The sequence below is a fragment of the Rhodococcus sp. ACPA1 genome, from assembly GCF_002300195.1.
In the GTDB taxonomy this organism is placed as follows: domain Bacteria; phylum Actinomycetota; class Actinomycetes; order Mycobacteriales; family Mycobacteriaceae; genus Rhodococcus_F; species Rhodococcus_F opacus.
In genome coordinates this window covers 576378-634048 of sequence record NZ_NSDX01000006.1, presented here as the reverse complement: position 1 = coordinate 634048, position 57671 = coordinate 576378, and the positions used below count along the sequence as shown (strand labels likewise).

At 66.2% G+C, this 57671-nt stretch carries 48 protein-coding genes and 1 pseudogene (2 of these 49 cut by a window edge); 27 read left to right on the top strand and 22 right to left on the bottom strand.

What is annotated here, in order from left to right; translation table 11 throughout:
• Window positions 1–160 carry the final stretch of a 3-isopropylmalate dehydrogenase gene (locus CJ177_RS32330; RefSeq protein ID WP_179443334.1) on the top strand. 863 nt of this gene lie to the left of the window's left edge, so 160 of the gene's 1023 nt are visible here — the last part of the coding sequence; its start codon lies beyond the left edge, outside the window; it ends in the stop codon at window positions 158–160.
• Window position 161: 1 nt separating this feature from the next.
• Here CJ177_RS32330 and CJ177_RS32325 read toward each other — a convergent pair whose 3' ends face one another.
• On the bottom strand, window positions 162–545 hold the full coding sequence (locus CJ177_RS32325; RefSeq protein WP_095869485.1) for a helix-turn-helix transcriptional regulator: 384 nt from the start codon (window positions 543–545) through the stop codon (window positions 162–164).
• Window positions 546–649: 104 nt separating this feature from the next.
• Between CJ177_RS32325 and CJ177_RS32320 the strand changes: the two genes are divergently transcribed.
• Together CJ177_RS32320 and CJ177_RS32315 are read left to right on the top strand one after the other, a co-directional pair.
• Window positions 650–1936 carry an MFS transporter gene (locus tag CJ177_RS32320; protein ID WP_061042781.1) on the top strand — a complete coding sequence of 429 codons (1287 nt, stop codon included), beginning with the start codon at window positions 650–652 and terminating at the stop codon, window positions 1934–1936.
• Between the two features lie 143 nt (window positions 1937–2079).
• Window positions 2080–3093 (top strand): alcohol dehydrogenase catalytic domain-containing protein, encoded by a 1014-nt coding sequence (locus CJ177_RS32315; RefSeq protein ID WP_061042780.1) that lies wholly within the window; start codon window positions 2080–2082, stop codon window positions 3091–3093.
• A 30-nt stretch (window positions 3094–3123) separates the two neighbouring features.
• On the opposite strand, the gene CJ177_RS32310 is transcribed toward CJ177_RS32315, so the two are convergent.
• From CJ177_RS32310 to CJ177_RS32295, 4 genes are all read right to left on the bottom strand, one after another.
• Window positions 3124–3555 carry a DUF5313 family protein gene (locus CJ177_RS32310; RefSeq protein ID WP_095869484.1) on the bottom strand — a complete coding sequence of 144 codons (432 nt, stop codon included), beginning with the start codon at window positions 3553–3555 and terminating at the stop codon, window positions 3124–3126.
• Window positions 3556–3605: 50 nt separating this feature from the next.
• A complete protein-coding gene (locus CJ177_RS32305) occupies window positions 3606–4082 on the bottom strand; it encodes a MarR family winged helix-turn-helix transcriptional regulator (protein ID WP_005242124.1) in 477 nt (158 codons plus the stop codon).
• 73 nt (window positions 4083–4155) lie between these two features.
• Window positions 4156–4848, bottom strand: a complete 693-nt coding sequence (gene hemQ, locus CJ177_RS32300) for a hydrogen peroxide-dependent heme synthase (RefSeq protein ID WP_005242125.1) — start codon at window positions 4846–4848, stop codon at window positions 4156–4158.
• 8 nt (window positions 4849–4856) lie between these two features.
• Window positions 4857–5684, bottom strand: coding sequence for a sulfurtransferase (locus CJ177_RS32295; protein WP_095869483.1), 828 nt, complete (start codon window positions 5682–5684; stop codon window positions 4857–4859).
• A gap of 104 nt (window positions 5685–5788) precedes the next feature.
• On the opposite strand from CJ177_RS32295, the gene CJ177_RS32290 reads away from it, so the two are divergent.
• A complete protein-coding gene (locus CJ177_RS32290; RefSeq protein ID WP_005242129.1) occupies window positions 5789–7471 on the top strand; it encodes a nitrite/sulfite reductase in 1683 nt (560 codons plus the stop codon).
• Window positions 7472–7575: 104 nt separating this feature from the next.
• On the opposite strand, the gene CJ177_RS32285 is transcribed toward CJ177_RS32290, so the two are convergent.
• Both CJ177_RS32285 and CJ177_RS32280 read right to left on the bottom strand, forming a co-directional pair.
• Window positions 7576–7902 (bottom strand): ANTAR domain-containing protein, encoded by a 327-nt coding sequence (locus tag CJ177_RS32285; protein WP_005242130.1) that lies wholly within the window; start codon window positions 7900–7902, stop codon window positions 7576–7578.
• A gap of 175 nt (window positions 7903–8077) precedes the next feature.
• A complete protein-coding gene (locus CJ177_RS32280) occupies window positions 8078–8872 on the bottom strand; it encodes a class I SAM-dependent methyltransferase (RefSeq protein ID WP_257014788.1) in 795 nt (264 codons plus the stop codon).
• Window positions 8873–9038: 166 nt separating this feature from the next.
• Here CJ177_RS32280 and CJ177_RS32275 point away from each other — a divergent pair, with 166 nt between their 5' ends.
• On the top strand, window positions 9039–9497 hold the full coding sequence (locus CJ177_RS32275; RefSeq protein WP_025432669.1) for a hypothetical protein: 459 nt from the start codon (window positions 9039–9041) through the stop codon (window positions 9495–9497).
• A gap of 50 nt (window positions 9498–9547) precedes the next feature.
• Here CJ177_RS32275 and uvrA read toward each other — a convergent pair whose 3' ends face one another.
• The 6 genes from uvrA to CJ177_RS32245 all read right to left on the bottom strand — a co-directional run bounded on the left by uvrA (window position 9548) and on the right by CJ177_RS32245 (window position 20017).
• Window positions 9548–12085 carry an excinuclease ABC subunit UvrA gene (uvrA, locus tag CJ177_RS32270; RefSeq protein WP_095869481.1) on the bottom strand — a complete coding sequence of 846 codons (2538 nt, stop codon included), beginning with the start codon at window positions 12083–12085 and terminating at the stop codon, window positions 9548–9550.
• A gap of 128 nt (window positions 12086–12213) precedes the next feature.
• Window positions 12214–14394 (bottom strand): thiamine pyrophosphate-dependent enzyme, encoded by a 2181-nt coding sequence (locus CJ177_RS32265; RefSeq protein WP_373560066.1) that lies wholly within the window; start codon window positions 14392–14394, stop codon window positions 12214–12216.
• Window positions 14395–14498: 104 nt separating this feature from the next.
• Complete coding sequence (locus CJ177_RS32260) at window positions 14499–15665, bottom strand: FAD-binding oxidoreductase (RefSeq protein ID WP_095869479.1); 1167 nt, start codon at window positions 15663–15665, stop codon at window positions 14499–14501.
• A gap of 162 nt (window positions 15666–15827) precedes the next feature.
• Window positions 15828–16976 (bottom strand): Glu/Leu/Phe/Val dehydrogenase, encoded by a 1149-nt coding sequence (locus CJ177_RS32255; RefSeq protein ID WP_061699436.1) that lies wholly within the window; start codon window positions 16974–16976, stop codon window positions 15828–15830.
• 35 nt (window positions 16977–17011) lie between these two features.
• Complete coding sequence (locus CJ177_RS32250) at window positions 17012–18568, bottom strand: aldehyde dehydrogenase family protein (protein WP_005242143.1); 1557 nt, start codon at window positions 18566–18568, stop codon at window positions 17012–17014.
• Entirely contained in the window at window positions 18569–20017 is a 1449-nt protein-coding gene (locus CJ177_RS32245; RefSeq protein ID WP_095869478.1) for a VOC family protein, read from the bottom strand.
• A 170-nt stretch (window positions 20018–20187) separates the two neighbouring features.
• Here CJ177_RS32245 and CJ177_RS32240 point away from each other — a divergent pair, with 170 nt between their 5' ends.
• Window positions 20188–21117: a LysR family transcriptional regulator gene (locus CJ177_RS32240; protein WP_095869477.1), complete on the top strand. Its 930-nt coding sequence runs from the start codon at window positions 20188–20190 to the stop codon at window positions 21115–21117.
• Window positions 21118–21138: 21 nt separating this feature from the next.
• On the opposite strand, the gene CJ177_RS32235 is transcribed toward CJ177_RS32240, so the two are convergent.
• Window positions 21139–22269, bottom strand: a complete 1131-nt coding sequence (locus CJ177_RS32235) for a CdaR family transcriptional regulator (RefSeq protein WP_005242146.1) — start codon at window positions 22267–22269, stop codon at window positions 21139–21141.
• Between the two features lie 297 nt (window positions 22270–22566).
• Here CJ177_RS32235 and CJ177_RS32230 point away from each other — a divergent pair, with 297 nt between their 5' ends.
• Entirely contained in the window at window positions 22567–23991 is a 1425-nt protein-coding gene (locus CJ177_RS32230) for an amino acid permease (RefSeq protein WP_061699440.1), read from the top strand.
• A 141-nt stretch (window positions 23992–24132) separates the two neighbouring features.
• On the opposite strand, the gene CJ177_RS32225 is transcribed toward CJ177_RS32230, so the two are convergent.
• Window positions 24133–26982: an FAD-binding and (Fe-S)-binding domain-containing protein gene (locus CJ177_RS32225; protein ID WP_095869476.1), complete on the bottom strand. Its 2850-nt coding sequence runs from the start codon at window positions 26980–26982 to the stop codon at window positions 24133–24135.
• A gap of 51 nt (window positions 26983–27033) precedes the next feature.
• On the opposite strand from CJ177_RS32225, the gene CJ177_RS32220 reads away from it, so the two are divergent.
• Complete coding sequence (locus CJ177_RS32220) at window positions 27034–27762, top strand: GntR family transcriptional regulator (RefSeq protein WP_061699442.1); 729 nt, start codon at window positions 27034–27036, stop codon at window positions 27760–27762.
• 8 nt (window positions 27763–27770) lie between these two features.
• Here the strand turns inward: CJ177_RS32220 and CJ177_RS32215 are convergent, their stop codons facing one another.
• Window positions 27771–29486: a CdaR family transcriptional regulator gene (locus tag CJ177_RS32215; RefSeq protein ID WP_095869475.1), complete on the bottom strand. Its 1716-nt coding sequence runs from the start codon at window positions 29484–29486 to the stop codon at window positions 27771–27773.
• 156 nt (window positions 29487–29642) lie between these two features.
• On the opposite strand from CJ177_RS32215, the gene pruA reads away from it, so the two are divergent.
• The 10 genes from pruA to CJ177_RS47560 all read left to right on the top strand — a co-directional run bounded on the left by pruA (window position 29643) and on the right by CJ177_RS47560 (window position 40177).
• A complete protein-coding gene (gene pruA / locus CJ177_RS32210) occupies window positions 29643–31301 on the top strand; it encodes an L-glutamate gamma-semialdehyde dehydrogenase (RefSeq protein WP_095869474.1) in 1659 nt (552 codons plus the stop codon).
• Window positions 31301–32266 carry a proline dehydrogenase family protein gene (locus CJ177_RS32205; RefSeq protein ID WP_095869473.1) on the top strand — a complete coding sequence of 322 codons (966 nt, stop codon included), beginning with the start codon at window positions 31301–31303 and terminating at the stop codon, window positions 32264–32266. Before pruA ends, CJ177_RS32205 begins: the two co-directional genes overlap by 1 nt.
• Before the next feature lie 429 nt (window positions 32267–32695).
• A complete protein-coding gene (locus CJ177_RS32195) occupies window positions 32696–32965 on the top strand; it encodes a Rho termination factor N-terminal domain-containing protein (protein ID WP_005242156.1) in 270 nt (89 codons plus the stop codon).
• Between the two features lie 74 nt (window positions 32966–33039).
• A complete protein-coding gene (locus tag CJ177_RS32190) occupies window positions 33040–33453 on the top strand; it encodes a VOC family protein (protein WP_095869541.1) in 414 nt (137 codons plus the stop codon).
• A 133-nt stretch (window positions 33454–33586) separates the two neighbouring features.
• Entirely contained in the window at window positions 33587–34174 is a 588-nt protein-coding gene (locus tag CJ177_RS32185; protein ID WP_005242158.1) for a TIGR03086 family metal-binding protein, read from the top strand.
• Between the two features lie 122 nt (window positions 34175–34296).
• Window positions 34297–35778: a class I adenylate-forming enzyme family protein gene (locus CJ177_RS32180; RefSeq protein WP_095869472.1), complete on the top strand. Its 1482-nt coding sequence runs from the start codon at window positions 34297–34299 to the stop codon at window positions 35776–35778.
• Window positions 35779–35878: 100 nt separating this feature from the next.
• On the top strand, window positions 35879–37747 hold the full coding sequence (locus CJ177_RS32175; protein ID WP_095869471.1) for a DUF3556 domain-containing protein: 1869 nt from the start codon (window positions 35879–35881) through the stop codon (window positions 37745–37747).
• Window positions 37744–39177 (top strand): NAD(P)/FAD-dependent oxidoreductase, encoded by a 1434-nt coding sequence (locus CJ177_RS32170; RefSeq protein WP_095869470.1) that lies wholly within the window; start codon window positions 37744–37746, stop codon window positions 39175–39177. The genes CJ177_RS32175 and CJ177_RS32170 overlap by 4 nt, the downstream gene beginning before the upstream one ends.
• Window positions 39174–39932, top strand: coding sequence for an enoyl-CoA hydratase/isomerase family protein (locus CJ177_RS32165; protein ID WP_095869469.1), 759 nt, complete (start codon window positions 39174–39176; stop codon window positions 39930–39932). The genes CJ177_RS32170 and CJ177_RS32165 overlap by 4 nt, the downstream gene beginning before the upstream one ends.
• A 98-nt stretch (window positions 39933–40030) precedes the next feature.
• Window positions 40031–40177, top strand: a complete 147-nt coding sequence (locus CJ177_RS47560; RefSeq protein WP_156517476.1) for a hypothetical protein — start codon at window positions 40031–40033, stop codon at window positions 40175–40177.
• Here CJ177_RS47560 and CJ177_RS32160 read toward each other — a convergent pair.
• Window positions 40155–41465: a CdaR family transcriptional regulator gene (locus CJ177_RS32160; protein WP_095869468.1), complete on the bottom strand. Its 1311-nt coding sequence runs from the start codon at window positions 41463–41465 to the stop codon at window positions 40155–40157. The genes CJ177_RS47560 and CJ177_RS32160 overlap by 23 nt on opposite strands.
• Before the next feature lie 346 nt (window positions 41466–41811).
• On the opposite strand from CJ177_RS32160, the gene CJ177_RS32155 reads away from it, so the two are divergent.
• The 4 genes and pseudogenes from CJ177_RS32155 (at window position 41812) to CJ177_RS49500 (ending at window position 45394) form a co-directional block, all read left to right on the top strand.
• Window positions 41812–42648 (top strand): NAD(P)-dependent oxidoreductase, encoded by an 837-nt coding sequence (locus CJ177_RS32155; protein ID WP_095869540.1) that lies wholly within the window; start codon window positions 41812–41814, stop codon window positions 42646–42648.
• 49 nt (window positions 42649–42697) lie between these two features.
• Window positions 42698–43343, top strand: a pseudogene (locus CJ177_RS32150) (enoyl-CoA hydratase-related protein).
• Window positions 43344–43456: 113 nt separating this feature from the next.
• Entirely contained in the window at window positions 43457–44545 is a 1089-nt protein-coding gene (locus CJ177_RS32145; RefSeq protein ID WP_095869467.1) for a citrate synthase 2, read from the top strand.
• 381 nt (window positions 44546–44926) lie between these two features.
• Window positions 44927–45394: an OB-fold domain-containing protein gene (locus CJ177_RS49500; RefSeq protein WP_179443327.1), complete on the top strand. Its 468-nt coding sequence runs from the start codon at window positions 44927–44929 to the stop codon at window positions 45392–45394.
• Here the strand turns inward: CJ177_RS49500 and CJ177_RS32135 are convergent.
• Window positions 45381–46157: a FadR/GntR family transcriptional regulator gene (locus CJ177_RS32135; protein WP_061042951.1), complete on the bottom strand. Its 777-nt coding sequence runs from the start codon at window positions 46155–46157 to the stop codon at window positions 45381–45383. The two genes, CJ177_RS49500 and CJ177_RS32135, sit on opposite strands and share 14 nt — an antisense overlap.
• Before the next feature lie 444 nt (window positions 46158–46601).
• Here CJ177_RS32135 and CJ177_RS32130 point away from each other — a divergent pair, with 444 nt between their 5' ends.
• The 4 genes from CJ177_RS32130 (at window position 46602) to CJ177_RS32115 (ending at window position 50598) form a co-directional block, all read left to right on the top strand.
• The gene (locus tag CJ177_RS32130; protein WP_095869465.1) at window positions 46602–47327 is read left to right on the top strand and encodes an SDR family NAD(P)-dependent oxidoreductase; all 726 of its coding nucleotides are present in this window, start codon (window positions 46602–46604) and stop codon (window positions 47325–47327) included.
• Window positions 47328–47367: 40 nt separating this feature from the next.
• Window positions 47368–48243 carry a cyclase family protein gene (locus CJ177_RS32125; protein ID WP_257014772.1) on the top strand — a complete coding sequence of 292 codons (876 nt, stop codon included), beginning with the start codon at window positions 47368–47370 and terminating at the stop codon, window positions 48241–48243.
• Between the two features lie 155 nt (window positions 48244–48398).
• The gene (locus CJ177_RS32120) at window positions 48399–49292 is read left to right on the top strand and encodes an IclR family transcriptional regulator (protein ID WP_095869464.1); all 894 of its coding nucleotides are present in this window, start codon (window positions 48399–48401) and stop codon (window positions 49290–49292) included.
• Window positions 49293–49722: 430 nt separating this feature from the next.
• Window positions 49723–50598 carry a TIGR03619 family F420-dependent LLM class oxidoreductase gene (locus CJ177_RS32115; protein ID WP_061042947.1) on the top strand — a complete coding sequence of 292 codons (876 nt, stop codon included), beginning with the start codon at window positions 49723–49725 and terminating at the stop codon, window positions 50596–50598.
• Between the two features lie 391 nt (window positions 50599–50989).
• Here CJ177_RS32115 and CJ177_RS32110 read toward each other — a convergent pair whose 3' ends face one another.
• The 4 genes from CJ177_RS32110 to CJ177_RS32095 form a co-directional block, all read right to left on the bottom strand.
• Complete coding sequence (locus CJ177_RS32110; RefSeq protein ID WP_061042946.1) at window positions 50990–51460, bottom strand: MaoC family dehydratase; 471 nt, start codon at window positions 51458–51460, stop codon at window positions 50990–50992.
• A 395-nt stretch (window positions 51461–51855) separates the two neighbouring features.
• Window positions 51856–52782: a cyclase family protein gene (locus CJ177_RS32105; RefSeq protein ID WP_061042945.1), complete on the bottom strand. Its 927-nt coding sequence runs from the start codon at window positions 52780–52782 to the stop codon at window positions 51856–51858.
• Window positions 52783–53077: 295 nt separating this feature from the next.
• A complete protein-coding gene (locus CJ177_RS32100; protein ID WP_095869538.1) occupies window positions 53078–54568 on the bottom strand; it encodes an MFS transporter in 1491 nt (496 codons plus the stop codon).
• 344 nt (window positions 54569–54912) lie between these two features.
• Entirely contained in the window at window positions 54913–56454 is a 1542-nt protein-coding gene (locus CJ177_RS32095; protein WP_095869463.1) for a class I adenylate-forming enzyme family protein, read from the bottom strand.
• Between the two features lie 1091 nt (window positions 56455–57545).
• Between CJ177_RS32095 and CJ177_RS32090 the strand changes: the two genes are divergently transcribed.
• Window positions 57546–57671, top strand: partial view of an acyl-CoA dehydrogenase family protein gene (locus CJ177_RS32090; protein WP_095869462.1) — the beginning only. The gene runs 1020 nt beyond the window's last position; the window shows 126 of its 1146 coding nt (coding positions 1–126); the start codon lies at window positions 57546–57548; its stop codon lies off the right edge, out of view.

Genomic DNA, 57671 nt, shown 5'->3' with positions numbered 1-57671 from the left:
AATCCTCTCGGTCGCGTTGATGTTGCATCACCTCGGACTGTCACGTGAAGCGAACGCCATCGACCAGGCAGTTCAGGACCACATCGCATCCCGCGGACAGGAATCCTGCTCCACCGAGGAAATCGGTGAGCAGATCAGGAGCCGAGTGCGCTCCGAATGACTCATACTGCTTCGCCATCGGCCGGCCGCCAGTCCACAATGAGTTCCACGAGGCCGGGAAAACGCTCATCGAGGTCTTCGATGCGGACTCGGCTGCGTCGCTCGAGCCCGTGCTGCCGCTGTCGGATGACACCCGCCTCCCTGAGCGCTTTGAAGTGATGGGTGAGGCTCGACTTCGGCCGTTCGAAGCCGAACCACCCGCAGGTGTGGTCGTATTCCTCAGAGCTGGTCAACAGCCGATTGACGATTGTGAGTCTCAGCGGGTCGGCGAGGACGCCCATGACCCGCTCCAGACGGATCTCTGATGCCGCCGGTTCGGGTAGCGGCGTCGGCAGGGAAGGCTCTTCGCTGTCGTTCATGCGATAGGTCGGCGCAAGGTCGGTCATAGATCCAGCATAGCGGCAGTACGAATTTTGTCGTACCATCTCTGTACGAATAATCTCGTACTAGTACGTCCGGTATCGAACCGGGTGCGGAAGAGGAGACGGCGATGGCAAAGAGTTCGGCCGGTCCGAAGGAACTGAGGTGGTCCCTGGCCGCCGCAAGCACGGTGACAGCCGTCTTCGTGCTGTCCAACGCGCCCACCCCGCTGTACACGCGCTGGCAAGCGGAATGGGAGTTCAGTTCCGGAACCTTGACGATCGTGTTCGGGGCCTACATGGTCGGGCTGATCGGGACCCTTCTCGTCGCAGGGAAACTCGCCGATCGATACGGGCGGAAGATTGTGCTCGTCCCAGGCCTGATCGCCGCGGTCACCGCGGCGGGGCTCTTCCTGTCGGCCACGAACGTAGTGTGGTTGCTGGCGGCCAGGCTGCTGGCCGGCGCCGCGGTCGGCGCGGCCGTCACCGCGGGCATGTCGGCGACGATCGATCTCGCCCCCGACCACCGGCGCCGGACCGGATCCATGATCGCCTCCGCTGCAATGGTATTCGGTGCCGGACTCGGCCCCCTCCTGTCCGGGGCGCTCTCCCAGCTCATCGACACACCACAGTCCTGGATATTCGGGATCGTGCTCACGATAACGACACTGACGCTGGTCGTCGCGATACGGTTGCCACTCCACCGCGCATTCGCAGAGGACGGTCCGGTCGGACCTCTCTGGTCATGGCCTTCCGTTCCTCGCCCCAATCGCCGTGAACTCGTCTGGGGAGCAGCAGCATTCGCCCCGGGCATTACCTCGACCTCCTTCTTCCTCTCCCTCGGGCCCACAGTCCTCGCCACCGGCATCAACGCCCCCAGCCCGCTACTCGCGGGCGCAGCGGCATGCGGCATGTTTCTGGTAGCAACCGGAATCCAGTTCGCCCTGGCGCATCTACGAACCAGAACCCATCTCGCCCTGAGTTCCACTGCCGCGTTCGTCTCGATGGCGACGCTGACGGCGAGCGTCACCCTCTCCCCGACACCGGCGTTGTTCGTCCTCGCGGCACTTCTTGCCGGCGCCGCGCAGGGCCTCGGCCAACTTGCGGCACTGACACTGATCGGCACCCGGGTCCCGTCGAACCATCGCGCCGAAGCAAACGCGACATTGAACATTGCCGGCTACATTCCTGCGGCTCTGCTCCCCGTGGGAACGGGCTACCTGATCCAATTCCTCCCCTTCGGCGCGGCCATCGTCACGTTCGCGGCAGCCGTCATGGCATTCTCCCTCGCCGCGCTGATCACCGTACGAATCAGCACAGCCCGACACCTGCGTCCAGGTACCGCGGAAGAGCAAGTCATCCGAGGCGAGACGGACGCCGCCACCGAGGAAGCACTGTGGGAAAAAGCGCAGACATGACCTACGGACAGTCGTGTCGCCGGGCACCATTTGTCTCCACGTCGATGGGTTGGACCTCGTCAGCCCTTGTCAGGAGCTCCGCCGAGGGGCTTCACTGAAACCTGGTTCTCGATCGCTCAGGACGACAGACAGGGAGAATACAGATGCCCACCCATCAGGCAGTTCACGTCCAGGCCCCCGGCGAACCGCTGACACTCGTCGACGTCGAAACCGCATCGCCCCCTCGCGACCACGTACGCATAGCGGTATCCGCGTGCGGGGTATGCGGCACCGACCACGCGTTCATCAACGGCCAATTCCCGGAGATGTCCTGGCCACTGACACCTGGACACGAGATCGCCGGAACCGTCGCCGAACTCGGCGCCGGCGTCGACAACTACACCGTCGGCGACCGCGTCGCCGTGGGTTGGTTCGGTGGGCACTGCAACCAGTGCATCCCCTGCCGCAAGGGCTACTTCATTCATTGCGAGAAGTTGCAGGTGCCGAGCTGGCAGTACCCCGGCGGATACGCCGAGTCCGTGACCGTTCCAGCCAACGCACTCGCCCGGATTCCGAGCGAGCTGTCCTTCGCCGAAGCCGCGCCGATGAGCTGCGCCGGCGTCACCACGTACGACGCGCTGCGGAAGACCAGCGCCGTCCCAGGCGACCGCGTCGCCATCCTGGGCATCGGCGGACTCGGCCACCTCGGTGTGCAGTTCGCCCGGGCGATGGGCTTCGAGACGATTGCTATCGCTCGCGGCGCCGACAAAGGCGACGACGCTCGTCAGCTCGGCGCCCACCACTACATCGATTCCACCGCCGGCGACGTCAGCGAAGCGTTGCGGGCACTGGGCGGCGTGGCGGTGGTCCTGGGGACCGCGGCGAACTCGAAAGCGATGGGCGACACGGTCGGTGGGCTGCTTCCGCACGGAGAACTCACCGTCGTCGGCGTCACGCCCGAGCCACTGCCGATCAGCCCTCTGCAGTTGATCACTCCCGGCCTCAACGTGACCGGCCACCCCTCCGGCACCGCCCGCGACGTCGAAGAGACGATGCAGTTCGCGGTCCTGTCGGGCGTGCGCGCCCGAATCGAGGAACGGCCTCTGACTCGAGCGGCGGAGGCCTATGCAGCGATGGAGGAAGGTCGGGCACGCTATCGCATGGTCCTCGCCATGTGACCATTCTCGGCATCGGTTGATCGACTGTCTTCAGCGGAGTTCGTTGCCACGCCGCCGTTCGATGCCCCAGGTGCCGGAAGGTCCGTGGAGCTTCTCGTACGCGGCCTTTTCGGCGTCGTGACGGGACGCCTTCCTCGGGTTCTCCAAGTCGGGCGGTAGTCCGTGCCTCTCGAGGCGTCGAGATCGGTTCTGCGCCATGTACGACACCGCGTAGAACACGGCGAGTAGCACTCCGAGCAGGACCATGGAGGCGCGCAGTCCGAGCGGTCCCGGGAACAGGAAGAACGCGGCGAAGACCGGAACGAACGGGACCATGCTGCGAATGAGGTGCCGGGGAACCGCCCAGTCACCGACCAGGTCGTTGCGGACCCAGTCCTGCATGGAGTCGGGAAGTTTGCGGCCTACCGCGTAGCCCAGCCACTGTATGGGTCCAGGCCGGCTTCGTTGCGTGTTACGCACCATGGCAACTACCTGTTCACGTTGTGCTGGAGTCGAATTCGACATGATTGTCCTCATTGATCGAGCGCGCCCGCTCTGAGCGCAGCCTGATTGACGCGGGTGAGAACGTCGTGGAGTTCTTCGAGTTCGGCCAGGCTGACACCCAGCTTCTCGATCACGGCGGGCGGAATCTTCTCGGCTTCCGCACGAAGCGCAGCACCGGCTTCCGTCAGCTCCACATCCAATTGCCTCTCGTCGGCCCGACTGCGGGTGCGCGTGATCAGTCCGGACGCCTCGAGGCGCTTGAGGAGCGGCGAGAGGGTGGGTGAATCGAGTTGCAGCGCGGTCCCGATCTCCTTGACCGCCATCGGGGCCTTTCCCCAGAGAGCGAGCATGACCAGATACTGCGGATGCGTCAGCCCCATCGGTTCGAGCAGGGGGCGGTAGACGGCGAGCACCGCCCGGTTCGCGATCGCGAGCGCGAAACACACCTGCCGGTCGAGAGCGAGTAGATCGTCGCCGGCCTTCCCCTGCTGGATGTCTGCGGTCATGCCACCAGGCTACCAGAATGATTCGCGCAATAACTAATATTGCACGAATCATTCCGGAGGTTGCCGGCGATCCTCAAGGCAGACGCGCAACGAGGGCATCGAGTCCGGTTCGCGGGCCGGAGAAGAACGGCGTCTCCAGCCGAACGTGCCGGCGCGCGTCGGTCGCACGAAGGTCTCGCATCATGTCGACGATCCGGCTCGGGTCCGGAGCCTCGAAGGCGAGGATCCACTCGTAGTCGCTCAACCCGAAGGAACTCACCGTGTTGGCCCGCACGTCCGGGTAGGCGCGAGCCGCTCGGCCGTGTTCGGCGAGCTGCCGTCGCCGTTCGGCGTCCGGCAGCAGATACCACTCGAGCGATCGGTTGAACGGGTACACGCACACGAACTGCCCCGGCTCCTCATCGGCCACGTATGCCGCGATGTGACTGCGGTTGAATTCGGCCGGCCGGTGGAGCGCGACCGCACTCCACACCGTCGTACACGCCCGCCCGAGTCGGCAGCGACGAAAACCGGAGTAGGCGGCCTGCAATCCCTCGACGGTGTCGGCGTGCGTCCAGATCATGAAGTCGGCGTCTCCGCGTAGTCCTGCGACGTCGTAGATTCCGCGGATCGCGACACCGGACTCGGCAACTCGCTCGAGGTAGGTGTGCGCGTCCTCCACGACCTCGTCGCGCACGTCCGGAAGTGCGCCGGGGACCACCTGGAACACGGTGAACATCATGAACCGCACGCGTTGATTGAGTTCGGTGAAGCGAGAGCTGGTCAAGGCGCGCGCTACCTCTCGACCGGAACGCCGACCAACGAGCCGTACTCCACCCAGGAGCCGTCGTAGTTCCGGACCTCGGGGTAGCCGAGCAGTTCGTGAAGAACGAACCAACTGTGCGCCGACCTTTCGCCGATCCGGCAATAGACGATGATGTCCTTCGTGTCGTCGAGGCCGGCGCCGCCGTACAGGTCGCGGAGTTCGTCCTCGCCGAGGAAGGTGCCGTCGTCAGCGGCAGCCCTGGACCACGGCACGTTGACCGCAGTCGGGACGTGCCCCGGGACCTGGGGTTGCTCCTGCGGGAACTGCGCGGGAGCGAGGATCTTCCCGGAGAATTCGTCGGGAGACCGGACGTCGACGATGTTCTTGTTCCCGATCTGCTCGATCACCTCGTCGCGGTGCGCGCGGATTCCCGACACGGGCTCGGACGCCACGTAGTCGGTGGCCGGTCGGGTGACCTTCTCGCTCGACACGGGCCGGCCGTCGAGCTCCCACTTCTTGCGTCCGCCGTCGAGCAGCCGGACGTCGCGGTGGCCGTAGAGCTTGAAGTACCAGTACGCGTAGGCCGCGAACCAGTTGTTGTTCCCGCCGTACAGGATCACCGTGTCGCCGTTGGCGATTCCCCTCTCGGACAGGAGTTTCTCGAACGATCGCCGGTCGATGACGTCGCGGCGTACCGGATCTTGAAGATCGCGCTTCCAGTCGATGCGGACGGCACCATCGATGTGGTTCGTCTCGTACTGCGTGGTGTCCTCGTCCACCTCGACGAGGACGACGTCGGGGTCGTGTGCGTGTTCGACGACCCATTCCGCGTCGACCAGAAAATTGCTTCTACTCATGGTTCATCCTTCACTTCGTCGGCAACGGGGCGTGCGCATATAATTAATGCACGATCCATTCGCCTACGCTACAGTTTCGTGCACACAGTTTCGGAGGAGCACCGATGACAACACCGAAGACCCGCCCTGCCCGGGCGAAGGCCCCGCGCGCGGAGGGGCAGTGGGCCCAGGGCGACCGTGAGCCGCTCAATGTGAACGAGCAGGTCAAACAGGACGATGACGGCCTCAACGTGCGCAAGAGAATCGAGGAGGTGTATTGCCGTACCGGTGTCGCCGGCATCGACCCGACCGATCGGCGAAGCCGCTTCCGCTGGTGGGGGCTCTACACCCAGCGCGCACCTGGCATCGAAGGCGGCCGAACCGCCACGTTGCCGCCGGAAGAGCTCGAGGACGAGCACTTCATGCTTCGCATCCGCATCGACGGAGGGGCATTGACCACCGAACAATTGCGCGTCGTCGGTGAAGTCTCCCGACTGTTCGCCCGCGACACCGCGGATCTCACCGACCGCCAGAACATTCAACTGCACTGGATCAGGGTCGAGGACCTACCCGAAATCTGGCGAAGGCTCGAAGGGGTAGGCCTCACGACCGCCGAATCCGCAGGCGACACCCCGCGCGTGGTCCTCGGCTCGCCGATGGCCGGCATTGCCGTCGACGAGGTCCTCGACGCCACACCCGCTCTGCACGAGATCACCCGCCGATTGATCGCAAACCCCGACTACTCCAACCTGCCGCGCAAATTCAAGACCGCCATCTCCGGCCTTCAGGACGTGGTCCACGAGATCAACGATGTGGCTTTCATCGGTGTCGAACACCCGGAACACGGTCCGGGGCTGGACGTCTGGGTCGGCGGCGGTCTCTCCACAAATCCTCGGATCGGCGAGCGCCTGGGCGCGTGGGTTCCACTGGAAGACGTGCCCGACGTGTGGATCGGTATCGTCTCCCTCTTCCGCGACTACGGGTATCGGCGACTGCGGGCGAAGGCGCGCCTGAAGTTCCTCGTCTCGGACTGGGGTGTCGAGAAGTTCCGCGAGGTGCTCGAAAAGGAATATCTCGGACGCGCGATGCTCGATGGACCAGCACCCGAACCGCTCGACGAACCCCGCGATCACGTCGGTATCCAGCGCCAGAAGAACGGGCTGAACGCCGTCGGAATCGCACCCGTCGTCGGCAGGGTCGGCGGCACCGTGCTGACCGACTTGGCACGAGCAGCGGAAGCATCCGGATCCCGGCGGGTCCGCATCACCCCGATGCAGAAACTGGTGATCCTCGACGTCGAGGACGACAGTATCGACTCCCTCCAAGCCGATCTCGAAAAGCTGGGTTTCCCCGCTCGTCCGTCGCCCTGGCGACGGAGCACCATGGCATGCACCGGCATCGAATTCTGCAAGTTCGGGATCGTCGAGACCAAGGCGCGAGCCGCCGCACTCATCACAGAGGTCGAGAAGCGATTGGCCGACGTCCAGGATCATCTCGAGCATCCGATCACTGTGCACCTCAATGGGTGCCCCAACTCGTGTGCCCGCATTCAGGTCGCCGACATCGGCCTCAAGGGGATGATCGTGACCGACGTCGATTCCAACCAGGTCGAGGGATTCCAGGTTCATCTCGGCGGCGGCCTCGGATTGGACACGAGCTTCGGGCGCAAACTGCGCGGCCACAAGCTTCCAGCCACCGAGGTGCCCGACTACGTCGAGCGGATCGTGCGACGGTACGTGGCCGACCGCGAGGGCTCCGAGAAGTTCGCGGCCTGGGTCCAACGCGCCACCGAAGCCGATCTCGCATGATCGGGTGGCACTGCCGGGCACCACGCACTCGAGGCGGACGAGAGACGCCGCGGAGCACCCGCCCGTCGCGGTCTGCTACGTCCCGGCGTCGGTGAGGGTTCGCGTCAACTCGCCTGCGCGTGCCGGCGGGGAGGAAGCTGGTTGACCAACTGCTCCCACTCTTCGAATCGGGCGGCTTCGGGCGAGCGCCGACGGGGCGAGGGCCCGGCGGCGAGGTCGACCAGGCTCCGGGCAGCGCCGAGGACGGTCAGGTGATGACGCCGGGCGACGTCGAGGAGTTCGTCGAACGCCTGGGCGTCACTGCAGCCGCGGCCGGCGATCAAGATCCCCTTCGCCGTGCCGAGCAGTTCACGTCCGTCGGGACGTCGACGGGGGATCAGGCGTGTCGGGCCGGGAGTCGGAGTGAGTGGTTCGGTGCTGTCCTCGATCATTCCGCGATGCTCCTTCGCTCTCGTGCATCGACTGCCGGCCCGCCGGTGTGCCGACGATCCCGTCCGGACGCAAAATGTGAGTCACGTCACTGTCGATTCCTCAACAGTTCTAGCCGACGGCGCCGCGCCTGTCATCTAGACAAATGTCCAACTGTGCCGTCACATGACAAAGAGCTCAGGTAGTGGCCACCAGCAAGTCCTCTCCACTCGACGGGCGCAGGCCGTCGGACCGATCGGCGAAGTAGCGCTCGGCGAGTGACGTTCCCGCCACGTGCTGTGCACCCTCGAAGCCGGCGTCGCGGGCCAGGGCCAGCATTTCCTGCGGTGTGTAGAAGCTGATGAACGGTGTTCCGGCCGCCCGCGCACCGCTCTCGGACGCCTGGAGTCCGGGGCGATCGGCGTCGTCGAGAAGGTGGGTCGGCAGCAGGAACGTCATCGCCAGTGTCGAGCCGGCAGCGAGACCGGCGAGCTGGCGCAGGGTGGCCGCGGTGGCGTCCTTCGTGAGGTACATCGTGACGCCGGTCGAGACGACGACCGCAGGCAGGCGAGCATCGAAGCCCGCCGCAGCCAGTTGCTCCGACCAGGACTCGCTCGCCTCGAAGTCGACCGGCACCAACCGCAGCCAGTCGGGAATGCCGAAGCCCAGCTCGATCAGCCGTTTCCGCTTCCAGGCTTGGGGGCCGGGTTGGTCGACCTCGAACACCCGGATGTGGGAGGCGATCTCCGGCCTACGCTGGGCAAAGGTGTCCAAGCCCGCCCCCAGGATGACGTATTGGACGACACCGCGGCGTGCCTGCTCGCATACCAGCTCCTCGATGAATCGAGCACGCGCGACAACGGCCGCCCGAAACCCGCTGGTGCCGGCCGGGTCCATGTCCGGGCGAGTCCGCCAGCCCTCGTCCGGAGCCGCGAGGTGCAGGCCGATCTCGTCGACGAGCACGTGTGGCGGCGCGTCGACCTGTACGTGCATCGCCCGCCACAGGGCAACTCGCTCGGCCGTACTGTCCGGTCCGTCCGTCTGCTCGCCTGTCGTCGCCATGACGTTCTCGCTCCTCACGGTCAGTTCTCGAGCGTCCCATGCCACGCCCGGCTAACGCCCGCCGTTCCCAGCGTATATACCTCGTATGACACGTTCAGTGAAGCGAGCCACCGGCCTGTTCACGGCTACAGCAGCCGCTCTCCTCGCGTTCGCAACACCTGCGCAGGCAGACTCCCCCACCCCCGTCTACTTCCGTGTGGGGAACTTCAACTGCTCGATCGCACCCGACGACATCGTGGGATGCGATCTGCCACAACCATTGCCGATGGACTTTCCGATCCTCGGCGAGTTCGGACTGCCGTGGCTGGGACCAGTCCAGCACGTCGTGATCGACCTTCCCTGGCTTCCCGCTCACCCCGCCTACCCGCCCGGCACCCCGTTCACCCTTCCCGGTGGCAACCCAGACATCTCCGAGGTCGCCACCAGCCAGAGCATGTACCAGAAGACGATCACCCACGGGGGAACCACCTGTCTCGCAGGGTTCATGGGCGACCTCACCTGCACCGCCAAGGGACACAGCTTCGTCGTCACCGTCTACGGAATCCACGCCCGCTGAGCCGGTAGCACCCGAACCGGATACCGACTTCGTCGCTCACGTGCGCACCCTCACCGGGCGAGATGCCGGGCGAGATAGGCGGCGGTGGCGGAGCCGGCCGTCTCTGCAACGACCGTCGGTGGCCCCGAGGCGATGATCCGGCCGCCGCTGTCTCCCCCGCCGGGCCCGAGATCGATCATCCAGTCCGCCGAGGCAATGACCGGCATGTCGTGTTCGACGAGGACGACGGTATTTCCCGCCGCGACGAGCCGTCGCAACACCACCATGAGGCGATCGACGTCGGCGGGGTGCAATCCGGTGGTCGGTTCGTCGAGTACGTAGAGCGTGTGCCCGGATCGGATGCGCTGCAGTTCGCTGGCGAGCTTGACGCGCTGCGCCTCCCCGCCGGACAGGGTGGTGGCCGATTGGCCGAGTCGCAGATATCCGAGACCGACTTCGACCAGCATGTCAAGGCTTTTCGCCGCTGCCGGGACGTGACTCAGGAAAGCGCGGGCGTCGTCGACCGTCATCGCGAGGACGTCGGCGATCGTCCGGCCGTCGACGAGGACCTCGAGGGTCTCCGCGTTGTATCGTGCGCCTGCGCACGCCGGGCACGGCGCGGACGCCTCGGGCAGAAACAGCATACCGATGGTGATCGAACCGGCGCCCTCGCATTCCTCGCAACGGCCACCACTGACATTGAATGAGAATCGGCCCGGACTGTATCCCCGTTCACGGGCAACGGGGTGTGCGGCGAAGAGTTTCCGGATCACATCGAAGAGACCGGTGTAGGTCGCGAGATTCGAGCGCGGCGTCCGCCCGATCGGGGTCTGGTCCACGCGCACCAGCCGGTTGATGTGTCCCAGCCCGTGGGCGGCCACTACCGTCGGCTCGGTGTCCTTCTCGCGCTCCTCGGCCAGGACGACCGTGGAGTCGTCGGCTTCGTCTCCCCCGGTTTCGGTGCGGGGTTCGCTGTCGAGGCCGACGTGTTGGGCGACGACGTCGGTGAGCACACGGCTCACGAGTGTGGATTTACCTGATCCCGACACACCCGTGACCGCGGTGAGCACCCCGAGCGGGATTCGCACGGTCAGATCCCGCAGGTTGTGCATCGTGATGCCGGCGAGTTCGATCCACCTGTTCGGCGGTCCGGGGTCGGGGTAACTCTCGGGGGTTCCGAAAAGGTATCGGCGAGTCACGGATTCGGGGACGTGAGCGAGACCGTCCACCTCACCGCTGTAGAGCACCCGCCCACCATGCTCACCGGGACCGGGACCGACGTCGACGATCCAATCTGCCGCCCGGACGACGTCGAGGTTGTGTTCGATGACGAAGACGGAGTTACCTGCCGCGCGCAGCCGCCGCACGGCGGTGACCAGTGCCTCGGTGTCGGCGGGATGAAGGCCTGCGGACGGTTCGTCGAGGACGTACAGCACTCCGAACAGACCCGATTGCAGCTGGGTGGCCAGCCGCAGTCGCTGAAGTTCTCCCGGCGAGAGGGTGGTGGTCGATCGGCCGAGACTCAGGTATCCCAGCCCGAGTTCGGTCAGACCCGCGAGGCGTCCGCGAAGGTTGCCTACCAGGGACGCCGATGCTCGTTCTGTCGCGTCGCTTGCGGCGGAATCGCGGGATGCGACGACGGCGTCGAGGACCGAGGCCAGAGCGGCCAGTGACAGTTCCGTGGCGTCGGCTATGTCGAGGCCGGCGAACCGGACAGCCAGCGCCTCGGGGCGCAGCCGTTTGCCCTCGCACGCACTACAGGGTCGGGACACCAGATATCGGGCGACCTTCGCCCGCTGGGTTGCGCTCTTCGTCGTCGCGTAGGTGTGCAGAACGTAGGTGCGGGCACTCGAGAACGTTCCCTGGTAGTCGCGCACCATTTTGCCCGGGTCGCGCACGGGTGACACCGTGACCGTGGGTTGCTCGTCGGTGGTGAGGATCCACTCACGCTGGTCTTCCGGGAGCTCGGACCAGGGGCGGTCCACGTCGATTCCGAGGGTTGCGAGGATGTCGCGGTAGTTCTTTCCCAGCCAGGCACCTGGCCATGCGGCGACGGCGCCGCCGCGGATACTTCGGCTCGGGTCCGGCACCAGGGCATCGATGTCGACGTCGTGGGTACGGCCGAGCCCGTGGCAGGCTGGGCATCCGCCTTCGGGTGTGTTGGGCGAGAACGCGTTCGAGTCGAGAACGGGGGCACCCGGCGGGTAGGTACCGACTCGGGAGAACAGCATCCGCAGCACGTTCGAGATGTGGGTGAGGGTGCCGACCGACGATCGGGCGGACGTGTGACCGCGGGCCTGCTGCAAGGCGACCGCCGGTGGAAGCCCGGTGATGTCCCCAACCCTGGGCGCTCCGATCTGATCCATCAGCCGGCGTGCGTACGGGGTCACGGACTCGAGGAATCGTCGTTGCGCTTCGGCATAGATGGTGCCGAAGGCCAACGAAGACTTCCCCGATCCCGAGACCCCGGTAAAGGCGACGATGCAGTCCCGGGGAATGAACACATCGACGTGGGCGAGGTTGTGTTCACTGGCGTCGAACACTGCGATGCCGTTGAAGTCCTGGGCACGTAGCGGTTCGGCCTGCGGTGCAGGATCGAAGGTGGGCACAACTGCTCCCGGTGTCGGTTCGTGCTCGGACAGGTTACGTCCCAGTCTTACTCGAGGGGTGGAACCATGTGTACTGGCGACGCTCTCTCGGGGAGAGTTCGCCCCGGATTCCGGCCCGACCAATGCCATCAGCTCACCTGTGCCAACTTGATCGCCGCGGCCTCGATGGTGTCCTCGGAGAGCAGGACCTCGAGTGCGGCATCGCCGAGCGGAATGAAACTGTCGTCGCTCGTGACGCGTGCAAGCGGCCCGGTGAAGCCGTCGTCGACCAATGCCGCGACCACACCCTCGGAGACACCCCCCGATGTGCGGGTCTCGTCGACGACGAGGACCCGGCCGGTGACGTTCGCCTCCCGGACGATGTCGTGCACCGGCAGCGGTGCGAGCCACCGCATATCCACCACACGCGCAGCGATGTGCGCCTTCTCGAGCCGGCGCGCGACCCGCAGGCTCATCCGGACCCCGTTGCCGAACGTGACGATCGTCAGGTCGGTGCCGTCACCGTACGTGCGGGCGGAGCCGATCGGCACACGGTTCTCGGCCCGCTTCACCGGATCCGGATACGCGGCCAGCCACCGCTCGTCACCGTCCTCGTACAGATCCCGGGTGTGGTACAGCGCAATCGGTTCCAGATACACACACACCGCCCCCGCGGTCCGCCCGGCCGCCACACACGTGTGCATCATGGCCGCGGCGTCGTCGGGGCGAGCCGGGGACGCCACGACGACCCCGGGAATGTCACGCAACGCGGCGACGGCGTTGTCATTGTGGAAATGCCCACCGAACCCCTTCTGATACCCATACCCCGCGACCCGCACCACCATCGGATTGCGGTACTGACGGTCGGAGAAGAACTGCAACGTCGCACCCTCCCCGCGGATCTGATCGGCGGCATTGTGCAGATACGCCAGGTACTGGATCTCCGGGATCGGCAGCAGTCCGGAAACCCCCGCGCCCAGCGCGAGCCCCAGGATCGCCTGCTCGTCGAGAAGCGTGTCGAACACACGCGCCGACCCCGCCTTCTTCATCAGACCCCGGGTCACCCCATAGACCCCGCCCTTGCGGGCCACGTCCTCACCGAACACCAGCGACTCGGGATACTCGACGAGAACATCGAGCAGGGCACGGTTGATCGAGAGGGCGAGAGTCAGTAGGCCCTCGTGTTCTGGCAGTGGGCTGCCGACGATCTGGGCTCGACGGGCCGGGTAGGTCCGTCGTGGTTCGGCGGCCCTCGCCTCGTCGAGTCCCTCGGTCAGTGGCCGCATCACTGCGGCGGGACTGTCGAGTTGCGGTAGCTCGCCGACTTCCTCTGCGAGCGCGGCCACCTCGGCACGCTTGTTCTCGTAGAGCCCGAGGATGTCGGCGGGGCTCAGGTGTCCTCGCTCGATCAGCCGCTTCGCCGTGCACAGCAACGGATCCCGGTCGAAGTCTGCGATGATTTCGCTGGTGGTGCGATAGGCGGCTTCGAAGTCGGAGCCGGCGTGGCCCATCAACCGCACGGTGCGCAGGTGCAGGAACGCCGGCTTCCGGTGCCTGCGAACCCAGTCGGCGGCATGCTTCGCGGTGGCGTAGGCCATCGGGAGGTCGGATCCATCGACCGTGAAGTACTCGAGACCTTCACGGTTGCCGAAGTTCGCGCAAATCCACCCCTTCGGCGTCTTGGTGCTGATGCCGATGCCGTTGTCTTCGCAGACGAACAACAGCGGAAGCGGAAGGCCCTGGAAGGCCGAGTGGATGGCGGTGTTGATCGCGCCGATCGCGGTCGAGTGGTTCGCCGAGGCGTCTCCGAAACTGCATACCGCGATCGCGTCCTCGGGCCACGCGGAGAGCACGTTCAGTTTGGCGGCGCGGGCGATGGAGAAGGCGACGCCGACCGCGCGGGGCAGGTGAGATGCGATCGTCGAGGTCTGGGGAATGATGTTGAGGTCGTGGCGGCCGAACACCTTGTGCCGGCCGCCGGACATCGGTTCCTCGGTGGCGGCGACAACGCCGAGAAGCACATCGCGCAGCGGGTTGCTGCCTCGGACCTGCCGGGCGCGTTGGAGGAAGAACGCACCGGAACGGTAGTGCAGCAGCGCCGGGTCGGTGGGTCGGAGGGCTCCCGCGACGACGGCGTTGCCTTCGTGCCCGGACGATCCGATCGTGTAGAAGCCCTTGCCATTCGAGCGAAGCCGGCGGGCAACCAGATCCAGGTGCCGACTGCCCAATTGAGAATCGAACAGGTCGAGGGTTTGCTGCACGGACAGGCTCGATCCTGCCTCGACGGGCTGGTCGTGATCGGTCAGGCCTGGACGTGTCGTATCGGCCATCCCGGCAACGGTGGTGGTGAAGTATGCATCGATCTGTTCGGCCATGAGTCCGGCTCCTGAGGGGCAGGTGATCGTCGTCTGCTGGGCGGCGCAATGGGTGGGGGTCAGACGATGTTCGTCTCACCTGCGCCGATACCGGCCTGCGCGAAACGGTCCAGGGTGAACGAGCTGATGTCGTATCCGGGCTCTTTGCCGTGGTAGAGGTCGCGCACGATCTCGCCGGTCGCCGGTCCCATCAGGAAGCCGTGGCCGGAGTAGCCGGTGGCGATGAGCAGGCCCTCGACCTCGGTGGAGCGGTCGATGATCTGGTTGCGGTCGGGGGTGACCTCGTAGAGGCCGGCCCAACCGGTGCTGATGCCGTAGTCCAGTACGGCCGGCACCCGGGTCTCGGCGATGGCGCCCAGTCCCATCAGCCAGTCCTCGAGTTCGAACTTGAGGTTGAATCCCTCGCGCTCGTTCGGGTCGGACCAGCCCAGAAGCAGGCCTTTGCCTTCCGGGTGGAAGTAGAAGTTCGACGGGAAGTCGATGGTCAGCGACGGCGAGGATTCGGGCAACTCGGAGAGCGGCTCGGTGAAGGCGATCTGTCGACGGACGGGAACGACGGGGATGTTCACCCCGAGCATGTTGCCGATACCGGCCGACCAGGCTCCGGCGGCGCAGACCACGGTGTCGGTCTTGATGCGTCCGTGTTCGGTCACGACTGCGGTAATGGTGCCGCCGGTGCTCTCGATGTCGGTGACCGCGCAGTGGCGGACGATGCGGGCGCCGTGTCGACGGGCAGCGGCGGCGTATCCCATCACGACCGATTCGGGGGTGGCCTTGCCGTCCTGGGGTGACCAGGAGGCGGCGAGGAGTCCGTCTGTGCTGATGAGCGGCGAGATCTTCTGCGCTTCTTCGGGGGTGACCATGCGGCTCGGAACGCCGTGGCGGTTCTGCAGTGCGACGCTTTCGGTGAAGATGTCGACGTTGGCCTGGTCCGAGAGGAGATAGAGGTAGCCGTCGCGGCTGAAGTCGATCTCCTGGTGGTACTCCTGCGCGAACCGCGAGTACACGTCGAGGCCGCGCAGACCGATCGCGATGTTGGCCTCGTTGCTGAAGGAGGCGCGAACACCACCGGCGGCCTTGCAGGTCGAGCCGCAGGCCAACTCGTCCTTTTCCAGCAGGACGACATCGGAGACCCCGGATTCGGCGAGGTGGAACGCAATGCTGGCGCCGATGACGCCGCCGCCGATCACGACGACGGACGCCTGTTCGGGAAGTTCCTTGCTCATGTCGTCCTCTTCTTTCCTTCGAGAGTAGTGATGTGATGTCCGACCGGTTTCCGGGACACCTGACGAACGACCGGGTCGATGGCTTTGCCTGGATGAATGGGGCGCGCCCGCTGACCGGAGTGGGTCACACAGTCAGCGGGCGCGTGGTGGGTGCCGAACGTTCTAGAACGCGGCGGTGTGCGGGGCACGCCCACGGAGCACCATGGCTTCGCGCACGCGCTCCTGGGCGGTGGTGCGGGCCACCGCGTGGGTGGTCCGCCCCTGCACCTTCGACGCGTCGAGGGTGTCGATGGTGCTGGCGCGCAGCTTGTTCGAGATGTTGTCGAACACGGCTGCCGGTTCGGGACGGATTCCGGAGTAGCGAGCGTCCATCGCCACGGCTGCGGCAACCACACCGCCGGCGTTGGCGATGAAATCCGGAACCACGGTCACGCCGCGGTCGAACAGCACCGACTGTGCTTCGGGGCTGCTCGGCAGGTTCGCGCCTTCGACGACGATCTTGGCCGGCAACGTCCGGGCGAGATCGACGTCGATGACGTCCTGCAACGCTGCCGGGATCAGGATGTCCGCGGTCACCGAGAGTTCTTCCCCGGCCGCGAGAGGCTTCGCGTCGGAGTACTGGTCGACGAGTCCGTCACCGTACTGATCACGCAGGTCGAGCAAGGTGGCGACGTCGAGCCCGTCCGGGTTGTGGATGCCGCCCTGCGAGGTGGACACAGCGACCACGGTGGCCCCGAGTTCGGTGAGGCGCTTCGCGCTCGCCGCTCCGACCGCGCCGAAGCCCTGGATGGACACGCTCAGCGAACCGGTGGACAGGCCGAGGGTCTGCGCGGCGGCGTCCGCCGACTCCGCGACGCCGTGGCCGGTGACCCCGAGCTGGTCGTACGGGAGCCCGCCGAGCGCGTGAGGGGTGCCCACCGCGCCGCCGCGTCCGCCGACCTCGTCGAGCATGATCGCGGCGTCCTTCTCGGTCAATCCCACGTCGAGCCCGAAGACGTACTCCTCGGGGACCTCGTTGCGCAGTGCCCGGACGAAGGCACGCAGCACCGCTTCCTTGGAGGAGGCAGTCGGGTCGGCCCAGATACCGGCCTTGGCGCCGCCGTAGAAGAGGTCGACCCCCGCCCACTTCCAGGTCATGTTGCGGGCCAGCCTGGCGACCTCGCCGACACTGACCGTGGTGGACATGCGGGTGCCGCCCTTGCCCATTCCGCGGGCGGTGTTGTCGATCACCAGAACGCCGCGCATGCCGGTGCGTCCGTCGGAGACACACACGACCTTCTCCGGGCCCCATTCGTCGATCAATTCGAACATCGTCGTTGCTCCTCGTGCGATTCGAAAGGGGGATGTCAGCCGAAGTTGACGCCCTGAGCCAGGGGCAGCTCGCGGGAGTAGTTGATGGTGTTGGTCGCCCGGCGCATGTAGGCGCGCCAAGCGTCCGAGCCGGATTCGCGGCCGCCGCCGGTGGTCTTCTCGCCGCCGAACGCGCCGCCGATCTCGGCGCCGGACGTGCCGATGTTGACGTTGACGATGCCGCAGTCCGAACCGTCAGCTGCGATGAACCGCTCGGCCTCACGCTGGTCGGTGGTGAAGATCGACGACGACAGGCCCTGCGGGACGTCGTTGTGCAGGGCGATCGCTTCCTCGAACGTGTTGTAGGTCAGCACGTAGAGGATCGGGGCGAAGGTTTCGTCCTTGACGATCTCGCTCTGGGCCGGCATCCGCACGATCGCCGGCTCGACGTAGTACGAGTCTTCGCTGCTCGGGCGGCGTTTTCCGCCGACGAGGATCTCGCCCCCCTGCGCGACGGCCTTGTCGAGGGCTGCGGTCATGTTGGCGTGGGACTTGCCGTCGATCAGCGGGCCCACGAGGGTGCCGTCGGCGAACGGGTCACCGATCGGGAGTCGGCCGTAGACCTGGGAAATCCGGTCGATCAGCTCGTCGGCGATGTCCTGGTGGACGATGATGCGGCGCATCGAGGTGCAGCGCTGACCGGCGGTCCCGGCAGCGGCGAAAACGATTCCGCGGGTAGCGATGTCGAGGTCCGCCGACGGGGTGACGATCGCAGCGTTGTTTCCGCCGAGCTCGAGGATGGCACGGCCGAACCGGGCGGCGACGCGGGGAGCGATCTGCTCACCCATCCGCTCGGAACCGGTGGCGCTGATCAAAGGCACCTTCGGGCTGTCGATCAGGGCCTGGGTGTCGGCGGCACTCGCCGAGACGAGGACATTCAGGTTGGCCGGGGCGCCGGATTCTTCTGCGGCACGGTCGAACAGCGCCGAGCATGCGGCGGCGGTGAGGGTGGTCAGCTGCGCCGGCTTCCAGATCACCGAATCCCCGCAGACGATGGCAAGAGCAAGGTTCCACGACCACACCGCGGCCGGGAAGTTGAACGCCGAGACGACACCGACGACACCGAGCGGGTGCCACGTCTCCATCAGTCGGTGTCCGGGACGCTCCGAGGGCATGGTGCGGCCGTCGAGCTGCCGGGACAGACCGACCGCGAAGTCGCAGATGTCGATCATTTCCTGGACCTCGCCGAGTGCCTCCGAGCGGATCTTGCCGACCTCGATGCTGATCAGGTTGGCGACGTCTTCCTTGTGCTCGGTGAGCAGTTCGCCGAGCCGCTTGATCAGGAACCCGCGGACCGGGCCGGGAACGGTGCGCCACTGCAGGAACGCCTCGTGGGCGGCATCGATCGCGGCCTCGACATCCGCGGCGTCGGCGGCGGGATAGTCGAAGAGGCTCTCCCCCGTGACCGGGGTACGGGCGGTGATGGTGTTCTCGACCCCGGCGGTATCGAGTACGGCCGGGTCGACCCCACATCGCTGCAGGCTGGTGCGTGCGAGAGTGCGCAGTTCGTCCGTGGTGGGCAGGGCGATGGTCTCGGCGACAGCGGTGCTCATTTACTTGACTCCTTGGGTAGCGATGGGTGCCGGTTCTTCGATGGGTCCGCGGATTCCCAATTGGTTGGCAACGTGATCGAGGGATGCGCGGCGGATCCCGTCGTAGAGCGTGTACGGGTCGTGCAGTGGGCGGCCCAGAACTCCTTCCATCCAGGCGGCGTCGATATCGGTCGTCGACTGTGTGGTGTCCTTGTGTCCGTCCGAGGTCAGATTGGACTGGAAGATCCCGGCCGCGGATTTCGGCAGGAAATCCTCGTAGACGATCGGCTCCGGGCGGACCCAGCCCTGATCGATCAGATCCTGGAGTGATCGTCCGGGCACCGTGCCGTTGCGTTGCTTGTCGTTGTCGACCCGGTAGGTGAAGTACGCCAGATCGTGGAGCGCGAGCCCCTGTTCGGTGGCGGGCACCTGCTGGTTCCACAGCTCCGCAGCGATCTCGTTGCGTACCTCGGCCGACACCGGCGCGGTCGCGGCCGCCTCCCCGACCGCCTGCTCAATCTCGACGGTCAACCTGTCGTAGACCTCGCGGCCGCGGACCGTGGCGGCGATACCGCGGGCCTCCACCTCACCGAAACGCACCCGCAGTGAACCCTTCTCGACGCTGCCGTCGGGTTCGCGGAACACCCGCGGTTCGGCGAGAGCCCGGAACGAGGTCTGCCGCAGCAGCAGATCCGGACCGGCCCACCGCGGCGGACCCTGGATCGTGTCGATCATGTCGATCCGGCGACGCTCCATGCGGGCGTAGAGATCGTCGATGTCGAGCACCCGCGGGGTCAGGTGGTTGATGTGTGTGCTGGTGACGCCACCGATGTCGGCGGCCACCGAGGAGACCTGCTCGAGTTCGCGGTACCAGGCGCGGTCTACGGCCTCGGTGGACAGCTTGAATGCCGCGGTGGCCAACGTCAGGAACATCTCGGCGTCACCGGAATTCAGCCCCCGGTACTCGGTCGCCCGGTCGGCGAGGACCAGCAGTTCGGCGGTGAACAGCCTGCGCTTGGCGAGGAAGCTTTCGAGGCGTTGCTGCAGATCGGCGCTGAAGAAGCGGCGATCCGCGGGCACCAGCATGGAGGTGAACACCCGGAAGGGGTTGCGCGCCAGTTCGTCCGGGTCCGTCGGACGGAAAGCCGTCGAGACGACCGGAACCGAGCTGGCAGCGGCCTCGCGCAGGTCGTAGAACCCGACCGGGTACATGCCCATGGCCGCGAACACGCGGGCGACCTGGGCCATCTCCTGCGGGGTGCCCACACGGATGGCTCCGTGACGTTCGGCGGTGACCCGGGCGATGGAACCCAGACGTTCTGCGCCCGCACCGAGATTCGACAGCACGGTGTCGTTGACGGCCTGCGATACCTCGAGCAACGTGGTGTATGCGGGAACTTCCTTCCCGTACATGTGCGAGAGACGGCGAGCGAACTCGGCGCGCAGTTCCCACTGCTGAGTGATCGGCATGGCGTGCAACTCCAGGGTCGATGAGGATCGGGTGAGATCGAGATCGTGGTCGCCGGCCGGCTCAGAAGAGCCCCGACGTGTCCGACGTTTCGTTCCGCACGTTCATCGTGGTCCGCGCAAATCAATAGCACCAGCGAAGAAAGTTAGCCACAACCGTTTAGAATCGCTATATGAATATGAGCTTGGCGCACCTCGTCGCACTTCGAGAGCTGGCCCGGCGCGGAACGATGGTCGCGGTCGCCGAGGAGCTCGGGTACACGGCGGGCGCCGTATCGCAGCAGATCGCAGCCTTGGAGAAAGCCGTCGGCTCCCGGCTCGTCACCAGGGTGGGTCGCAATGTCGTGCTCACCGATTCCGGCACCGTCCTGGCCGAGCATGCGGTGAAGATCTTGAGCGCGGAACAGAGGGCCCTCGACGCGCTGCGCGCGGTGCACGACGACGTCGCTGCGCCTCTTCTTCTCGGCACCTTCGGGAGTACCGCTGCGGCGTTGTTGCCACCGGTGGTGGCCGCAGCGCAGCGCAAGTACCCGCATCTCGCGCTGAGCAGCCGCGAACTCGACGTCGACGAGGCCGCCACCGCGGTCCAACGCGGTCAGGTCGACGTCGCTTTCGGGCTGGACTACCCCAATTCACCGATGCCCCGCACACCGGATATCGAAATGATCACCCTGCGCAGCGAGCGATTCGGACTCGCCGTCTCCTCCGGCGCCTACGGCATCCGCACCGAAGGCACCATCGACCTGCGCGAGGCCGCGGAGTGGAACTGGATCCTGCCGCCCGCGGAAACCCAGTTCGGTCGCGCTGTTCGTATCGCCTGCCGCCAGGAGGGTTTCGAGCCGATCGTGCGGCACGAAATCGTCGACACCGCCGTATCTCTGGCGCTGGCCGGCAAGGGGCTGGGGGCGGCGCCGGTCACCGACATGATGATCAGGCTCAACAGTTCGGTGCCGATCATCCGCGTCGACCTCGCGCAGGAGATCGGTCGGCGAATCGTCCTCATACGCCTCGCCGGCTCGGAGACCAGGCCTACGGTGCGGGCCATCACCGACATCGTTCGCGCCGCGGTCGACCCGGCGTCGACGGCTGCCGAGAAGATCTGATGGCCCGATCGGACGCAGCGGTCAGGTCTGCTCGCCGTTGCGGCCCTCGTCGGTTCCGAGGTGCTCGAAGATGAAGCGCCCGAGGGTGAGGCCGACATGCAACTCGAGGCGCTGCGCACCCACCGAGAGATCGAGGCCGGTGATTTCCTCGATCTTCGCGAGGCGGTAGTACAGCGTCTGACGGTGAATGCCGAGGACACCGGCCGTTGCGCCGGTGTCACCGGCCTGGTCCAGGTAGGTCTGCGCGGTGACGAGCAGGTCGATGTTGCGGTGGTCGAGCAGGGCCCGCACGGACGGGGTGAGGACTGCATCGGCGAGGACGCTGGTGGGCCCGCAGGACGACAGCCGGTAGATGCCCAGTTCTTCCCAGTAGGCGATCGGTCCCATCGATTCGTCGTGCCGGGCGACCCGGACGCCGAGTTTGGCCTGCTGCCAGCTTCGGCGCGCAGATCGCAACCCCCGATACGAACCCCCCACCCCGACCAGAGCACCGGCACCCGCGCCGCTTTCGGCAATGGCCCGAACGGGGTCGACGGCGCCGTCGCCGGCGGGAACCATGACCGCGGTCAGCGATCCGATCGGTGCCGGCAGAGTGCGTGTGCCGGGGGCGGGCAGGAGACCATCGACAGCCAGCACGGTCAACGCGCTGCCGTCCGGAAAGAGTCCGGAGTCTTCGATGCGAGTAATCGCACGGGCGAATGCCTTTCGGTCACCTTCGAGGAGGTCTGCGACGGCGACCGCCATATCGTCCCGGCCCCGGGAGGTGCGTGCGAGTTGTGCGCCGGCCTGCCCTGCCAGGGACATTGCGGCGGTGAGATCGCCATCGGACACTGCGCTGTTCTCATCCGGCAAGACGAACAGATATCCGAATGCCGTGCCTGCGTAGCGGGCCGGAAGGCAGATCCGCGACGACGCCTCGATATCTGGATTCTCTGGCGTAATCACTGGGCGCGTGGTATCGGCAATCCCGAAACTTTCGTACCACGCACGCGCCTCCGGCGGGCAACTGCGGGTGAGGATCGACTGCACCCGATCTTTGTCGACGTCCGGTGACTGGGTGCTGTAGGCGATCAGCGAAAAGGCCCGGTCGACCAGGACCACTGATGCCGCCAGGCGTTCGGCCACCTCGGTGACCACTTCATCGAGATTCACTTCACCATCTCCGTGAACTGCGTATTTTCGTGAGCGATAACTGTGGCGATCATTCGGAGTCGGCCATACATGTGTCTGACTGCCGGGGCGGAAAGTTCTGGCACCTGTCCCTAGCATGCTACGTGATTGGCCGTTACGTTGATCACACACGAACGGAAGTTCGCCATCTCGCCGGGACCTGGACGGCATTTCCGACCTCGGACCGTCACGGTATCGCGGCGTCCGATCACGCCTGCGACCACCGGGGCACAGTTCACGCTTTCGATCTCGTGTCCGACTCGACCTTTGGAGCGTTTGATGTCCACTCTCGAACAACCGCCCGAGACGTTGCAGAAGTCTCTGAAACAACGACACCTCACCATGATCGCGATCGGGGGTGTCATCGGCGCCGGCCTCTTCGTGGGCTCGAGCGCCCTGCTGCACACCTCCGGCCCCGCTGCATTCGTGTCGTACGCCATCACCGGTGTCGTCATCGTCCTCGTGATGCGCATGCTCGGCGAAATGGCCACCACCAACCCGTCGACCGGATCGTTCGCCGGCTATGCGCGCAAGGCGTTCGGGGGGTGGGCCGGCTTCACGACCGGCTGGCTGTACTGGTTCTTCTGGGTCGTCGCGGTGGGCGCCGAAGCCGTCATCGGCGGCAAACTGCTGCAACGCTGGATCGACCTGCCCTCCTGGGTGATGGCCGTCGTCCTGTTGCTGGCCATGGTCGCCACCAACCTCCGCTCGGTCCGCAACTTCGGCGAGTTCGAATACTGGTTCGCAGGCATCAAGGTCGCCGCGATCCTGCTGTTCCTCGGCCTCGGTGCCGCCTACGTCTTCGGGCTGTGGCCCAGCCATTCCGCCGACTTCTCCAACCTCACCGATCACGGCGGCTTCACCCCCAACGGCTGGACCGTCATCCTCTCCGGCGTCGTCGTCGCCGTCTTCTCCATGGTCGGTCCCGAAATCGCCACCATCGCCGCCGCCGAATCCGCCGAACCGGAGAAGGCCGTCGCCAAGGCCACCAACTCCGTGATCGCCCGCATCGGATTCTTCTACATCGGCTCCGTGCTGCTGCTCGCCATCATCGTGCCCTGGACCGACGTCAAGGTCGGCCAGTCGCCGTTCGTCGACGCCCTCACCCACATGGGCATTCCCGGTGGACCCGACATCATGAACGCTGTGGTGCTCGTCGCCGTACTGTCCTGCCTGAACTCCGGCCTCTACACCTCCTCGCGGATGCTCTTCACCCTCGCGCACAAAGGCGATGCGCCACAGAGCATCGCAAGGCTGGACAAGCACGGCGTCCCCCGCAACTCGCTGCTCCTCGCAACCCTCGTCGGCTTCGCCTGCATCGGCCTCGACTACCTCTCCCCCGAAACCGTCTTCGCCTTCCTGCTCAACGCCTCCGGCGCCACCATCCTGATGGTCTACCTCATGATCGCGATGTCGCAGATCAAACTGCGCGGCCTGATGACCCGCGAAGAAGTCGCCCGACTCCGCCTGAAGATGTGGCTGTTCCCCTACCTGTCCATCCTCGCCGCCGGCGGCATCCTCGCCGTGCTGGTGTCGATGTTCTACGTCGAATCGTCCCGTTCGCAGATCTCCCTGAGCGTCGGAGCCCTTATCGCGACGTTGATCGCCTACCGGCTTCGCCGTCGCATCAACCCACAGAGTCCGCTCGCGGACAACATCTCCGTTCCCGCTCCTGGGCCGATCACCAGGCCCGCCTCGAAGTAGCACCCGGGGTGGCGGCGAGTGAGACCCACGGTCTCCCGCCGCCACCCCCGTTGTTTGTGTGCACACCCGAGAGGGGTGCTCCCGCACATGCTGTGCAGGAGCACCCCTCTCGACGTTTCCGATCCGAGGGACCACCGATGGTCAGTCCCGTCGGCGCGTAGCATCGGCGTCGAGTTGCGCGGCGAGCAACTGCGCCAAGTGGTCACCGCGACGATCGGTCAGATCCGACAACTGGGTCCGGCAGGAGTAGCCGTCGGCCAGAATCGTGGTGTCCGAGTCCGCCCCCGCCACGGCCGGCAGGAGCTGCTGCTCGGCGACGGCGACCGACACCTCGTAATGCCCCTTCTCCACACCGAAGTTGCCGGCCAATCCGCAGCAGCCGCCCAGCCGCTGAACCTGTGCACCGGCCTTCTCCAGAAGCTGCGCGTCCGGACTCCACCCCATCACCGAATGGTGGTGGCAGTGCGGCTGTGCGACAACGGACTTGCCTTCGAGAGACGGCGGTTCCCACCCTCGGTCCGTCAACAGTTCCGCGAGGGTGCGGGTTGCGTCGGCGACCGGTTCGGCCGTCGTCCGACCGAGCAGTTCCGCGGCGTCCGAGCGCAACACACCCGTGCAGGACGGCTCCATTCCGACGATCGGAATTCCGGCCGCGGCACTACCGGACAGAGCGTCCACGGTGCGGCCGAGGATCTTCTTCGCCGCAGTGAGCTGGCCGGTGGAGATCCAGGTGAGCCCGCAGCACTGCTGCTTGTCGGTCAGTTGCGGCCGGTAGCCGGCGGCCTCGAGCACCTGCACCGTTGAGTGCCCGACCTCGGGGGTGAAGTAATTGGTGAACGAGTCCACGAACAGCAGCACCGGGTCACCGGTTGTCGCACGGTCGTTCTCCGTGGCCTTGAACCAGGACCGGAACGTCTGCTTCGCGAATGGTGGGATGGTGCGGCGCTTGTCCACCCCGGCCGAAGACAACGCCAGCGGTCCGATGCCGGGAACGCGCATCGTGGCGTTGACCAGACCGGGCGCGCGGCTGGCGATCTTCGCCCATCGCGGGAGCCATCCCAGCGAGTAGTGCGAGGCGGGCCGGATGCGGCCCTTGTAGCTCTGGTGCAGCACTTCGGATTTGAATGCGGCCATGTCGACACCGGTCGGGCAGTCCGAGGAGCACCCCTTGCAGGACAGGCACAGGTCGAGGGCGTCGTGAACTTCGGGCGATCGCCAGCCACCCTCGATGTCGGTGCCGTTGATCATCTCCTGCAGCACGCGCGCGCGGCCGCGGGTGGAGTCCTTCTCCTCCCGGGTCGCCTGATACGAGGGGCACATGACTCCCCCGGTGGCGGTGTTGTCGGCCCGGCATTTTCCGACGCCGGTGCAGCGGTGCACCGCCTGGGTGAAGTCGCCGTCGTCGTGGTGGTAGGCCAGGGCCAGGTGGCGGCGCAGGAGCGGGGCTGCAGGAATGCGCAGGTCCGCGTCGACCGGACGGGGGTCGACCACAACACCCGGGTTGAGGATGTTGTCCGGGTCGAAGACGTGCTTGACGGCAGCGAAGAGATTCATCGCGTCCGGTGAGTACATCAGTGGCAACAGTTCGCTGCGGGCGCGACCGTCCCCGTGCTCACCGGACAGGGATCCGCCGTAACCGGCGACGAGTGTGCTCGCCGCGACCAGGAAGTCCCGGAAGGTGCCGCTGCCGCCGGGCTTGTCGAGCGGCCAATCAATCCGCACGTGCAGACATCCGTCACCGAAGTGCCCGTACGGCAGGCCGGTGACGTTGAATTCGTCCATCAGGGCGTCGAAGTCGCGGAGGTAGTCGCCGAGCATGGCCGGCGGCACTGCCGCGTCCTCCCACCCCGCGTGCGCGGGCAGACCGGCGGGACTGCGGCCGGCGAGTCCGGCACCATCGGCGCGGATCCGCCACAGCTGGGCGGTACGGCCCGCGTCGGTGACCACGAGGCTGTCCACGGCTCCGCAGTCGCGTCCGACCTGCTGCGCCCTGGTAATCGTCTCGTCGAGGTCGTCGCCGACGACCTCCACGAACAACCAGGCCGCCCCGGTGGGCAACGGCGGAACCGCGTCCGGGCCGCGGCGCTCACGCACGACCTCGACGATCCGGGAATCGATACCCTCGCAGGCGGTCGGATCGAACTTCAGCACCAGCGGGGTCGCGTCGCCCGCCGACGCGATGTCGGCGTATCCCAGCACGACCAGGACGCGGTGGGCGGGCTCGGATACCAAGCGGACTGTCGCACGAGTTGCCACCGCGAGGGTGCCCTCCGTGCCGACAAGCATGCGGGTCACATCGAACCGATTCTCCGGCAGGAGGTGTTCGAGGGCATATCCGGACACCTGACGGCCGAACTGCCCGAGCTCGGTACGAATGGTCGCCAAACCGGCGCGGGTGACCTGCTGCAATGCACTCAGCGCCGGGGAGGCCGTCACCTCGCCGGCCGAACCCAGGTGCAACGACTCCCCGGTTCCGGTCAGCACGTGCAAACCCTTCACATTGTCCGAGGTCCGGCCGTATCCGAGCGTGCGCGAACCGCAGGCATTGTTTCCGATCATGCCGCCGATGGTGCAGCGGGTGAACGTCGAGGGGTCGGGCCCGAATCGCAGGCCGTGCGGTGCAACGGCCCGCTGCAGCACCGTCTGAATCGTGCCCGGCTCGACGGTGGCGGTCTGCGCGTCCCTGTCGATCGAGAGCACCCGGTTCATGTGCCGGCTGAAGTCGAGAATCAGTCCCGTCCCGACAGCGTTACCCGCAACGGACGTGCCGCCACCGCGAGAGGTCAGCGGCACGCCCTCTCTGCGGCACACCGCGAGGGCGGCAGCCACCTCGTCGGCATGGCGCGGCCGCGCGACGACCAGTGGTCGCACCCGGTACAGGGACGCATCGGACGAATAGGCAGCGCGGGTCGTGCCGTCGGCGAGAACGTCGCTCACTCCCGAACTGCGCAGCTCAGCGGCCAGTGATTCAGCGGAGATCATTCGTAGCATGCTACAACCTCTAGCATGCTACGAACAGCCCCGTGTTGTTACAGTGATCGGGTGGCAGACGAAGCGCTCGAACTCGAACCGCTCACCCCGTTCACGGGACGACGGATGGAGCAGGCGATCGCGGCGGTGCGGGCGGCCATCGACGACGGCCGCATGAAACCGGGAGTGAAGTACTCGGTCTACCAACTCGCCGAGGGTCTGGGCATTTCCCGAACCCCGGTGCGGGACGCTCTACTGCGCCTGGAAGAAGTGGGACTCATCAAGTTCGAAGCACGCCAGGGCTTCCGCATACTCCTCCCCCGGCCGAAGGAGATCGCGGAGATCTTCGCAGTCCGGTTGGCCCTGGAACTTCCCGCAGTCCGCAAAGCCGCAACCGTGGCCGACCCCACGCTCTCGGACGCACTGCAGCGACAGCGACGCCTGATGCAGGACGCTGCCGCCGGCGGCGATGAACACGAATTCGCCCATCATGATCTGGGGCTTCACGACCTGATCCTCGACGCCGCCGACAACGCCCGCGCACGCGCGATCGTCAAGACCCTGCGTGAAACCACCCGGCTACTCGGGGCCAACACCGCCGACAGGACCCGAACTCTCACCGACATCGACGACGAGCATGCGCCCATCATCGATGCCATCATCGCCGGGGACCCCGACGGAGCCGAAGCCGCGATGCGCGTTCACCTGGTCAACACCGGGAAACTCCTTGTCACCCAAGCTGTTCTCAGCGACGACTCAGGCCTCTCCGTCGACGACATCTGGTCTGCCGTCATCACCTGACCAACGCGTCAGCTCCGCGGCGGCTTCTCCTGTGTCGTGCGCCGGTGCACGGCAAGTTGCAGTTCGAACAGCAGTCGGTCGGCGGCGTCCTGCAGACCGATCCCGATGATCTCTTCCACTCGGCGGATCCGGTACCGCAGCGTGTTGGGATGCACGCTCAGTGCGGCGGCGGCGCTACGGACGTCCCCGTGCTCGGCGAGGTAGGCCTCGGCGCTCTCGCACAGGTTGGAAGAATGCTTACGGTCGTAGTCGAACAGCGCGTCGAGGCGCGGATCGTGCAGTTCCGGGTGCTCGCCGACGAGGTCGAGGATCTCCCCGAGCAACACCGCGGTGCGGGATTCGGCGAGGGTGGTCACCCGCCCCTCCGGGAAGGTGGCGGCAGTGCCGTCGAGAACCCTGTCGACCTCGACGCGCGCCGCGGCCACCTGTGCGAGATCAGGAACCGGGACAGCGATGGCGGCCCGCAGCACGATCGACCGCTTGGCCTCGAACTGGTCGATGAGCTGCCGCGCCCACGCGGTGACCCCCGCAGCGGACTTGTAGCGAGGAAGGAGCACATAAGCGCGATCACCGATCACAGTGGCGACCGAATGGCGACTGAACGAGCTCGCATGCAGGCGGAGCATGCTGCCCATGCCGGCGAACTCGCCGGTGGCCGTCGAGCTCACCGATCCGGTCGGCGCGAAGCCCACGACAGCCGCCGCGCCGCTCATCGGCAAGTTCAGGGCACTCGCCACGGAGGGAACGTCGACACCCCCACCACGCGCACCGAACAACCGTTGGACCAGCAGCCCCTCGGTGGAGGGGACGTTGAGACTTCGGGAGATGATCCGGGCTGCAATCGCCGAAGCGCCACGCAACACGTCCACCGCATCGGGATCGAACGGTGCGTCGCCTTGTTGCACCCAGATCGAACCGAGAAGCCGGGGTGCGGTCGAGGTGTCCTCGGTGGGCTGGCGGATGCTGACCACCAAGCGCCGCTTGGTGGCGAGCTCCTCGTGCGCGGGCACGTCGATGACCTCGTCGCTTTCGCGGAGCCGGTCGAACACTCCCCACTTCTGCAGTGTCCGCAGGTAATCGCGTGGGCCCTCGCGGCCGAGGATCGACAAGGCTCGCAATTCGTCTGCCGCTTCGTCGGAGGCAGAGTATGCGAGCACCTTCGACTGGGCGTCCTCGATCGAGACCATCCCCCCGGCGTTCTGGGCGACGATCTGCGCGAGGCCGAACAGGTCGGTGTCCGTGGCGAGCAGATCGGGATCCGCAGGTGCGCCACGCTCGCGGCGAGAGCGGTCGAGCATGCGCTGGACCAGCGGGAACACGTGATCCCATCGAGCCTTCGGGTGCACCGCCACGAGGGCGACGCCGGCACGGCGCGCCGCAGCCTGCACGGCGCTCGACTCGTGCGCCGTCTTGGACATCACCGCATGCGGCCGGTGCTCGCGCGCACGCCCGGAGACGTCGTCGAACCAGCGCACGGCGTCGGCGTCTGCAACCCCGACATGGAGATACAAATCCTGCATCGGAGATTGCGATTCGGTTTCGACCGTGAGGTCGGAGCTGTCGACGAGCGCCATCGATGCGACGACGACGTCGTCGCCCGCGGGAGCGTCGATCAGCTCGACGACCGCGGTGTCGAGAGCACGGAGAAGTTCACGCAGCGTGATGGTTTCGGCAGAAGCAGCGGGAGCCGCGGCAGGGTTTCGATCTCCGGGTATCACCGGCATCGCTCCATTCGGAGGGTGAGGATCAGGTTTAGCCAACAGTACAATCAAAAACGCCCATTCTTGTCGAGCTGGCTCAATATCTTGGCTCCGTTCTGGTGTTGACTACGTCTAGTTCGAGCGGCGATTCTTTCGCCGCCACATCTCGCAGGAGGTTTCATGGACGCCGTCACCACCACGCCCCAGCCGATCAACGAGCCGGTGGGCTCCTTCGCCCCGGGAAGCCCAGAACGGGTGCGGCTGCAGTCGAAGTTGGCCGAGCTGGGTTCGAACCCCACCGAGATCCACAACGTCATCGGTGGTGTGCATCGGCGCGGCACCGGCCCCGCGATCGACGTCGTACAGCCGCACCGGCACGCCGCGGTCCTGGGCACGTTCACCAATGCCGGCGCCCAGGACATCCAGGACGCCGTCACCGCCGCCACCGCCGCTGCCCCGGGCTGGCGGGCACTGTCCTTCGAGGACCGCGCCGCGGTGTTCCTGCGCGCGGCCGACCTGCTGTCCGGCCCGTGGCGTGAAACCCTCGCCGCCGCAACCATGCTCGGCCAGTCGAAGACCGCGTACCAGGCCGAGATCGACACCCCGTGCGAGCTGATCGACTTCTGGCGCTTCAACGTCCAGTTCGCCCGCCAGATCCTCGCCGACCAACCGATCTCCTCCCCCGGCGTGTGGAACAAGCTCGAATACCGCTCCCTCGAGGGCTTCATCTACGCCATCACCCCGTTCAACTTCACCGCCATCGCCGGCAACCTGCCCACCGCCCCCGCCCTGATGGGCAACACCGTGGTGTGGAAGCCCTCGCAGACCCAGGCCGTCGCCGCGTACTGGACGATGAAACTGCTCGAGGCCGCAGGCCTGCCCCCGGGTGTGATCAACCTCGTCAACGGCCCCGGCGCCGAGGTCTCCGACATCGTCCTCGCCGACCCCCGCCTCGCCGGAATCCACTTCACCGGCTCCACCGCCACCTTCCAGCACCTGTGGCGCCAAGTCGGGAACAACATCTCGAACTACAACAGCTACCCCCGCCTGGTCGGCGAGACCGGCGGCAAGGACTTCGTCCTCGCCCACAGCTCCGCCAACCCCGACACCCTCACCACCGCACTGATCCGCGGCGCGTTCGACTACCAGGGCCAGAAATGCTCCGCGGCCTCCCGCGCCTTCGTCCCCAAGTCCCTGTGGGCGAAGATGGGCAACGACTTCATCGAGAAGGCATCGACACTGAAATACGGAGATGTCACAGACTTCTCGAACTTCGGTGGCGCCGTCATCGACCAGCGGGCCTTCGACCGCAACGCCGACGCCATCGCCCGCGCCAAGGCCACCCCCAGCCTGACCATCGCCGCCGGCGGCCACGTCGACGACAGCGTCGGCTACTTCGTCGACCCCACCGTTCTCCTCGGCGACGACCCCACCGACGAGGCCTTCCGCACCGAATACTTCGGACCGATCCTGTCCGTCCACGTCTACGACGACTCCGCCGCCGGATCGTTCGACAAGGCCCTCGACCTGGTCGACAAGGGGTCCGCGTACGCGCTGACCGGGTCGATCATCGCCGACGACCGCACCGCGATCGCCCAGGCCACCGACGACCTGCGATTCGCCGCCGGCAACTTCTACATCAACGACAAGCCCACCGGCGCCGTCGTCGGACAACAGCCCTTCGGTGGGGCACGCGCGTCGGGCACCAACGACAAGGCCGGCTCCCCGCAGAACCTGCTCCGCTGGGCCTCCGCCCGCACCATCAAGGAAACATTCGTCCCGGCCACCGACCACCACTACCCGCACCAGGCCGCCGACACCACTACCGAGGAAATCTGATGGCATTCGCCGACCTGCTCCGGCCCGCCCTGCTCGCCGCAGCCCGCTCGCCCCGCATGGAACGCACCGTCACCAAGATCCCGGTGACCCGCAACCTGGTCGACCGGTTCGTCGCCGGTGAAACCGAGGACCAGGCCGTTGCCGCGACCACCTCGATCTTGGACTCTGGCCGCTACATCAGCATCGACCACCTCGGCGAAGACACCACCGACCTCGCCCAGGCCAACAACACCGTCTCGCACTACACGACGCTGCTGTCCTCGCTGGCGCAGCATGCCCCGGCCACCGACAACAGCGGTCGGCCGCGCAGCATCGAGGTGTCCCTCAAGCTATCCGCGCTCGGACAGTTCCTGCCCCGCGACGGCCACAAGGTGGCACTCGAGAACGCCCACAAGATCTGTACCGCGGCCGAAGAGGCCGGCGTCTGGGTCACGGTCGACGCCGAGGACCACACCACCACGGACTCGACGTTGTCGATCGTGGGTGGACTGCGGCAGGACTTCCCGTCGCTCGGCACCGTGCTGCAGGCGTACCTGAAGCGCACCGAAACGGACTGCAAGGACCTCTCCGGGCCCGGATCACGGATCCGGCTGTGCAAGGGCGCGTACAAGGAACCCGCATCTGTTGCCCATCAAGAGAAGACCGCGGTCGACGGGGCATACCTGCGGTGCCTGCGGATCCTGATGAACGGCCAGGGCTACCCGATGGTCGCCTCCCACGATCCGGCCATGATCAGCGCGGCCCTGCAATTCGCCGAGTCCAAGGGCCGCACCGCCGACGAATTCGAGATCCAGATGCTCCACGGCATCCGGGACACCGAGCAGTTGCGTCTGGTCGAGCAGCAGCAACACGTGCGGGTTTATCTGCCCTACGGCGAGCAGTGGTACGGCTACTTCATGCGCCGTCTCGCCGAACGCCCCGCCAACCTGGCCTTCTTTCTCAGGTCACTGACCTCGAAGAGGTAACCAGGGACGGGACGCCGGGCAGGCACCACTCCCACCGCATCTCACGCGATGCCCGGTTGCTCCGGGGCGCCTTCGCCCGCGCCGCCTGCCCGGGTGAAGAACGAGACGCGGCCGTTGGTCCCCAGCACGGCAAGCTCGATTTCTGCGATCCGCCGGTTCGACGTCCAGCGACATTCGCTCGGTGCGCAGACGCTGCAGGTCGGGTATCCCGTCACGAACGATGATGACGGGAACACCGTGCGTGACCCCACGCACGCGCGGGAACCGCGCATTGGCCCACGCCAGGGCCAGCGTGAGCGGGGCGAAAACACCGACCGCGAGGACTGCGGACGTCACGGAGTAGTCCTGTTGCGTCACGTTTGATTCGCTTGTGGCACGGGTAGGCGGAAGATGCAGCAGCGTCGATGTTTCGGATGGGAGGAACACGAGATGGCACGCAAAGATTCGCAACCCCAACTCAAAGACCAGGAGATGTACGAGGAACTCCGCGAGAAGGGCGATTCCAAGGAGAAGGCCGCACGAATCTCCAACGCCGCGGCCAGTCGTGGGCGCGAGAACGTCGGAAAGTCGGGCGGAAAGTCGCGGTCATACGAGGACTGGACGGTCGACGAGCTCCAGAAACGTGCCAAAGAGCTGGGTTTGCAGGGTTATTCGAAACTGAACAAGAAGGAGCTCATCGACGAGCTTCGCAACCACTAGTTATGCGGGGCTGCACGGTCCTGCGCGATCGAGGCCTCACCAGCCGTTGCAACCCGAAAGGTCAGGAGAACAACGTGCTGCTCGATGGTGTCAACCACATAGCCTGGATCTCCAAGGATGCTGCCCGCCTGGGCCGGTTCTACGCCGACGTGTTCGACGCCGACGTCGGACCCACACGCACCCACGGCGACGACGGAAACGAAACGATGACCATCACCCGCATCGGCCCGCACACCGAGCTGAACATCTTCGTGATCGAAGGCAACACCGAACCTGAGCGCCAAACACCCATGTGGGGACGGGGACGCATCGATCATGTCGGCCTGCAGGCCGCCTCTCACGAAGCATTCGCCACGATTCGGCAACGTCTGATCGACGAGGCGGCGAGCGACGGAACCGTCAACGACTTCGGCGGCGTCGAGAGCATCTTCTTCCGCGACCCCGACGGACTCGAAGGGGAAGTACTGATCGCCAAGTCCTCCCGGTAACACCGCCGTGGCCGGTCACCGGGAGCTCGATCCCCTCATGCCGATGACCCGGATTCCGACCTCCATCATTGCAGCCCGCCGTAACGTGGGACCTCCACCGATCTTCCAGTGACCGACGCGAGGAGTGCTGAAGATGTTCGATCTCCAACCCGCCGCCGGCGTGATGGCCGCTCTCGTCGAGTCCGTGCGCGACGACCAACTCACCGCACCGACACCGTGCCCGGAGCTCACCGTCGGTGATCTCCTCGACCACATCGACGGGCTGTCACTCGCGTTCACCGCCGCCGCGACGAAGACCCCGCCGGCCGGGGGCAGCCAACCGCCCTCAGCCGACTCCGCTCGCCTCGGCACCGACTGGCGCACCCGGATCCCGCAGCGTCTGGCCGCTCTGGCCGGAGCCTGGCGCGAGGAGCCTGCATGGCACGGGATGACCCAGGCAGGTGGACTCGACCTACCGGCCGACATCGCAGGAGTGGTCGCGGTGGACGAGATCGTCGTGCACGGCTGGGACCTCGCCGTCGCCACCGGCCAGAACTTCCACTGCACACCAGAACTACTCGGCGCCGCATACGAGTTCGCGAAGTCATCGGCCGACCAGAACCCCCACGGCACACCTGGACTGTTCGGGCCACCGGTGACCGTTCCACACTCCGCCCCACTGCTCGAACAACTGCTCGGCCTCACCGGCCGCGACCCACGGTGGGTTCCCGCCGCCACGTAGCAGTCCGCACTGTCCGCCGCGGACAAAGCCTGGGGCGAACTCGAGCCCGGCGGAATATTTCGGACCACACTCCCTCCGCATAGTGTCGTGGATCACACGGCAGAGCGAAGGGGATCGAAACAGTGTCCGACATCGGCTATTTCACCTGGGACCTCGCGACCACGCACGGTGACGCACCGTGCCTGCGCGACGACCACCTCGACCTCACGTACCGGCAGTTCGCCGATCGCGTGGATGCGTTCGCGGCACAGCTGAGCGAACACGGGGTCGGCAAGGGTGACGTCGTCGCGGTGATGCTGCCGAACAGGGTGGAGCTGCTCGTCGTGCTGATGGCGGCCTGGCGGCTCGGTGCGGCCGCGACACCGGTCAATCCCACCTTCACCGCCGTGGAAGCGGAGTACCAGATCGCCGACGCCGACGCCGTCCTCGTCGTGAACGAGGGACCGGACGCCCCGACCGCCGGTCGTCCGTCGATCGCGGTCGACGAGATGGCCGCGTCCCAGCCTCCGGGGCCGACCCCGGGCCTCCACCCGGGCGGAAGTGACGTCGCACTACTGATCTACACGTCGGGGTCGACGGGGCGACCTAAGGGTGTCATGCTCACCCACGACAACCTGCAGTTCATGAGTTCTTCTCTGGCCGAGCATCTTTCACTGACCCCCGACGACCACTGCCTCCTCATCCTGCCGCTGTTCCACGTCAACGCGATCTGTGTCAGCTTTCTCGCGCCGATGCTGACCGGAGGGCAACTGAGCGTCACCGGACGGTTTTCCCCGGCCCGATTCTGCGACGACGTCGCCCGGCTGCGGCCGACCTACTTCTCCGCGGTCCCGACGATCTATGCACTGCTCGCGTCACAACCCGACGAGATCGTCACCGACACGTCCTCGTTGCGGTTCGCCGTCTGCGGCGCCGCGCCGATCTCCAAGGAACTTCTCGACCGCGCCGAACAGCGCTTCGGCCTGGTGATCGTCGAAGGGTACGGGCTCACCGAGGGCACGTGCGCATCGGCGTGCAACCCGCCTGCCGGCGTCCGGAAACTCGGCTCCGTGGGGCCCGCACTGCCGAAGCAGACCCTCGCGATCATGGACGATTCGGGCGCTCTGCTCCCCCCGGGATCGGTCGGCGAGGTCGTCGTCCGCGGCGCCAACGTGATGCACGGCTATCTGGGGCGTCCCGAGGAGACCGAGCGGACGATCGTCGACGGATGGCTCCACACGGGCGACGTCGGCCGACTCGACGAAGACGGCTACCTCACCCTCGTCGACCGCGTCAAGGACATGATCATCCGGGGCGGCGAGAACATCTACCCCAAGGAGATCGAAAACGCACTCGCCACTCACGACGGCGCCCTCGAGGCGGCCGTGGTGGGAGCGCCAAACGAGGTGTACGGCGAGGTGCCCGTCGCCTACGTCGTCACCTACCCCGACAGTCCGGTCACCGAGGACCAGCTCACCGAGCACCTGCGCGACCGGCTCACGAAAGTCAAACTGCCCGTAGCCATACACATCGTCGACGCCTTGCCGCGCAACCCCGTCGGCAAGATCGACAAGCCAGGGCTGCGCAGCCGTCACCGCCCGCAACCCGCAGCCACGAGGGGATGAGCAACCGGCTCTCACCGCTCACCACAACACCCTGCCGCAACTCGGGACACCCCCGAGGCGATGACACCTACCCTCCACCCGCCCTATCCAGGAGCATCCGATGGGATTCAAAACCGGGAACTTCCCCGACGTAGACCCCGCAACATTCCTCGACCGCCCCTTCTTCGACCGGATCCGAGCCATGTCGACCCACTGGGTCGACTACGGCTTCGGCACCCCGAAGATGGTGCACTCCATCTACATTCTGAAGTTGCTCGTCCTGTACATCGCCGCCGGCCTGTCGATCGCGACGTTCACGTCCGGATACAACGTGCTCGACGTCGGTTTGTGGTGGAACGCACCCATCGTCTACCAGAAGCTCATCCTGTGGACGCTGCTGGTCGAGACCCTCGGCCTGGGCGGTTCCTGGGGTCCGCTCGCAGGCCACTTCAACCCGATGATGGGCGGCGCCCTGTTCTGGCTCCGGCCGGGAACCATTCGCCTGCCACCGTGGCCGGGGAAGGTGCCGCTGACGTCCGGTGACACCCGCACCGTGTTCGATGTTCTCGTCTATCTCGCCATCCTCGTCAACATCGCCCTGGCGCTCGGGTTCGCCGGCGTGCACACACCGTCTGTCGACGCGGCGCTGCCCGGCAACCACGGTCTGGTGAACCCCACGCTTCTGTTGCCACTGATCGCGCTGCTGATCGTGATCGGGCTGCGCGACAAGGTCATCTTCATCGCCGCCCGCGGCGAGCAGTACTTCCCGGCCGTCGTCTTCTTCGGTGTCCTTCCGTTCGTGGACATGATCGTCGCGCTGAAGCTGCTCATCGTGTCGGTGTGGGTCGGCGCCGGCATCTCGAAACTCGGCCACCACTTCTCGATGGTCGTGCCGCCGATGCTGTCCAACACCCCCTGGTTGCCGTCGAAGACGATCAAGCGCGCCCACTACCGCAGCTTCCCGAACGACCTGCGGCCGTCCATCGTCGCCGGCGGCGTCGCCCACGTCCTGGGCACCGTCGTCGAGGTGGTCACTCCACTGGTGCTGCTGTTCACCACGAATGGCACCATCACCCTGCTCGCGGTTGCGTTGATGGTGGCGTTCCACCTGTTCATCCTGTCCACATTCCCGCTCGCGGTCCCCCTCGAATGGAACCTGCTGTTCGCGTATGCGGCAGTGTTCCTGTTCCTCGGTTTCCCGAACGCCGCCGGTTTCGGGCTGGGGGACGTCTCCTCACCGCTGCTGCTCGCCGCGATCGTCGCCGCGCCGGTGTTCTTCCCGATCCTCGGCAATCTGCGCCCCGACCTCGTGTCGTTCCTGCCCTCGATGCGGCAGTACGCAGGAAACTGGGCCTCGGCGACCTGGGCGTTCGCCCCGGGTGCGGAGGACAAACTCGACCAGTTCATCAAGCGGCCCAGTCAGAACACCCGCACCCAGTTGCTGGCGACCTATCCGCCCGAGGTGGCCGACGTCGTGATGCACCAGCTGCTCGGCTGGCGGTCGATGCACAGTCAGGGCCGCGCCCTGTTGTCGCTGATGAGTCGGCATCTCGGTGACCACATCGACACCTACTCCCTCCGGGAGGCCGAGTTCAGCTGTAACTCGCTGGTGGCATTCAACTTCGGTGACGGCCACCTGCACAACGAGCACCTCATCGCTGCCATTCAGCGGCGCTGCAACTTCGCGCCCGGCGAGTTCCTGATCGCGTGGATCGAATCGCAGCCCATCCACAAGGGCATCCAGGAGTACAAGGTGATCGACGCCGCCCTCGGTGTCATCGAGCGGGGAACGTACAAGGTGTCCGACGCGATCAACGAGCAGCCGTGGCTGCCGAACGGTCCCATTCCGTTCGATGTGCGGTGGACGTTGGACATCGACGCCGACCGGGCGATCACCGATCCCGGCTCGCTGTCGGAACCGAGGATGCGCAGCAAGCACGCCACCAATTCGTCCCTTCATGGTGACGAGGGCAGCGGAGTGCTGCGGTGACCACCGCAGTCGTCGTCGGCAGCGGGCCCAACGGGCTCGCCGCCGCGGTCCACCTCGCCCGGCACGGCGTCGACGTCCAGGTCCTCGAGGCCGCCGACACCATCGGCGGCGGCACCCGCTCCGGCGAACTCACCGTCCCCGGACTGCTGCACGACGAGTGCTCGGCGTTCCACCCGATGGGTGCCGGGTCGCCGTATTTGCAGACCCTCGACCTCGGCCGGTACGGGTTGACGTGGAAGTGGCCGGAGATCGACTGCGCCCACCCCCTCGACTCCGGTGAGGCAGGGTTGCTGCACCGGTCGATCGCGGCGACCGCCGCCGGACTCGGCGAGGACGGCGCCCGCTGGCAGCGCATGTTCGGCGGACTCGCCGACGGCTTCGACGATCTTGCCGCAGACCTGATGCGTCCGATCGCGAACGTGCCCCGGCATCCGCTGCGGCTCGCCGGCTTCGGGCCCCGGGCGTTACTCCCGGCCACGGTGACGGCCCGCTGGTGGCGCACCGACAAGGCCCGCGCACTGTTCGGCGGTGCCGCCGCGCACGCCTACTACCGCCTCGACCGGCCCGCGACGTCCGCGGTCGGGATGATGATCGTCGCCGCCGGCCACCGTTACGGGTGGCCGGTCGCCGAGGGCGGATCGCAATCGATCACCGGCGCACTCGCAGCCCTGCTCACCGACCGGGGCGGCAAGATCACCACCGGCGTCCGGGTGAACAGTGTCGCCGATATCCCCCCGGCGGACGTCGTCCTGCTCGACCTGGCACCGTCCGCCGCACTGCGTATCCTCGGTGAACGTGTCCCCGACAGGGTCGCGCGGGCGTATCGCCGGTTCCGGCACGGGCCGGCGGCATTCAAGGTCGACTTCGCCGTCGAGGGCGGGGTGCCCTGGCGCAACCCGGACTGCGGCCGCGCCGGGACCGTCCACCTGGGTGGGAACTTCGCCGAGATCGCCACCTCCGAACGCGACGTCGCGACGGGGAAGATGCCGCAGCGGCCATTCGTCCTCGTCGGACAGCAGTACCTCGCCGACCCCAGCCGATCGAAAGGAACCCTGCATCCGCTCTACGCGTACGCCCATGTCCCGCAAGGCTACACGGGCGACGCGACGGAGGCGGTCACCGCGCAGATCGAACGATTCGCCCCCGGCTTCCGCGACCGCATCGTCGCCACGGTCAGCAGTGGGCCCGTGAAGCTCGCCGAGTCGAACGCCAACTACGTCGGCGGTGACATCATCGGCGGCGCCAACAGCGAAACCCAGGTGGTGCTGCGCCCACGTATCGCCCTCGACCCGTACAGCACCGGGATCCCCGGCACCTACCTGTGTTCGGCGTCCACGCCGCCGGGAGCCGGCGCCCACGGGATGAGCGGATTCAACGCCGCCCAATCCGCACTGCGACACCTGCGCAGACTTGGCGGTGATGTGCTGTGACGGTGGAGAAGTCCGGGAAATGGGATCGCCGTGGTGCGGCGTTCCTGGCGCGGCACGGTCCGATCGCAGTGATAACCCTCAATCGTCCCGAGGTCCGCAACGTCGTCAACTCGGACGTCTCCGCTGCGGTCGGCGCGGCGATGGAAACACTGGCCCACTCTCCCGACCTTCGGGTCGGAATCCTCACAGGTGCGGGAGATACCTTCTGTGAGGGGGCGGATCTGGCCGCCCTGACCGCCGGGCACAGCATCGACGCACCCGGACACCCGGAATGGGGGTTCGGCGGCTTCGTCCGACATGACATGGGCAAACCGCTGATTGCAGCCGTGAACGGCTCGGCCTCGGGTGGAGGCCTCGATCTCATCTTGGCATGCGACGCAGCCATCGTCAGTTCTCACGCCTCGCTCGGGTCGCGGGGAATGGGACGATACGCGGACTGCGATCCCGACGCGAGGGCACTCGGAGGCCGTCTCCTGGCCAGGTCGGTGCTTCTTCGCGACGCGCTCGAGCCGGAGACGGCACTGCGTTGCGGAATGATCGACAGGGTCGTCCATCCACACGAGGTACTGCCGGAGGCCATGCGGCTGGCACGTGCGCTGGCAACGACAATCCCGCCCTTGGAAGGGATCGGCGCCGCGGTCATGCGTCGTCGCGCCGGGAGGAACACAATCGGGCACTGCGAGCGCGAAGCGCCACGTCATCCTTATCAGAATCGGCACGGAGCCCAGCACGTGCTCCGCACCAGTACGATTTGAGGGACGATCCCCCTACCCGACAGCGTTTCCCGGCACCGCAACGATCCTGCGGTGCCGGGCGCGCGATCCACCCCACGACGAAGACGAACCGAGGAACCATGCTGAATCGACTGTACGCAGCCCTCCTGGCGGCAGCCGGACTGTCCTTCGGCGACTACATCGCCCTCGAGGACGCGGTGAGCGATCCCGGTGATCCGCCGCGGACGGTTACCGACCCCACCATTACCGCCCACCCACTCCTTTGACCGTCGGCTCGCCCTTCGCCTGATCCGTGGTCAGGACCACAGGTCCCAGCCATTGGCACACGAGCAGGGCGAGTTCGACGGCCAGGCGATCCCCGGTGAAGTCTTCGCCTCGTTCCTCCGCGGCCCGCTTCACCCGATACTTCACTGAATTATAGTGCAGATCCAGCTGTTTCGCCGCGGCGACATTGCTGAGGTTGCTTGCGAGGTAGACCTGTACGGTCTCGCGCAGGCGGGCCGCGTTCTCGTTGTCGGCCGCCAGACCACGCAAGACGCTGCGCACCCACGCCCGGGTCGCCGCGACGTCCTCTATCAGCAGTGCGACCGTCGACACTCCCGGCTCGTCGTACGCGGTCACCACGGGGGCATTCTTTCCTGCAGCGATCGCGAGCGCTCGTGCACGCTGAGCACGCGTGTACGACTGCCGGAATCCTTCCGGGCCGTTGGTGACTCCGCCGACGGCCATGACCAGCCCCGGATGGCGGGCCTCGAGGAAATCGCGCACTTCACCGTACCCTCGCCGGGGAGCCGCCCGCGTACCGAGCGGGACCCATACCCATCCGGTGACGCGGTCGGCCGCCACGAACAACGGATCGGTCATTGCACCCATGAACCCTGCGACGTCGTGCGCCGCCGATTCGATTCTGGCCAGCATGTCTCCCGAACCGGTATCGGGAACCCAGATGATGGCCGCCAGGTGATTCTGATGCAGAACATAGTTGAGGGCGGCGCTGGCCCCGGCGTCCGGGCGTTCGTTGCCCGCCAGGATTTCCTGGACTCGGACGGCACGAACACTGCTCTGGTGGGCCAGCCACCGTTCCCGTTCACGCTCGTAGACTTCGACCACCTGCTGCGACACCCTGTCGATATACACCGACATCACGGTGATGATGCGCTCGAGCACCGGCACACCGAGTTCCGGCTCGACCGCTTCCCCACCCAACTCGTCGAACACCAGCTTGAGAAGGTTGGTCTGCCCGAGTCGGTATGCGCGCACCAGCGCGTTGACGGGAACCCCTTGCTGAGCAAGGCGTCTCGCGTATTCCATCGCCGCAGCGGGCGCCTCCAGATTTTCTGGTTCGATGTTGTGCTGCAGCGTGTGGAAGATGGTGTCGAGGTTGCCTTCGACACTCGCCCCGAGCAGGTCGAACAGCTGCCGATCGGCACGCAGGTCGGGAATCTCGCTGTACAGCACATCCGTGATATCGGCGGTCAACGTCACCAGTCGCTGGTTGAGCGAGCCCGCGATTCGTGCGACCAACAGCGCGGCGCGCTCGTCGTGTGAAGCCATGCGAAGACAATAGAGCAGTCGTCACCCACGCATGACGATTTACCCGAAACGTCCCCTTCAGCATCCCTACCTGCATATTTCCGCCCAGCCGGCCGTCCAGGTCTCCACCGGCACGAACCGAGCATGTCCCGACAGGACAAAGGGCATCTGTTTCTTGATGCTTCGCGGACGTGGTCACCATCACAGGACTCTCCTATCGTCAAGAGCGCTCGGCCAACGCCTGCGGACTGCTCGATGAGCGACGCACGGCACCCCGAGACACCGTCGTACGGGGTTGTTTTCGAGCGATCCCGTCCAGTTCGACAGGCGCGAACGGCGTCTCAGCGTCAACAACGAAGGGATCACAGTGAACACCACAAGCTTCCACGGGAGAACCGCCGTCATGTCCGGGGGAAGTCGTGGTATCGGACTTGCCATTGCCCGCGCGATCGCGAGCCGCGGTGGAAACGTCGTCCTGCTCGCCAAGACCGATACCCCCGACCCTCGACTGCCCGGGACGATTCATACCGCCGTCGCAGAACTCAACGAGCTCGGCGGACACGCTGTACCCGTTGTCGGTGACGTCCGGAACGACGACGACATCGCCCGGGTCGTCGATGCCGCCCTCGACAACTTCGGCGGCATCGACATCGTCATCAACAACGCAAGCGTGCTGGACATCTCCAAGACCGAGGACCTGCCGCTCGAGCGGTTCGATCTGATGCAACAGGTCAACGTGCGCGGCACTTTCGCGCTGACCCAGGCATGTCTTCCGTACCTGCAGAAATCCTCCGCACCGCACGTACTGACGCTCTCGCCACCGCTGAACGTGTCGCAGCACTGGCTGGGCGCCCATCCGGGCTACATGCTGGCCAAGTACGGGATGACGCTGGCGGCATTGGGCATCGCCGCCGAACACGCGAATCTACCCATCTCCAGCAACTGCCTGTGGCCGCAGACGATGATCGCGACGGCAGCGGTCGGGAACCTGCTCGGCGGCCACGACAGCCTGGAGCACTCCCGCTCCCCTGAGATCATGGCCGACGCCGCGATCGAACTGCTCGGCCGTCCCGCAGGCACCGACAACGGTCGCACCGTCCTCGACGTCGAAGTCCTCACCGAATCCGGCGTCACCGATTTCACGACATACGGTGGAACCGCCCCGTTGACGATCGACATCTTCGTCGACGCTGCTGCGGGATGACGTCGAATTCTTCCACGTCAGCCGACTCCCGATACGGTGAAGGATCCCCATGCCCGCCGACCTACCCGGTGTCGTCACGACCCTCGACGCCGGCCTCCTCCGTGTCACCACCCTCGACCCGCCGGCGCGCATGAATGCGGTGCGGATCGAAACGTCGACGCGATCACAGACGCCTTCGAGTCGCGTGCCGGCGATTCGGCGGTCCGCGCGGCCGTCCTCACCGGCGCCGGTGGCGCGTTCTGCACCGGTGCCGACCTGTCGACCACGACGACGAACGACCGGCCGACAGCGGCCACCATTGACGCCGCGACCATCGACGCCGCAAACCGAACCGTGGCCGTGATCCGCGCGTTTCCCGTCCTGTCGTCGATGCAGTCAACGGACCCGCCGCGGGTGTCGGCGTATCCCTGGCGCTCGCATGCGACCTCACTGTCGCTACGAAGTCCAGCTACTTCCTTCTTGCGTTCACCAAGGTCGGTCTCATGCCGGACGGCGGAGCGACCGTTCTCGCCGCCGCGTCGATCGGCCGCGCCCGTGCCATGAAGATGGCTCTCCTCGCAGAACGACTCCCGGCACTCGACAATGCGTTCGCACGGGAACGGAACGGGCGGCTCGAGCTACTCGCCACCCCCGACTTCGAGGAAGGCGTCACCGCGTTCCTCAACAGGCGCCCCGCCGAGTTTCGCCGCTCCTGAGGGATATCGAGAACACCCACCGCAGAATCGATTACGAAGAACGCCGAGATGACCACCACAGCGACGTCCAATGGACACGAACAGCAGGCCGTACCAATCCATTTCAATCCGGTTTGGAAGGTGTGGTCGCGTTCACCAGCGACATCGCCGAACCCGACAAGGACGGCGGCGCCCTGCGCTACCGCGGCGTCGACATCGAAGAACTCGTCGAGGGGCACGTCACCTTCGGCAACGTGTGGGCCCTGCTCGTCGACGGCCGCTTCGGCCCCGGACTGCCCCCGGCCGAACCGTTCCCCCTGCCCGTGCACACCGGCGACGTCCGCGTCGACGTCCAGGCCGGCCTCGCCATGCTCGCCCCCATCTGGGGATACCAGCCCCTCCTCGACATCGACGACGACACCGCCCGCGAACAACTCGCCCGCGCCTCCGTGATGGCCCTGTCCTACGTCGCCCAGTCCGCCCGCGGCATCTACCAGCCCGCCGTCCCGCAGAGACGGATCGACGAGGCCACAACCGTCACCGAACGGTTCATGGTCCGCTGGAAGGGCGACCCCGACCCCGCCCACGTCGCCGCCATCGACGCCTACTGGGTCTCCGCCGCCGAACACGGCATGAACGCCTCCACCTTCACCGCCCGCGTCATCGCCTCCACCGGCGCCGACGTCGCCGCCTCCCTGTCCGGGGCGATCGGCGCGATGTCCGGCCCGCTGCACGGCGGCGCCCCCGCCCGCGTCCTGCCGATGATCGAGGACACCGAGAAGTCCGGCGACGCCCGCGCCCTGGTCAAGGGCATCCTCGACCGCAAGGAAAAGCTGATGGGCTTCGGGCACCGCGTCTACCGCGCCGAAGACCCCCGCGCCCGGGTGCTGCGCGCCACCGCGAAACGGCTGAACGCCCCCCGCTACGAGGCGGCCGCCGCCCTCGAGCAGGCCGCCCTCGCCGAACTGCGCGAACGCCGCCCCGACCGGGCCATCGAAACCAACGTCGAATTCTGGGCCGCGGTCATCCTCGACTTCGCCGAGGTCCCCGCGCACATGATGCCCGCGATGTTCACCTGCGGCCGCACCGCCGGCTGGTGCGCCCACATCCTCGAACAGAAGCGTCTCGGCAAGCTCGTCCGCCCCGCCGCCATCTACACCGGACCCGCACCCCGCACCCCCGAGTCCGTCGAGGGCTGGGACCAAATCCCCCACACCAAATGACATTTCATTTGGGCCACCCGAGGAAGCCCCGACGCGGGCTACAACATCATTGGTGCGACGTGTTCGACTCGGTCACGATGTGCTGTCTTCATCAAACTGTCGACCTGTTCGCGTTCGGTGTCACCCGCACCCCGTGCACTGCATCGAACCTGGCCGCCACATCCTTGCCGATGGATTCCATGAAACGTCGATTCACTGGGACCTGCGGGCACGTCCGACGCACCCGAGATCCGGAGGTTCGGCGAAGACGAACGCATATCGGCGCACGACCGATGCCGGTGCCGACCCCCATCTCCGCGCCGTTCTGGGAGGGCTGCACCGAGAACACGCTGCGCTATCAACGGTGCGAGGAGTGCGACACGGCCGTCTTCAGAGCCGGAGGTGTTCTGCCCGTCGTGCTGGTCGACGCGGCTGGCATGGACCGAAAGCCTCGGTGTCGGAACGATATACAGCTACTCCGTCGTCTGGCGAGCGCAGTCCCCCGCATTCGACACGCCCTGTGTGGTGGCCATCATCGAGTTCGCGGAGGGGTTTCACAGAATGAGCAACATCGTCAAATTGCGACGAGACCGCCGTGCGCTGCGGCATGCCCGTGACCGTCACGCTTCGCAAAATGCCCGAGGGAATGACGCTCCCCTTTCTCGAGCCGAGTCCCTGAACGCGTCTTCGAAGTCAGCGCTGTGTCGCATCGAAGGTCGACGAATGCGCAGCCCGATCGAGTGCCGCTATGGACGCCTCGTTTTCGAGTGTGCACGGAGGCCCATGCCGGTACTGGTTGCCTGTCGAACCGGCGCACCTGGCAGCACTCGCGGAACCGAATCGCGTGGCCGGGGATTCACCCACCACTGACCGGTGCCGCGACACGGCCCGACGGAGTCGCCTCCTCGAGCAGCGAAGCGATGGCCTGCAGGTGCCGGCGCATGCGGTGCTGGGCCAGGGGCGCGTCACCGGAGACGATCGCCTCGACGATCGCAGTGTGCGCCTCGTGAGACGCGGCCGCTCGTGCGGTCCACTCCGCGCTCGGTTGCTCTGAGTCCCAGCCTTGTTGGACCATCTCCTCGTCCAGTCGAGCGAGGACCTCGACGAAAAGACTGATGGCGGGATTGCCGGTCAGTTCGGCAATCACACTATGGAGATTGCGTGCGTGACCGCTCGTCACGCCTTGCGTGACAAGTTCTTCCTCGGTGCGCAGCGCTGTGGTCAGGCGCGTGATACCGGGCTCGGTCAACCGTTCGGTGGCCGCGACCACCCCGGCGAGCTCGAGCGCCGTACGCGCCTCGAACAATTGCTCACGGGTGACGTCCGCATGCCGCAGGTACACCCGCGCCGCGTGCCGGACCACGCCCGGGTCCGGCTCGGTGATCACCAGACCACCTCCAGGTCCGCGCCGCATGGTGGCCATCTGATGATGTTCGACCAGCCGCACGGCCTCACGGAAGACCGCACGACTGACCCCATACCGCTCGATGAGCTCGGTTTCCGATCCCAGAATCGTCCCGGTACGCCATCCGCCGGCGATGATGTCCTTCTCGATACGGTCGGCCACCGTCTCGGCGAGGCGCTGACTGCCACGCCCCCCGCTCCCGGTACCACTTTTCTGTCCGACTGCCATTTCACCGATGCTACCCGCAAAAATCCGTTAAGTGCACCTATTCACCGGCTCCCAACTCGCCGCGCGGTGCTAGATGAGGGACCTCAATAGGGCCACGGTCGCACGGGGGCGCGATCCGCATCGAGGGCTCGCGCCGACTCGACCGTTGAGCCTTCGCATCCAGGGTTTCTCACACGTGAACAGTACGATTCGCGCCCACCAGGATCCGCCCACGAGAAACACAGAGGGACGCAAAGCACAGGAGTACAACAAAAGAACAGTCCTCGACTAAACGCTATGAGTACACTATATTCCGTAGACACCAGCCTCTCAACACGGCTAGCAAGCGCTCAACACCGGGAATCCGGGGTGGAAACAGTGAACTCTATTGGTTCGAAAGTTCCCTGAGCGACCTGGTTCATCTCATGATGGGTTTCCTGAGCCTCGAAGAAAGGGTGCAGTGCAGTGACGAACGAACGCGAAGATTGCCTGGTCGTCTCCGGAGCCGGCAGTGGGATCGGCCGCGCCATCGCCCGCGGCGCCGCGAAACAGGGTATCGCCGTCGCGGTCTGGGACATCGACGCCGACGCCGCGCATGCCGTCGCCGACGAGATCCGCCGGTCCGGTGGCCGGTCGTCGGCGATCGGCGTGGACGTGTCTGACGGCCAGGCCGTGGCCGACGCCCTCGAACGCACCCTGGGCTGGCACGTCCCGAACCTGCTGGTCAACAATGCCGGCCCGCCCAGTGCGCAGCCCCGGCCCTTCGCCGACGGCGTGAACGCGGTCGTCTCCGCGGTCGAGGTGGTGACCTCGGCGTGGCTGCACCGAGTACGCGACCGTGCGGAGGCGGTAGTAAATGTCGCCTCCATCGCCGGCACCACGATCGGCGGCGGCACCGATTGGTACTCGACCGGTAAAGCCGGCGTCCTAGGATTCACCCGCTACCTGGCGGCCTCGGCCCCGGACGGACTGCGCGCCAACGCCGTCGCACCCGGACTCGTCGAAACACCCCGCATGACCGACTATCTCAGCTCGGAGGTCGGCCAACGGATGGTCGCACGCACGCCCCGGCGGTCACCCGTCCAGCCCGACGAGGTCGCCGCCGCAGTTCTGTTCCTGCTCTCCCCCGCGGCGGCGGCCATCACCGGCACCGCCCTAACCGTGGATGCGGGCATGTCCCTGACCGCATGACGGTCCTCCACTCGACCCCGTGTGAAAGGAGCTCTGCTCAGTGAACGTACCGAACCATTCCGGTCGTGACTCGGACCTGATCCGCTGCCTGGGACTGCCCGAGAAGGGCACGATCTACGACCTGTCCTCGGGGTGGTGGCGCCACATGCCGAACTTCGACGGCTACCCCCGATTCGAGGTCGTCACCTATAACTCACCGAGTGGCCAGCGCATCGACGGGCGCTTCCCGTTCGACGACGCGGTGGCCAACGACGTCGAGTTCGGATACGTGTCCGAACTCGTCTCCGGAAGCCTGCACACCGGCACCCACATCGACGCACTGTGCCACGTGACCAGGGGCCCGGACGACGAGTGGCACGGCGGCGTGTCGGCGAACCGGGCGGTTGGCGACTACGGCGCCAACCGCGGCGACGCGTCGACGCTCCCGCCGATCATCGGCCGCGGCGTGCTGCTCGACGTCCCAGGGTCTCTCGGCATGGAGGCCCTGCCCCCGGGATTCGCGATCACCGGCGACCATTTGCAGGGTGCCGCCGAGCGTGCCGGTGTCGAGGTCACCTCCGGAGACACAGTCTTGGTCCGCACCGGACAGATGAAGTACTGGCCCGACGCAGACCGGATCCGACGCGAGAGCGGGGGCAGCGGAGTCGATGTCGACGGGGCCCGGTGGCTCGCCGAACACGGCGCCCGTCACGTCGGCGCCGACACCATGTCGTTCGAGGTGCGCCCCTCCAGGGTGCCGGGCAACCCATTGCCGGTGCACCTGTACCTGCTGCAGGAGCGCGGAATCCACATCCTGGAGTGGATCTACTGCGAGAAACTCGCCGCCGACGGGGTGAGCACCTTCCTGTTCGTAGCACTACCGTTGACGATCCGCGGTGGCACCGGATCACCGATCCGACCGATCGCGATCGTGTGAAACTGCGACACCGGGGAACCGCCGGAAGCCGAATTAGTCGTCGACGGTGGTCGATCCCTCGGAAATCACAAATTGATCCACGAAAAACCCCACCACCATCACAGCCGCTCCGCTAATGCCGCCCGCATTCGGAGCCCCATTCCATCGGAGTCCCCATGTCATCGACCCCGCACACCGATCCCCCCACCGGTGGACTCGACCGCGCGGCGCTGCTCCTCGACGCCTTCGACGGACCCGGCCGGCTCAACCTCGCCCAGGTCGTGAGGCGGACAGGCCTGTCACGCTCGTCGGCGCACCGGATGCTCGAACAACTCGTGCAGCTGCACTGGCTGCGTCGCGACGGGCGCAACTACGAACTCGGCATGCGCCTGTTCGAACTGGGTTCGTTGGCACTACACCAGGATCGTCTGCACCAGGCAGCGCTACCCTATCTGCACGAGCTGCACCGGCTAACCGGACATGTCGTGCATCTCGCTGTCCTCGACGGCGTCGACGTGGTGTACCTGGACAAGATCGGCCCGGGCTTCGGTGCCCAGCTCCCATCCAGGATCGGCGGACGTCAGCCCGCCCACTGCACCAGCGTGGGCAAGGCGCTGCTTGCCAACCTGGCTCCTAGCGAGCGCGAGTGTTTCCTCGCCACGGACCTGCAGGGCTCGACACAGCGCAGCCCGGCGGTGCCGTCCCGGCTGCGCACGGAGCTCGACCGGATCCGCGAACGCGGGATTGCCGTGGACCGCCAGGAATCGGTGGTCGGGATCGCCTGCATCGGCGTGCCGGTCGGCAATCCGGGCAATGTCGTGGCCGGACTGTCCGTGTGCGGTCCGGCTGCGCACATGAAGCCCGAGCACATGCTGGCGACCCCGCTCCGGATCGCGGCGCGCGACATCACCCGAGCGCTCAGCGCAGCCGAGAGCGGCACGCCGTGCCGACCATTCGCCCGCAGCCGGCCAGGCCGGCCTGAAGGAGGCACACGCGAGCTCATGCATTGCGCCACCGAACGCGTCACGACCCGCGGTGCCGCGCGGGCGACAACTACGCCGATGAACTGAACGCGACAGCAGTGTCCACGATCCCACCACTTCGGCGCCGGGACTATCCACGGGATCTTGACGACCGTCGTGGTGTCGACGCCCTCGCACAGCGACAGCGGATCCGGGAGGGGATGCGCGAAAATTCACGAGGATTCCGCTGGATGGCAGCAGGGTTGGGAATCGCCGGGGCGCATGCGGCTTCAATGGCGACGGCGCGGAGTTGCCATCACACGACTCCTCCGCTCAACCAAACAGCCTTCCATGGGCGTCACCACGCCCCGTGCCCGGCCAGATGGTCCAGTTCACGTGGCATCGACGCCGGCCTTCCCGCTGCAATTCTCGGCCTCACCATCACCTCCTCCGCCTGAAACCATCCGACTACCACGCCGGGCCCTCCAGACATGGCGTCATCTCCGACCCCATGCGGCTCGACTCGAGGAGCGAAGCTATGCGATTTACGTATGCCGAGGCGATGACCAATCCCCACTTCTACCTGCCGCTGGCCAGGGCGGCGGAGCAGGCCGGCTACGACAGCATGACCGTCGCCGACAGCATCTGCTATCCCAAGGAGTCGGACTCGGTCTACCCCTACACCGCGGACGGCAGTCGGGACTTCCTCGAAGACAAGGCGTTCCCCGAGGTGCTCATCCTCGCTGCAGCGATGGGTGCCGTGACGAGCACCCTGCGGTTCACCACCTTCGTCCTCAAGTTGCCGGTCCGGCCGCCCGTGCTCGTGGCCAAGCAGGCAAGCACCGTGGCCCACCTGACGAACAATCGTCTGAGCCTGGGTGTCGGCGTCAGTCCCTGGCGCGAGGACTTCGAGGTGATGGGTGTGCCATTCGAAGGACGAGGCACCCGGATGAACGAAGCCATCGACATACTCCGCGGTCTGACCGGTGGTGACTATTTCGAATACCACGGCCAGGTCCATGAGCTGCCTGCCGTCAAGCTGAGTCCGGTACCCACCCGCCCGATCCCGATCCTGATCGGCGGTCACAGCGACGCGGCACTCCGGCGCGCCGCGACCCGGGGCGACGGGTGGATGCACGCTGGCAGCGAAACCGCCGAGTTGGATCGACTTCTCGCCCGGCTCCACCGGTTCCGGGAGGAAGCGGACACCACCGATCACCGGTTCGAAATTCACGTCATCTCACCGGAGGCGTACACCGTCGACGGCATCAAACGCCTCGAGGACAAAGGCGTCACCGATGTTGTCGTCTCGTTCCGGAATCCGTATTCCGCGGGACCCGATACGGAGTCCCTCGACACTAAGATCGCCCATCTTCAGGGCTACGCGGATTCGATCATCGCCCGGCTGAAATGATCGTCACCCGGCCGCCCGTCCGAATGGGCCGGGGTGGTGGAGATCGCACGGCAGGTGACCTACGCGGTTGCGATGCGTGCGGTGTGAGCGCGGCCGGTGGATCGGGATTCCGCTCGGTATTGTTGTTACCCCAGCAACCATCGGGACGAGGACGGGCACGCCCGACTCGCTGGTCGTGTCGATCGGGCGGGGGTCCTTGTGATAGTCCGGGGCCGGAGGGAGGGGTCATGTGCAGTCAGCAGTTGCATCGTGACGAAATGTCGCATATCAATCGGTACCCGGTGTGTTCTTTAGCAATTTTAGGGTGATCCGGCGCGTGCGGAGGCGGACCGGGACGTCGTCCATCCGAGCATGGTTGCCTCCGCGCGGCTCGGGTTTGCGGGGTGGTCGACTACTCGTAGTAGCGTCCGACGTTCTCGACCACGCAGACGGGTTTGGTAGTGCCGCGTCGTTCGAAGGTGCGGGTCGTGATGACGTCGGCCCCGCCGTCGATCTCGACCACTGAGGTCACCATCGCGCGCATGCGGATCGAGGAGCCTACCGGGGTCGGTGACGGAAACCGCACGCGGTTGTATCCGTAGTTGAGGCTTCGGGAGAACCCCTCGAACGTCAGGAGCGAGGACATCAAGCCCGGTCCGAGCGAGAGAACGTACAGCCCGTGCGCGAGGGTCGAGCCGAAAGTGCTGCGGGACCCGCGTTCTTCATCGACATGAATCCACTGATGATCGCCCGTCATGTCCGCGAATGCCCGGATCTGATCCTGGGTGATCTGGTGCCAAACGGTCGGACCGAGCTCAACGCCCACGAGCGCGCGGAAGTCGGCGATGCTGTTCGCTCGGCGGGGTACATGCTGAAACGTCATAATCTTGTCACCATCCGAAACACGGTTTCTCGTCACCCGCTCAGATACCTTCCAGTTATAGGGCACACCCGCATTTTTCGATCTCACCACTACCCGCGAGGCGTACTGGCCATGTCCTGACCCATCCGTCGAACGCCGGTATCCTCGGTGAGACCGCTCTCGGCAATCGCTTATCGGCCTTGACTGATTGCGCACCCGGCTCCTCACCCATCACCCGGCGGACAGAACCGCGCGGCCGTCGGCGAAATTCTCTCGCGTTCAGTGAGCCCGTGATCGGTTGCCCGCTCCGTGGCCGTGACCGGCTCTCGAGTCTGGCCTGCCAACGCCTCCCCACCCACTCCCCCGTACTCGTCTCCCACGCGCGGTACCCCCATGCGGTGGTGCGAGCTCGGAACTCACCGGATGGCAAGCGGGTTGATCGGCGAACCGACCCCGCGGGTGAACTTCAGTGGCGCTCCGGTGTAGAAGAAGTCGTAGGCACCGTCGGCGGCGCAGGCGGCGGCCAGTTGTTCGAGGTCCAGCATTTCGGCGAGAGTCATCCCCATATCCCGGATCAACACCATATGCAGCTCGAACATTGCCCCGGCGTTCTCACCGGGCATCACCTCTACCCCAAAATTGTCCGAACCGACCACCGCGACGTCCCGCTCGCGCAGCCACGAGGCGCAGGCCAAGCCGAGCCCGGGCTCGCCCGCCATGAATCCGGCCGCGTCCTGGTCGGCGAGGAACTTTGCCCGCCAACCGGTTCGGATCAGCAAAATGTCCCCGGGGCCGACCTCCACGCCTTGCGCGGCCGCCACCATATCGAGCTCATCCGGACCAATCACCGAACCGAGATCCAGCCACTCCACACCGCGGAATCGCGCAACGTCCAGCAATACTCCACGGCCGGCGATCCCCTTGGCCTGAGTGTGGATCCCGCACTTGTCGGCACCCTTGACGTTCAGCCCGGACGCGGGATGACCGTTGTAAAGTTGCTCATCGTAATGTACGTGGGCGAGGCTGTCGTACTGCGAGCCCGCTTGCAGCGGCATGAACACGTAGTCGTCGGCCCATTTGAAGCCGCCAGGAAGCACCTGCTCGTGACCGGTCTCCGACATCAGCCGGATCGGATTGATCCGGTATCCGCCTGGCTGCGGCCCGTCCCCGTCGAGCGGAATACCGAGATCGAAGACCTCGCCGGTGCGGACCAGGCCAGCGGCCGCCGCGACACGACCGGGTGTGATGAGGTTCGTGGTTCCCCGCTCGTCATCGGCGCCCCAACGACCCCAGTTGCGGACTTTGCGGCCGAGTTCACGCATGACGGGAACGGCGGTGATCATTCTAGATCCTTCCAGTTGGTGACGTGACAATAGGTCGTGCATCAATGATGCTGCTGCACAGTTACTTTCAACTCTTCTACCCTCACTGGCACCGCCTTGATCAGTGAAACGAAGCCGAAGCGGCCGCGCGATTGCCGGCGGATATCGAAGGGTCCGGTGCCCGTATGTGAGGGCGGTGTCACCTCGAATGATCGTGAGGGGTGGTTGCCCCCTGCTTGCCGGCTTCTCGCCAGATGCCGTTGAAGGCATTCCTCCGATATGTCGAGTTCGGGAACTGGCATAGCGACGCCAATCGTCAGGCGTTGGCCGCCGATCGTGTCGGCGACGTCCGGGCATCGGCATCAGGCAGCGTCAGCTCGCGAATGGACCGGGGCAATGCGTAGGCGGCGACCGCCCCGATCAATGCCACCGTCGCGGACAGCACGAACACGAGGGTGATTCCGCGGTCGGTGTAGAACACCTCGCCCTCTTTAGCCAGCGCGATGTGGGAGTTGAGGAGCACGAAGGCAAGGATGGGCCCGATCGCCGCGAAGAGTGCTTGGGCGACGGCGACGATACTCGCCGATGTCGCCTGCAACTGCGGCGCGACCGCCGCGATGATCAGGTTCGGGATCGAGGCGTAGATCAACCCCTGGCCCAGGCCGAACAATCCGATGAAGACGATCAGCAGAATCTTGTGATCGTGTACCCCTGCTGACAGCAACGCGGCGAGAGTCTCGATCAGCAGACCCGCCGCCATGAGCTGGCGCAGGTGCACCCGGCGGACGAGTACACCCACGAGAATCCCGCCCAGCATCGTCGCTGCGCCGAACGGTGCCTGGAAGACCGCGAAACCTTTTGCCGTGACGTCGAATCCATAACCCAGACCGAGGACTGATGGTGTCATGCACATCAGCGGCAACACCAGCGAAAACACGGTGCCCGCGCCGTAGCAGGCGCCGGCGCCGACCGTGGTCAGGGCGACGGTTCGGCGGCGCAGCACCCGGAGGTCGATAAGAGGGTCGCGGACTACCCGCGCGGACGCGATCCAACAACCCAGCAGAACGGCGCCACCGATGAGGCAGCCGAGCGTCGACGGTGCAGTCCACCCCCACCGAGACCCGAAGCTGATCGCCACCAGGATGGCTGCCAGGCCGATGCTCAGCAGCGGCGCGCCGATCAGGTCGAGACGAGCGTGGGCGCGGATGGAGGACTCGTCGGTAGTGAGGACGATGAGCCCGGCCAGCACGGTCAGCCCGATGACGGCGAACCAGAAGATACTGCGGTAGCCGAAGCCGTCGATCAGCCAACCGGCGAGGACGGGGGCGAGAACCGTGATCACACCCATGCCGCTCGTGGCGATGCTGACGGCCATCGGCACGGTCCGCTTCGGGTACACGTCGCGGATCAAGCTATAACTCAAGAACAGACACGGCGTCAGCAGGCCGGTGAGCGCACGGCCCGCGATGAGCATCGGATAGGTGGTGGCGAGTGCCGAAAGCAACGATCCGAGAGCGGCTATCAGGGTGCAGGCCAACAATAACCGGCGTTTGCCGTGCATGTCTGCGAGCTTACCGACCAGCGGGCAGGAGATGGCCCCCACAAGCAGGAACGCCGTCAACAACCAGGCGCCCTGCGTGGTCTCGTAGTGCGCGAGGATCTCGGGCAGGGCAATCGAGATCATCATGTAGCTGACGGCGAGCATTTCCAACAGCAGCACGATGGTGACCAGTGAGCAAATCAGGCGCGGTGTCCAGCCGCCCTCATCGCAATCGTGCGCAGTGTCGGAGGAGTTGTCGATACGCATGGGCGGCTGTCCGATCTGGAGGAGGTGTGCCGATGAAGGAGTGCGACCGCAGACTTCGGGACTGTCCGCCGGATGGAGGATTATGGCGGACATCACTTTTCGTACGAATTCAGGCTAGCGGCAAGCGGTGTGACATCGACAGGCCGTCCCGATGTGCGGGAAACAAGCCTGCAAGTAATTCGAAGCCTGAAACTCGTTGTGTGACAGCACTGAACTCTCTGCCGTCACGATCACATCCGTTCCCGAGAACCGTCAGTGAACGCTTCCGAACAGCCAATGCCCGGAGGCCGCAGCAGTGCGCGGTGAACCGGTTCGCACCAGCACAAATCACACCGCTGGGCGACTCACGCCGACGATTCCCGGCGGGCTTCCGCCATCGCCCCAGCACGCACGGTCCTGCGGTCCGGTTTGTTGTTGGGAGTCAAAGGAATCGAATCCAGCAGCCGGATCGTCTTCGGGATCTTGAATCCCGCAAGGCTGTCGCGGCAATATTCGCGGAGTTCGTCTGCGGCGATCGTCGCACCCGGCGTAGGGACAACGCCGACTTCGACTCGTTCACCCCAGAAGTCGTCCGGTAGGCCGTACGCAATGGCATCGGCAACCCGCGGATGGCGCAAGACAACCTCCTCGACCTCGCGGGGAAAGACGTTCTCACCTCCACTGATGATCATGTCCTTCTTCCGGCCGGCGATGACGAGCCACCCGTCCTCGGTCCGGGAAGCGAGATCGCCGATGTGGACCCCGTCGGGCCGAAACGTCTCGGCTGTCGCCTCGGGCAGACCGAAGTAGCCCTGGGTCTGCCACGGGCACGACACGACCAGCTCGCCGATCTCGCCGCTGCCGACCTCGAGGCCATCGTCCCCCAGTATCCGAACCACGACCCCGGGCAGCGGACACCCGACGCCGGCGAAGCGACCGGCCAGGAGATCTTCGTGATCGAAACCGATTACCGACCCGAACTCGGTGGCACCGAAGCCGGCCCGAATCCGGGCGTTCGGGAAGTCCCGGAGCAGATCGCGGACGAAGTCGCCAGTGGACGGTGCCGAACCGTAGCGTATTGCCGTCACCTTCTCCCGGTCGGTGGAGGCGAACATGCCGTGCTCACGCAGAGCGGTGAACATGGTGGGTGCCCCCATCAGCCGGCTGGCCCCGTCGTCGATGGCCGCCAGGGCGGCGGCGGCGTCGAAACGCCGGTGGATCCAGACCTCGCCACCGGCGAAAAGCGGTGTCAGCACGCTGGTTCCGAGGGTGATGTGAAAGAAGGGCGAGAAGCATAGCTCGACGTCCGCCGGCGTGCGGGGATTGCCATGGGCGCAGGTGTTTAGCCACAGCCACAGGCTGCGATGGGTATGGAACGCGCCCTTCGGGGAACCGGTGGTGCCCCCGGTCGGGAAGATTATGGCCGGGGAGAATTCCGGCACCGGGGTCAGGTTTCGCGTCGGGGTGTGCAGGGGCGCCAGCCGTTCGGTGATCTCGGTCGTCGCGGCGGCCGCCGGCAACTCGATGACACGGTGGCCCGTCTGACGGGCGAGGTCGGCGTACGCGGGATCGGCGACGACGACGCTCGGTTCGAGCGCCACAAGGTACGCGCGCGACTCCACGGCGGTGAGCCGGATGTTGAGCGGCGCCGCTACCAGCCCGGCCGCCATCGCTCCGAGGATCACCACCGTGTGCGGAATCGACGGCTCCATCGCGGTCACGACCCGATCGCCGGTCCGCAGTCCTGAATTCAGCAGCCCCGCGCCAACGCCGTCCATGGCATCGGTGAGGCCGGCGTAGGTGAGCTCGCCGCATTCGTCCCGGAGCGCGCGTCGATGCGCCCCGTGTGGCTGTGTCCCGATCGACCGAAGCCAGGAGGGCAGGGTCAACTCTGCGTGCACGCGCATTCTCCTTTTCGTCACCGCCTCGCGCCTCGAGCGCGGGCTCCTCGGCCGGAGCCGAGCTCAATCGGTCGAATTGAGTATACTCATCGAGCCGCCGACTGGAAGACCTAGGCATGGCAGGAAAGTCGGGCAGGTTGTTCGCCGAGGATCTGCCATCGTGACCGGCGCTGGACCGCCTACGCCCACGCGACCGCGTCGCAACTGAGGGCGCATCCATTGTGGTCACCGACATCAACAGGGCCGCGGCCGAAACGGCCCTCGACGAGACCCTACGCAAGGGGCGGCACCGCCCGCCCTCGCCCACGTCGCTTCGGTCGCTCACGGGGGGTGGCCTCCGCCCTGATGCGGCAGTGCCGCACCCGGTTCGAGGCCGTTGAGGGTGTCATCCACAACGCCGGGGTCGTTCATTCCGGATCGCAGGTGTAGCAGGTCCAGGCGCGTGCGCCGAACCGTGGACGTCACCACTCTCGGGTTCCGTTCTGCGGAATCAATATACTCAATGCCCTGCGCGGCCAGGGTCCGGATCGATCGTCGTCATAATCTCCGGCACTCGCCTCGGAATCGCCGACATGAGCACCCGCGGGGCGGCGACGGGGTTCGCGTCCTCGACTGCCAGGGGGCGGGGGACGGAGATCCACAGGAGTCCCGGTATGCAGGCGGACCCGGTGGCGCGACCGCGATGACCGAGCAGTCGCCCGACGGCGCGGCGGACGCCGACCGGCCCGAGCCCGCCCGAGCACGGCGTTCAGCACGCGCTGGTCGCCGTCGCGGGTGGCCGCTGCGTTCGGTGACGAACTGGCCGACGAACTCCGTCCGGCCGTCCGCGACAAGGCGCCACCGGCCGCTCCGCAATCACAGCCGGGCGAGCCCAGCCACTTGCCCCGCCCACATATTGAGTATACGGTTTTACGTATCGAGTTCTTAGAAGTGCGTCATTCACGCAAACAACTGCGGTAATCAGTATCCTCGACTGCAGGATCCCGCGCCGCACGACGACCGTTGTCATCACGTTAGGAGCAAACTCACGTGGAGTGCACCCAGAGTGTCCCAGCCAGGGGGCAGTATTTTCCGCCCCGCCGCGAGGAGGCGAGCTGATGGAATTCGCATGGAGCCCGCAAGACACCGCCTTCCGCGGGGAACTCGTCGATTTCCTCGACACCGAGTTGACCGGGGCATGGCACCGCTCCGACGGAACCGGGCTCGGCAGCGCCGTCTACACC

Excerpts from the sequence above, each read along its gene's own strand:
- pruA (WP_095869474.1), top strand. The coding sequence starts at position 29,643 with ATGGACGCCGTCACCACCACGCCCCAGCCGATCAACGAGCCGGTGGGC.
- CJ177_RS32250 (WP_005242143.1), bottom strand. The coding sequence starts at position 18,568 with ATGAGCACCGCTGTCGCCGAGACCATCGCCCTGCCCACCACGGACGAA.
- CJ177_RS32325 (WP_095869485.1), bottom strand. The coding sequence starts at position 545 with ATGACCGACCTTGCGCCGACCTATCGCATGAACGACAGCGAAGAGCCT.
- CJ177_RS32160 (WP_095869468.1), bottom strand. The coding sequence starts at position 41,465 with ATGGCTTCACACGACGAGCGCGCCGCGCTGTTGGTCGCACGAATCGCG.
- CJ177_RS32260 (WP_095869479.1), bottom strand. The coding sequence starts at position 15,665 with ATGAGCAAGGAACTTCCCGAACAGGCGTCCGTCGTCGTGATCGGCGGC.
- CJ177_RS32185 (WP_005242158.1), top strand. The coding sequence starts at position 33,587 with ATGTTCGATCTCCAACCCGCCGCCGGCGTGATGGCCGCTCTCGTCGAG.
- CJ177_RS32115 (WP_061042947.1), top strand. The coding sequence starts at position 49,723 with ATGCGATTTACGTATGCCGAGGCGATGACCAATCCCCACTTCTACCTG.
- CJ177_RS32175 (WP_095869471.1), top strand. The coding sequence starts at position 35,879 with ATGGGATTCAAAACCGGGAACTTCCCCGACGTAGACCCCGCAACATTC.
- CJ177_RS32135 (WP_061042951.1), bottom strand. The coding sequence starts at position 46,157 with ATGGCAGTCGGACAGAAAAGTGGTACCGGGAGCGGGGGGCGTGGCAGT.
- CJ177_RS32095 (WP_095869463.1), bottom strand. The coding sequence starts at position 56,454 with ATGCGCGTGCACGCAGAGTTGACCCTGCCCTCCTGGCTTCGGTCGATC.
- CJ177_RS32305 (WP_005242124.1), bottom strand. The coding sequence starts at position 4,082 with ATGACCGCAGACATCCAGCAGGGGAAGGCCGGCGACGATCTACTCGCT.
- CJ177_RS32315 (WP_061042780.1), top strand. The coding sequence starts at position 2,080 with ATGCCCACCCATCAGGCAGTTCACGTCCAGGCCCCCGGCGAACCGCTG.
- CJ177_RS32310 (WP_095869484.1), bottom strand. The coding sequence starts at position 3,555 with ATGGTGCGTAACACGCAACGAAGCCGGCCTGGACCCATACAGTGGCTG.
- CJ177_RS47560 (WP_156517476.1), top strand. The coding sequence starts at position 40,031 with ATGCTGAATCGACTGTACGCAGCCCTCCTGGCGGCAGCCGGACTGTCC.
- CJ177_RS32245 (WP_095869478.1), bottom strand. The coding sequence starts at position 20,017 with ATGCCGATCACTCAGCAGTGGGAACTGCGCGCCGAGTTCGCTCGCCGT.
- CJ177_RS32295 (WP_095869483.1), bottom strand. The coding sequence starts at position 5,684 with ATGAGTAGAAGCAATTTTCTGGTCGACGCGGAATGGGTCGTCGAACAC.
- CJ177_RS32240 (WP_095869477.1), top strand. The coding sequence starts at position 20,188 with ATGAATATGAGCTTGGCGCACCTCGTCGCACTTCGAGAGCTGGCCCGG.
- CJ177_RS32120 (WP_095869464.1), top strand. The coding sequence starts at position 48,399 with ATGTCATCGACCCCGCACACCGATCCCCCCACCGGTGGACTCGACCGC.
- CJ177_RS32105 (WP_061042945.1), bottom strand. The coding sequence starts at position 52,782 with ATGATCACCGCCGTTCCCGTCATGCGTGAACTCGGCCGCAAAGTCCGC.
- CJ177_RS32100 (WP_095869538.1), bottom strand. The coding sequence starts at position 54,568 with ATGCGTATCGACAACTCCTCCGACACTGCGCACGATTGCGATGAGGGC.
- CJ177_RS32205 (WP_095869473.1), top strand. The coding sequence starts at position 31,301 with ATGGCATTCGCCGACCTGCTCCGGCCCGCCCTGCTCGCCGCAGCCCGC.
- CJ177_RS32215 (WP_095869475.1), bottom strand. The coding sequence starts at position 29,486 with ATGCCGGTGATACCCGGAGATCGAAACCCTGCCGCGGCTCCCGCTGCT.
- CJ177_RS32110 (WP_061042946.1), bottom strand. The coding sequence starts at position 51,460 with ATGACGTTTCAGCATGTACCCCGCCGAGCGAACAGCATCGCCGACTTC.
- CJ177_RS32225 (WP_095869476.1), bottom strand. The coding sequence starts at position 26,982 with ATGCTACGAATGATCTCCGCTGAATCACTGGCCGCTGAGCTGCGCAGT.
- CJ177_RS32265 (WP_373560066.1), bottom strand. The coding sequence starts at position 14,394 with ATGGCCGATACGACACGTCCAGGCCTGACCGATCACGACCAGCCCGTC.
- CJ177_RS32280 (WP_257014788.1), bottom strand. The coding sequence starts at position 8,872 with ATGCACGTACAGGTCGACGCGCCGCCACACGTGCTCGTCGACGAGATC.
- CJ177_RS32230 (WP_061699440.1), top strand. The coding sequence starts at position 22,567 with ATGTCCACTCTCGAACAACCGCCCGAGACGTTGCAGAAGTCTCTGAAA.
- CJ177_RS32320 (WP_061042781.1), top strand. The coding sequence starts at position 650 with ATGGCAAAGAGTTCGGCCGGTCCGAAGGAACTGAGGTGGTCCCTGGCC.
- CJ177_RS32285 (WP_005242130.1), bottom strand. The coding sequence starts at position 7,902 with ATGATCGAGGACAGCACCGAACCACTCACTCCGACTCCCGGCCCGACA.
- CJ177_RS32195 (WP_005242156.1), top strand. The coding sequence starts at position 32,696 with ATGGCACGCAAAGATTCGCAACCCCAACTCAAAGACCAGGAGATGTAC.
- CJ177_RS32290 (WP_005242129.1), top strand. The coding sequence starts at position 5,789 with ATGACAACACCGAAGACCCGCCCTGCCCGGGCGAAGGCCCCGCGCGCG.
- CJ177_RS32255 (WP_061699436.1), bottom strand. The coding sequence starts at position 16,976 with ATGTTCGAATTGATCGACGAATGGGGCCCGGAGAAGGTCGTGTGTGTC.